The 54,550-nt window shown below is 74.5% G+C and carries 53 protein-coding genes and 1 pseudogene; 23 read left to right on the top strand and 31 right to left on the bottom strand.

Annotated features, from left to right (window positions below; translation table 11 throughout):
• Positions 1-18 precede the first annotated feature (18 nt).
• Both ACZ6X9_RS05995 and ACZ6X9_RS05990 read right to left on the bottom strand, forming a co-directional pair.
• Positions 19-903, bottom strand: coding sequence for an RNA polymerase sigma factor SigF (locus ACZ6X9_RS05995; RefSeq protein WP_469776721.1), 885 nt, complete (start codon positions 901-903; stop codon positions 19-21).
• Between the two features lie 180 nt (positions 904-1,083).
• Positions 1,084-1,254: a hydrophobic protein gene (locus tag ACZ6X9_RS05990; RefSeq protein ID WP_469776720.1), complete on the bottom strand. Its 171-nt coding sequence runs from the start codon at positions 1,252-1,254 to the stop codon at positions 1,084-1,086.
• Between the two features lie 205 nt (positions 1,255-1,459).
• Between ACZ6X9_RS05990 and ACZ6X9_RS05985 the strand changes: the two genes are divergently transcribed.
• Positions 1,460-1,633 (top strand): CsbD family protein, encoded by a 174-nt coding sequence (locus ACZ6X9_RS05985; protein ID WP_469776719.1) that lies wholly within the window; start codon positions 1,460-1,462, stop codon positions 1,631-1,633.
• 270 nt (positions 1,634-1,903) lie between these two features.
• On the opposite strand, the gene ACZ6X9_RS05980 is transcribed toward ACZ6X9_RS05985, so the two are convergent.
• Positions 1,904-2,353, bottom strand: a complete 450-nt coding sequence (locus ACZ6X9_RS05980; protein WP_469776718.1) for an SRPBCC family protein — start codon at positions 2,351-2,353, stop codon at positions 1,904-1,906.
• A gap of 299 nt (positions 2,354-2,652) precedes the next feature.
• Here ACZ6X9_RS05980 and ACZ6X9_RS05975 point away from each other — a divergent pair, with 299 nt between their 5' ends.
• Positions 2,653-2,919, top strand: coding sequence for a hypothetical protein (locus ACZ6X9_RS05975; RefSeq protein WP_469776717.1), 267 nt, complete (start codon positions 2,653-2,655; stop codon positions 2,917-2,919).
• A 33-nt stretch (positions 2,920-2,952) separates the two neighbouring features.
• Here the strand turns inward: ACZ6X9_RS05975 and ACZ6X9_RS05970 are convergent, their stop codons facing one another.
• Positions 2,953-5,019 (bottom strand): phosphocholine-specific phospholipase C, encoded by a 2,067-nt coding sequence (locus ACZ6X9_RS05970; protein ID WP_469776716.1) that lies wholly within the window; start codon positions 5,017-5,019, stop codon positions 2,953-2,955.
• Between the two features lie 212 nt (positions 5,020-5,231).
• On the bottom strand, positions 5,232-7,070 hold the full coding sequence (locus tag ACZ6X9_RS05965) for a hydroxysqualene dehydroxylase (protein ID WP_469776715.1): 1,839 nt from the start codon (positions 7,068-7,070) through the stop codon (positions 5,232-5,234).
• Between the two features lie 174 nt (positions 7,071-7,244).
• Between ACZ6X9_RS05965 and ACZ6X9_RS05960 the strand changes: the two genes are divergently transcribed.
• Positions 7,245-7,427, top strand: coding sequence for a hypothetical protein (locus tag ACZ6X9_RS05960; RefSeq protein WP_469776714.1), 183 nt, complete (start codon positions 7,245-7,247; stop codon positions 7,425-7,427).
• Positions 7,428-7,467: 40 nt separating this feature from the next.
• Here ACZ6X9_RS05960 and ACZ6X9_RS05955 read toward each other — a convergent pair whose 3' ends face one another.
• The 9 genes from ACZ6X9_RS05955 to gvpO all read right to left on the bottom strand — a co-directional run bounded on the left by ACZ6X9_RS05955 (position 7,468) and on the right by gvpO (position 11,637).
• Positions 7,468-7,854, bottom strand: coding sequence for a hypothetical protein (locus tag ACZ6X9_RS05955; RefSeq protein ID WP_469776713.1), 387 nt, complete (start codon positions 7,852-7,854; stop codon positions 7,468-7,470).
• Between the two features lie 187 nt (positions 7,855-8,041).
• Positions 8,042-8,329 (bottom strand): gas vesicle protein K, encoded by a 288-nt coding sequence (locus ACZ6X9_RS05950; protein ID WP_469776712.1) that lies wholly within the window; start codon positions 8,327-8,329, stop codon positions 8,042-8,044.
• A complete protein-coding gene (locus ACZ6X9_RS05945; RefSeq protein WP_469776711.1) occupies positions 8,326-8,574 on the bottom strand; it encodes a gas vesicle protein in 249 nt (82 codons plus the stop codon). The genes ACZ6X9_RS05950 and ACZ6X9_RS05945 overlap by 4 nt, the downstream gene beginning before the upstream one ends.
• Entirely contained in the window at positions 8,571-9,368 is a 798-nt protein-coding gene (locus tag ACZ6X9_RS05940) for a GvpL/GvpF family gas vesicle protein (protein ID WP_469776710.1), read from the bottom strand. Before ACZ6X9_RS05940 ends, ACZ6X9_RS05945 begins: the two co-directional genes overlap by 4 nt.
• Positions 9,365-9,751: a gas vesicle protein gene (locus tag ACZ6X9_RS05935; RefSeq protein ID WP_469776709.1), complete on the bottom strand. Its 387-nt coding sequence runs from the start codon at positions 9,749-9,751 to the stop codon at positions 9,365-9,367. Before ACZ6X9_RS05935 ends, ACZ6X9_RS05940 begins: the two co-directional genes overlap by 4 nt.
• Before the next feature lie 61 nt (positions 9,752-9,812).
• Complete coding sequence (locus ACZ6X9_RS05930) at positions 9,813-10,019, bottom strand: gas vesicle protein GvpG (protein WP_469777616.1); 207 nt, start codon at positions 10,017-10,019, stop codon at positions 9,813-9,815.
• Entirely contained in the window at positions 10,019-10,738 is a 720-nt protein-coding gene (locus ACZ6X9_RS05925; RefSeq protein WP_469776708.1) for a GvpL/GvpF family gas vesicle protein, read from the bottom strand. The genes ACZ6X9_RS05930 and ACZ6X9_RS05925 overlap by 1 nt, the downstream gene beginning before the upstream one ends.
• On the bottom strand, positions 10,735-11,151 hold the full coding sequence (locus ACZ6X9_RS05920) for a gas vesicle structural protein GvpA (protein WP_469776707.1): 417 nt from the start codon (positions 11,149-11,151) through the stop codon (positions 10,735-10,737). The genes ACZ6X9_RS05925 and ACZ6X9_RS05920 overlap by 4 nt, the downstream gene beginning before the upstream one ends.
• A gap of 72 nt (positions 11,152-11,223) precedes the next feature.
• The gene (gvpO, locus tag ACZ6X9_RS05915) at positions 11,224-11,637 is read right to left on the bottom strand and encodes a gas vesicle protein GvpO (protein ID WP_469776706.1); all 414 of its coding nucleotides are present in this window, start codon (positions 11,635-11,637) and stop codon (positions 11,224-11,226) included.
• A gap of 210 nt (positions 11,638-11,847) precedes the next feature.
• Between gvpO and ACZ6X9_RS05910 the strand changes: the two genes are divergently transcribed.
• Positions 11,848-12,291, top strand: coding sequence for a VOC family protein (locus tag ACZ6X9_RS05910; RefSeq protein WP_469776705.1), 444 nt, complete (start codon positions 11,848-11,850; stop codon positions 12,289-12,291).
• An 83-nt stretch (positions 12,292-12,374) separates the two neighbouring features.
• Here ACZ6X9_RS05910 and ACZ6X9_RS05905 read toward each other — a convergent pair whose 3' ends face one another.
• A complete protein-coding gene (locus ACZ6X9_RS05905; protein WP_469776704.1) occupies positions 12,375-13,715 on the bottom strand; it encodes a UDP-glucose dehydrogenase family protein in 1,341 nt (446 codons plus the stop codon).
• A gap of 468 nt (positions 13,716-14,183) precedes the next feature.
• On the opposite strand from ACZ6X9_RS05905, the gene ACZ6X9_RS05900 reads away from it, so the two are divergent.
• A complete protein-coding gene (locus ACZ6X9_RS05900; RefSeq protein WP_469776703.1) occupies positions 14,184-14,981 on the top strand; it encodes a maleylpyruvate isomerase family mycothiol-dependent enzyme in 798 nt (265 codons plus the stop codon).
• A 174-nt stretch (positions 14,982-15,155) separates the two neighbouring features.
• Complete coding sequence (locus ACZ6X9_RS05895; RefSeq protein ID WP_469776702.1) at positions 15,156-15,746, top strand: signal protein; 591 nt, start codon at positions 15,156-15,158, stop codon at positions 15,744-15,746.
• Positions 15,747-15,818: 72 nt separating this feature from the next.
• On the opposite strand, the gene ACZ6X9_RS05890 is transcribed toward ACZ6X9_RS05895, so the two are convergent.
• Entirely contained in the window at positions 15,819-16,325 is a 507-nt protein-coding gene (locus tag ACZ6X9_RS05890) for a hypothetical protein (RefSeq protein WP_469776701.1), read from the bottom strand.
• 84 nt (positions 16,326-16,409) lie between these two features.
• Entirely contained in the window at positions 16,410-19,064 is a 2,655-nt protein-coding gene (gene alaS, locus ACZ6X9_RS05885) for an alanine--tRNA ligase (protein WP_469777615.1), read from the bottom strand.
• A 207-nt stretch (positions 19,065-19,271) separates the two neighbouring features.
• Here alaS and ACZ6X9_RS05880 point away from each other — a divergent pair.
• Positions 19,272-19,865 (top strand): annotated as a pseudogene (locus ACZ6X9_RS05880) (phosphatase PAP2 family protein); the annotation flags it as partial.
• 348 nt (positions 19,866-20,213) lie between these two features.
• On the opposite strand, the gene ACZ6X9_RS05875 reads toward ACZ6X9_RS05880, so the two are convergent.
• Complete coding sequence (locus ACZ6X9_RS05875) at positions 20,214-20,942, bottom strand: response regulator (RefSeq protein ID WP_469776700.1); 729 nt, start codon at positions 20,940-20,942, stop codon at positions 20,214-20,216.
• Between the two features lie 7 nt (positions 20,943-20,949).
• On the bottom strand, positions 20,950-22,374 hold the full coding sequence (locus ACZ6X9_RS05870) for a sensor histidine kinase (RefSeq protein ID WP_469776699.1): 1,425 nt from the start codon (positions 22,372-22,374) through the stop codon (positions 20,950-20,952).
• 496 nt (positions 22,375-22,870) lie between these two features.
• Between ACZ6X9_RS05870 and ACZ6X9_RS05865 the strand changes: the two genes are divergently transcribed.
• The gene (locus ACZ6X9_RS05865) at positions 22,871-24,019 is read left to right on the top strand and encodes a GDSL-type esterase/lipase family protein (protein ID WP_469776698.1); all 1,149 of its coding nucleotides are present in this window, start codon (positions 22,871-22,873) and stop codon (positions 24,017-24,019) included.
• An 87-nt stretch (positions 24,020-24,106) separates the two neighbouring features.
• Here the strand turns inward: ACZ6X9_RS05865 and ACZ6X9_RS05860 are convergent, their stop codons facing one another.
• Entirely contained in the window at positions 24,107-24,583 is a 477-nt protein-coding gene (locus ACZ6X9_RS05860) for a VOC family protein (protein WP_469776697.1), read from the bottom strand.
• 67 nt (positions 24,584-24,650) lie between these two features.
• Positions 24,651-25,214 (bottom strand): hypothetical protein, encoded by a 564-nt coding sequence (locus ACZ6X9_RS05855; RefSeq protein WP_469776696.1) that lies wholly within the window; start codon positions 25,212-25,214, stop codon positions 24,651-24,653.
• 580 nt (positions 25,215-25,794) lie between these two features.
• On the opposite strand from ACZ6X9_RS05855, the gene ACZ6X9_RS05850 reads away from it, so the two are divergent.
• Positions 25,795-27,282, top strand: a complete 1,488-nt coding sequence (locus ACZ6X9_RS05850; protein ID WP_469776695.1) for an amino acid permease — start codon at positions 25,795-25,797, stop codon at positions 27,280-27,282.
• Between the two features lie 375 nt (positions 27,283-27,657).
• Complete coding sequence (locus tag ACZ6X9_RS05845; protein WP_469776694.1) at positions 27,658-28,404, top strand: transglycosylase SLT domain-containing protein; 747 nt, start codon at positions 27,658-27,660, stop codon at positions 28,402-28,404.
• Positions 28,405-28,489: 85 nt separating this feature from the next.
• Here ACZ6X9_RS05845 and ligD read toward each other — a convergent pair whose 3' ends face one another.
• Entirely contained in the window at positions 28,490-29,452 is a 963-nt protein-coding gene (ligD, locus tag ACZ6X9_RS05840; protein WP_469776693.1) for a non-homologous end-joining DNA ligase, read from the bottom strand.
• Between the two features lie 308 nt (positions 29,453-29,760).
• Here ligD and ACZ6X9_RS05835 point away from each other — a divergent pair, with 308 nt between their 5' ends.
• Together ACZ6X9_RS05835 and ACZ6X9_RS05830 are read left to right on the top strand one after the other, a co-directional pair.
• Complete coding sequence (locus tag ACZ6X9_RS05835) at positions 29,761-30,567, top strand: ABC transporter ATP-binding protein (protein ID WP_469776692.1); 807 nt, start codon at positions 29,761-29,763, stop codon at positions 30,565-30,567.
• Positions 30,564-33,164 carry an FtsX-like permease family protein gene (locus ACZ6X9_RS05830; protein WP_469776691.1) on the top strand — a complete coding sequence of 867 codons (2,601 nt, stop codon included), beginning with the start codon at positions 30,564-30,566 and terminating at the stop codon, positions 33,162-33,164. The genes ACZ6X9_RS05835 and ACZ6X9_RS05830 overlap by 4 nt, the downstream gene beginning before the upstream one ends.
• A gap of 155 nt (positions 33,165-33,319) precedes the next feature.
• Here ACZ6X9_RS05830 and ACZ6X9_RS05825 read toward each other — a convergent pair whose 3' ends face one another.
• A complete protein-coding gene (locus ACZ6X9_RS05825; RefSeq protein ID WP_469776690.1) occupies positions 33,320-34,954 on the bottom strand; it encodes an FAD-binding oxidoreductase in 1,635 nt (544 codons plus the stop codon).
• Between the two features lie 372 nt (positions 34,955-35,326).
• On the opposite strand from ACZ6X9_RS05825, the gene ACZ6X9_RS05820 reads away from it, so the two are divergent.
• Together ACZ6X9_RS05820 and ACZ6X9_RS05815 are read left to right on the top strand one after the other, a co-directional pair.
• Positions 35,327-36,730, top strand: coding sequence for an erythromycin esterase family protein (locus ACZ6X9_RS05820; RefSeq protein WP_469776689.1), 1,404 nt, complete (start codon positions 35,327-35,329; stop codon positions 36,728-36,730).
• Between the two features lie 313 nt (positions 36,731-37,043).
• The gene (locus tag ACZ6X9_RS05815; RefSeq protein ID WP_469776688.1) at positions 37,044-39,398 is read left to right on the top strand and encodes an Orn/Lys/Arg family decarboxylase; all 2,355 of its coding nucleotides are present in this window, start codon (positions 37,044-37,046) and stop codon (positions 39,396-39,398) included.
• On the opposite strand, the gene ACZ6X9_RS05810 is transcribed toward ACZ6X9_RS05815, so the two are convergent.
• Positions 39,395-39,820, bottom strand: coding sequence for an ester cyclase (locus tag ACZ6X9_RS05810; RefSeq protein ID WP_469776687.1), 426 nt, complete (start codon positions 39,818-39,820; stop codon positions 39,395-39,397). The genes ACZ6X9_RS05815 and ACZ6X9_RS05810 overlap by 4 nt on opposite strands.
• Before the next feature lie 266 nt (positions 39,821-40,086).
• Between ACZ6X9_RS05810 and ACZ6X9_RS05805 the strand changes: the two genes are divergently transcribed.
• The 6 genes from ACZ6X9_RS05805 to ACZ6X9_RS05780 all read left to right on the top strand — a co-directional run bounded on the left by ACZ6X9_RS05805 (position 40,087) and on the right by ACZ6X9_RS05780 (position 44,502).
• Positions 40,087-40,884: a maleylpyruvate isomerase family mycothiol-dependent enzyme gene (locus tag ACZ6X9_RS05805; protein WP_469776686.1), complete on the top strand. Its 798-nt coding sequence runs from the start codon at positions 40,087-40,089 to the stop codon at positions 40,882-40,884.
• Positions 40,885-41,146: 262 nt separating this feature from the next.
• Positions 41,147-41,992, top strand: coding sequence for an RNA polymerase sigma-70 factor (locus tag ACZ6X9_RS05800; protein WP_469776685.1), 846 nt, complete (start codon positions 41,147-41,149; stop codon positions 41,990-41,992).
• Positions 41,993-42,069: 77 nt separating this feature from the next.
• On the top strand, positions 42,070-42,321 hold the full coding sequence (locus ACZ6X9_RS05795) for a hypothetical protein (RefSeq protein WP_469776684.1): 252 nt from the start codon (positions 42,070-42,072) through the stop codon (positions 42,319-42,321).
• Positions 42,322-42,348: 27 nt separating this feature from the next.
• Positions 42,349-43,173, top strand: a complete 825-nt coding sequence (locus tag ACZ6X9_RS05790) for a DNA-formamidopyrimidine glycosylase family protein (RefSeq protein WP_469776683.1) — start codon at positions 42,349-42,351, stop codon at positions 43,171-43,173.
• Between the two features lie 55 nt (positions 43,174-43,228).
• Positions 43,229-43,873 (top strand): TetR/AcrR family transcriptional regulator, encoded by a 645-nt coding sequence (locus ACZ6X9_RS05785; protein WP_469776682.1) that lies wholly within the window; start codon positions 43,229-43,231, stop codon positions 43,871-43,873.
• A 176-nt stretch (positions 43,874-44,049) separates the two neighbouring features.
• A complete protein-coding gene (locus ACZ6X9_RS05780) occupies positions 44,050-44,502 on the top strand; it encodes a GNAT family N-acetyltransferase (protein ID WP_469776681.1) in 453 nt (150 codons plus the stop codon).
• A 106-nt stretch (positions 44,503-44,608) separates the two neighbouring features.
• Here the strand turns inward: ACZ6X9_RS05780 and ACZ6X9_RS05775 are convergent, their stop codons facing one another.
• The 4 genes from ACZ6X9_RS05775 to ACZ6X9_RS05760 all read right to left on the bottom strand — a co-directional run bounded on the left by ACZ6X9_RS05775 (position 44,609) and on the right by ACZ6X9_RS05760 (position 48,370).
• On the bottom strand, positions 44,609-45,181 hold the full coding sequence (locus tag ACZ6X9_RS05775; RefSeq protein ID WP_469776680.1) for a class I SAM-dependent methyltransferase: 573 nt from the start codon (positions 45,179-45,181) through the stop codon (positions 44,609-44,611).
• A gap of 197 nt (positions 45,182-45,378) precedes the next feature.
• Positions 45,379-46,194, bottom strand: coding sequence for a PLL family lectin (locus ACZ6X9_RS05770; RefSeq protein ID WP_469776679.1), 816 nt, complete (start codon positions 46,192-46,194; stop codon positions 45,379-45,381).
• Positions 46,195-46,223: 29 nt separating this feature from the next.
• Positions 46,224-47,198 carry a 2-hydroxyacid dehydrogenase gene (locus ACZ6X9_RS05765; RefSeq protein WP_469776678.1) on the bottom strand — a complete coding sequence of 325 codons (975 nt, stop codon included), beginning with the start codon at positions 47,196-47,198 and terminating at the stop codon, positions 46,224-46,226.
• The gene (locus tag ACZ6X9_RS05760) at positions 47,195-48,370 is read right to left on the bottom strand and encodes a lactate 2-monooxygenase (protein ID WP_469776677.1); all 1,176 of its coding nucleotides are present in this window, start codon (positions 48,368-48,370) and stop codon (positions 47,195-47,197) included. The genes ACZ6X9_RS05765 and ACZ6X9_RS05760 overlap by 4 nt, the downstream gene beginning before the upstream one ends.
• Before the next feature lie 122 nt (positions 48,371-48,492).
• On the opposite strand from ACZ6X9_RS05760, the gene ACZ6X9_RS05755 reads away from it, so the two are divergent.
• Entirely contained in the window at positions 48,493-49,656 is a 1,164-nt protein-coding gene (locus ACZ6X9_RS05755; RefSeq protein ID WP_469776676.1) for a PucR family transcriptional regulator, read from the top strand.
• A gap of 67 nt (positions 49,657-49,723) precedes the next feature.
• On the opposite strand, the gene ACZ6X9_RS05750 is transcribed toward ACZ6X9_RS05755, so the two are convergent.
• From ACZ6X9_RS05750 to ACZ6X9_RS05740, 3 genes are all read right to left on the bottom strand, one after another.
• Entirely contained in the window at positions 49,724-50,362 is a 639-nt protein-coding gene (locus ACZ6X9_RS05750; RefSeq protein WP_469776675.1) for an HNH endonuclease family protein, read from the bottom strand.
• A 257-nt stretch (positions 50,363-50,619) separates the two neighbouring features.
• The gene (locus tag ACZ6X9_RS05745; RefSeq protein ID WP_469776674.1) at positions 50,620-52,122 is read right to left on the bottom strand and encodes an MFS transporter; all 1,503 of its coding nucleotides are present in this window, start codon (positions 52,120-52,122) and stop codon (positions 50,620-50,622) included.
• Positions 52,123-52,466: 344 nt separating this feature from the next.
• Complete coding sequence (locus ACZ6X9_RS05740) at positions 52,467-53,015, bottom strand: hypothetical protein (RefSeq protein WP_469776673.1); 549 nt, start codon at positions 53,013-53,015, stop codon at positions 52,467-52,469.
• A 129-nt stretch (positions 53,016-53,144) separates the two neighbouring features.
• Here ACZ6X9_RS05740 and ACZ6X9_RS05735 point away from each other — a divergent pair, with 129 nt between their 5' ends.
• Complete coding sequence (locus tag ACZ6X9_RS05735) at positions 53,145-54,056, top strand: hypothetical protein (protein ID WP_469776672.1); 912 nt, start codon at positions 53,145-53,147, stop codon at positions 54,054-54,056.
• Positions 54,057-54,175: 119 nt separating this feature from the next.
• Positions 54,176-54,412, top strand: a complete 237-nt coding sequence (locus ACZ6X9_RS05730) for a hypothetical protein (protein WP_469776671.1) — start codon at positions 54,176-54,178, stop codon at positions 54,410-54,412.
• The last annotated feature ends 138 nt before the right edge of the window (positions 54,413-54,550 follow it).

The raw sequence follows: 54,550 nt of genomic DNA, 5'->3' as shown, positions 1-54,550 counted from the left end.
GCCGCCGGAGGGCGGAGGTCACTGCTGGGCGAGCATCTTCTTGCGGAGCTTGCCGAGGGTGCGGCTGAGCAGCCGGGAGACGTGCATCTGGGAGATGCCCAGCTCCGCGCCGATCTGCGACTGGGTCATCTCCTGGCCGAAGCGCAGCTCCAGCATCAGGCGCTCGCGCTCGTCGAGCTCCTTCAGGAGCGGCTTGAGGACGTGCAGCGCCTCCACCTTCTCCAGGTTGTCGTCCACGGCACCGATCCGCTCCGACCACGAGCGGGAGGAGTCGTGTCCCCGCGGCCCGGGCTCGGCGGGCGTGTCGATGGAGTGGGCGGAGTAACCGTTGCTGGCGACCTGGGCCTCGATGACCTCGTCCTCGGAGAGGTCCAGCACCTGGGCCAGCTCCTTGACCGTGGGGGAGCGGCCGAGCCGGCCGGAGAGTTCCTCCGTCGCCTTGACGAGCTCGACCCGGAGCTCCTGGAGCCGGCGGGGCACATGCACGGCCCAACTGGTGTCACGGAAGAAGCGTTTGATCTCTCCGGTGATGTAGGGGATGGCGAGGGTGGTGAACTCGACCTCGCGGGTCAGGTCGAACCGGTCGATCGCCTTGATCAGACCGATGGTGCCCACCTGGACGATGTCCTCCATCTGGTCCGCCCGGCCGCGGAAGCGGCCGGCGACGTAACGCACCAGGGAGAGGTTCATCTCGATGAGGGTGTTCCGGACGTACTGGTACTCGTGCGTACCCTCCTCCAGGACCGCCAGCCGGTCCAGGAAGAGCTTGTTCAGGGCCCGGGCGTCGCGCGGGTCGATGCCGCCCGCGTCCTCCACCTGCGGCAGGTCCACACCGAGAGGCCCACCCACCGCAGTGCTGCTCCGCTCGGCCCCTGCCGTCTGCGTCACGCTCGTGCTGGTCACGTGCGCCCTCCTTCAACTGTGCTTGTCAGTTCGGCTCCTGCCCCGGGTTTGCCGGGACATGCATGTTGGCACGCCGATTTTCGGCCGGAGTCCTTCCGGATTCCGGCCGGACAGCACCGAGGCCCGGCGGGGACCGCGTCCCGCCGGGCCCGGAGGAGACGGGGCCTTGGTGTCAGAACGTCACCATCGGTACCAGCGGCTGCGGCCGCCACCGGAGTCGACGGAGCGGACCAGGAAGCCCAGCAACCAGATGACAAGCACCGCCACCGCGACCCACCACAGAATCTTGATCGCGAATCCGGCACCGAAAAGGATCAGAGCGAGGAGCAGAACGAGAAGAAGGGGAACCATGTAAATCAACCTCCGACGTGTCGTCTTCCCAGTGCTTTCGCTTTTATCCGGGCTTCCTTTCTTCATGCCAGGCCGTTGCCGATTCGACACCGAACTCGCCCGTCCGCCGCCCGGCTTCGGAACTTCGGTGATCGACGGGTTTGAGGGGAGCCGGCCGGGGCAGCCGCCGGGTTGAAATCATCGACGGCACGAGGGAGATATCGAGATGAGCGCTCAGGAAAAGGCCAAGGCGAAGGCGGAGCAGGCCAAGGGCAAGGTCAAGGAAGGCGTCGGCCGCGCCGTCGGCAACGAGAGCAAGGAGGCCGAGGGCCGGGCCGACCAGGCCAAGGGCGACCTGCGGGGCGCCAAGGAGAAGGCGAAGGACGCGTTCCACGACTGACTCGTCTCTCGCGGAGTCCTCACGCAGTGCCCCGAGGGGGCCGCGGTCCTCGGACCGCGGCCCCCTCGCCGTGTGCCGTGCGCCCGGTCCACCGTACGCCCGGAATCCACCGTGCGCCCGGCCCGCCGTGTGTCGTCGTCCGCCGCCCGGACGGTGTCTCCCCGCGTCCCGTTCCGGCGCCGTGCCCGTTGTCCCGAGCCGGACGCACCGCGCCGGAGCCCTTGTTTCCGGGCTCCGGCGCGGTGGTCGTTCCTATCCGTTCACACCTGGTCACACCTGGCCGCGCCACCGGCCCGTCTCCAGGCCGCGCGACTCGATGAACTTCTTGAACCGCTCCAGGTCTCCCTTGGCCTGCCGGCGGACGAACCCCAGCTTGTCGCCGAGGGTGTCCACCACACCCTCCGGCGTGTGGTCGAACTGGAGCATCACCTTGGTGCGGGCCGTGTCCAGCCGGTGGAAGGTGACGACGCCGGCCTGCCGGACGTCACCGTCGACCGTGGTCCACGCCACCCGTTCGTCGGGGACCTGCTCGGTGATCACGGCGTCGAACTCCCGCCGGACCCCGTCGGTCTTGACCACCCAGTGCGTGAGCGTCGGCGAGCGCTGCTCGACCCGCTCCACGCCCTCCATGAATTCCGGGAACTCCTCGAACTGCGTCCACTGGTTGTACGCCGTGGTGACCGGGACGGCGACCTCGACGGATTCCTCGATCTGCGACATGCTGCCTCCTTGCGCCACGTGTAGGCGGCGTCTGCGAGAGGAAAGACGGACATCCGGCGGATGCCCGGGAATCGGCCGGGCAGACGTGGGTCTTTCGGCGTGGGGGAAGGAAACATTCGTCGCCGGAGAATCACCCGTCCCGGGCACCGATGCCGGAAACGCCCCACACCGCGCGCCCTTTTCCGCGCCTGCCCGCGCCCCGCAGAATGAGCGCCCCGGCGGAGCGGAAGGCCGCCCGGGAGGAACGTACGGAAAAAGGTGCACACCGTCCCGAAGAGGGAGTAAGGCGGGTCGATCGGATGAATCCCTCGGACGCGGAACATCCGGGCTTCGTCACCCTGTCGGCCCGGCTGACCGGGCGGGACGAGGAGGAGCTCCGGGCGTCCGGCCTGGTCCGCCTGCACCACGACACCACGCTGGAGCGGGTCGGCCGGGAGGCCGTCGGGCGGTTCCTCGACGACCTCGACGCGGCGGGCGGCGACCCGGACGCCCTGGTGGACCCGGAGTCGCGGGCCGTCGCGCGGGCCATCGTGCATCTGTGGCGGACGGGCGTCTGGCCGCTCTGACCGGGGAGCGGCCGGACGCCCGGCGGGCCGGGGTCAGCGGGTGGCGAGGGCCGGATCGCTCACCCCGGACGCGCCCGTCTCGACATGCCCGGCGAAGCGTCTCAGGAACGAGCCCGGGGCACCGCCGTCCTGTGAGACCACCGAGACGTCGTACCAGCGCTTGCCCGCGCGCGTCCGCACCGTGTGGCGTACGGTCGCGCCCGGCCGAACGGTCAGGGTCTCGGCCGGTCCGCCGTAGGCGTCGGTCACCGTCAGGTGACAGTCGGCCGTGCCCCGCTGGGTCAGGGTGAGGTCGAGGTCGCCGGTGGCCGCGTTGTGACGGGCGGTGACCTCGGGGCCCTCGGTGCCGCCGGGGCCCCGGAAGCTGCGCAGGTACCCGTTCGGGCCGTGCACCGTGAGGTCGTAGACGCCCTTGGAGTACGCCGTGTTCCAGGTGTCGGCGACCGTCTTCCCGGCCTCCGCGGTGTACGTCCACGGGCCGTCCGTGCGGTTGGCCGAGGTGACGAGGAACTGCGCGCCCGCCGCCTGGCCGCCGCTGAACGTGAGGGTGAACCGGCCGGTGGCGAGGGTGAGGGCGCCGTCCGTGAACGGCGCGTAGCGCAGCGGCCGGGTCGGACGGGAGCCCGGCTCCTGGCGGGGGAGGGTGCCGGTGGCGGGCGGCTTGGGGACGTAGTCGGGATGGCGCTGCCGGTCCGGCGGCCGGTAGCCGGCCGTGGACGGCAGCGCGGCGGGCTGGGAGTCCGCCCGGCTGAAGTCGAAGGCCGAGGTCAGGTCACCGCAGACGGCCCGCCGCCACGGCGAGATGTTGGGCTCGCGCACCCCGAAGCGGCTCTCCATGAAGCGGATGACCGAGGTGTGGTCGAAGACCTCGGAGCAGACGAAGCCGCCGGTGCTCCACGGGGAGACCACCAGCATCGGGACCCGCTGTCCCAGCCCGTAGGGGCCGGCCGTCTTGCCGAGGCTCCCCTTGTAGAGGTCGGGTCCCGGGTCGACGGTGGACAGTCCCTGGGCGGCGGACGCGGGCGGGAACGGCGGGACGACGTGGTCGAAGAAGCCGTCGTTCTCGTCGTAGGTGACGAACAGCGCGGTGCGGCTCCACACCTCCGGGTCGGCGGTGAGGGCGTCCAGCACCTGCGCGATGTACCAGGCACCGTAGTTGGCCGGCCAGTTCGGGTGCTCGGTGTAGGCCTCCGGCGCGGCGATCCAGGAGATCTGCGGCAGCCGGCCGCCCTTCACGTCCGCCTTGAGGACGTCGAAGAGGCCGTCGCCCTTGCGGACGTCGGTCCCGGTGCGGGCCTTCTCGTACAGCGGGTCGCCCGGCTTGGCGTCGCGGTAGGCGTTGAAGTAGAGGAGCGAGTTGTCGCCGTAGTTGCCGCGGTAGGGGTCGCCGGTCCAGCCCCACTTGCCCTTGGCGTCCAGGCCGTCGCCGACGTCCTGGTAGATCTTCCACGAGATCCCGGCCTTCTCCAGCCGCTCGGGGTAGGTGGTCCAGCCGTATCCCGCCTCCTCGTTCCCGAGGACCGGGCCGCCGCCCTTGCCGTCGTTGCCGGTGTACCCGCTCCACAGGTAGTACCGGTTGGGGTCGGTCGACCCGATGAACGAGCAGTGGTACGCGTCACAGAGGGTGAAGGCGTCGGCGAGGGCGTAGTGGAACGGTATGTCCTCGCGCGTCAGGTAGGCCATGGTGGTCGCCGTCTTGGCCGGTACCCACTGGTCGTAGCGGCCCTTGTTGAAGGCCCGCTGCCCGCCCGCCCAGTCGTGGTTGAGGTCCTGGAGGAACTGCATGCCCAGGTGGTCGGCCTCGGGGCGGAACGGCAGGATGTCGCGCTTGCCGTCCGACTGGTGCCAGACGGACTTGCCGCCGGGCAGCGTCACGGGCCGCGGGTCACCGAAGCCGCGCACACCCCGCAGGGACCCGAAGTAGTGATCGAAGGAACGGTTCTCCTGCATCAGGACGACGATGTGCTCGACGTCCCGGATGCTGCCGGTGCTCCGCCGGGCCGGAATGGCGGCGGCGCGGGCGATGCTCCCGGACAGCGCGGTGAACGCGGCGGTGCCGCCGGACAACTGCAGGAACCGCCGGCGGTCGATCTCTCCCATGGGCAAGGTGACCTCTGAGGATGTGGGGGACGGGAACGAAGCGCTCCAAGGACAGCGAGGCGGGTGGAAGGGGTGGTGGCGACACTGTGACGCCGGGAGGTACGGGAGGGGAACAGGGTGAACGCGTCACATTCCGGCCCGCCCTGCCCGCCCCCTCCCTCCCACTCGCCCGTCCCGTCACCCCACCCGTCCCATCCGTCACCCGGCCGGATTCAGCCGACGTCCAGGACGTGCCGCAGCCCCTGCCGCCAGCGCTCCCGGTCCAGGGCGCGGGCGGCGGCGAACTCCGGCGCCTCGTAACCCCGGAAGGTTCGCACCTCCGCCCGGCCCCCGCCGCCCGCCGCGGCGAGGACCGCCCCGGCGGCCCGCCGGCCGGCCTCGTTCGCCGTCTCCATCGAGGCGAAGTCGATGTTGCTGTACGTCCGGACGTGGTCGGCGGCCAGGAACAGGTTTCCGACGGCGGTGGTGGTCTCGGGGCGCAGGTCCCACGAACCCGCCGTGTTCATCAGGAACGGATCGTCGTCGCGCAGAGCGCCGTCGGCCTCGGTGATCGCCTCGTCCAGGTACCAGGTCTCCAGGAGGGCGTCGTCCAGCGGGGCGTGGTCGGCCAGGTGCGCCTTCATCTGCGCCCACACCTCGCGGGCGACCTCGGCCCGGGTGCAGCGCCGGGCGGGCTTGCCGTAGAGGATGCCCGGCGTCTCCCAGTCGGAGACCACCACGGACAGCGACTCCCGCACCCGGCCGTCTCCCCAGGTCCGTTCGAAGGGCGCCGACCAGACGTGGGACTGGGCGATGGACGCCAGCTTCCAGGGGGAGTCCACGTGCAGGACGTGACCGCGGATGCCGGGAGCCCGCTCGCGCAGATAGAACTGGATGCCGCTGCACCAGGTGTGCCGCAGCCCGTCCATGGCCGCCAGTCGGGGGTCGGCCGACCGGAGGTCGGCGTTCCAGAGCCGGACGGCCCGGTCGGCGGGGAGGGCGACCACGAACCAGTCGGCGTCGATCCGTTCCGTCGCGCCGTGCGCCGTCCGGGCCGTGGCCGAGACGATCCGGCCGCCGCGCAGGTCGAGCCGTTCCACGCCGCGGCCGAAGGCGAAGCGCACGCCGAGCGACCGCAGGTGTGCCGCCCAGGGGTCGAGCCACGCCTCGCTGGTCGGCCCGTCGAAGACACGGTCGAAGGGGCCTCCGGCGTCACTGCCGCGCCCCGCCAGGTCGTAGAGGATGGACTCCATGCCCTGGCCGCAGGTCCGGGTGCTGGCGACGGGGGCCCGCAGCGCCTGGAGGAGCTGGACGCCGCCGCCGAGGAACTTCCGGTAGTCCTCCGACATCCCGTCCGCCCGGATGAAGTCCCACCAGCGCACGTACTCCCACTGTCCGAACCGGCGTTCCCTACAGCTCGTCAGGAGCATCACCGCCTGCTTGGCGAAGAACAGCGTCTCCCATGGCGGCAGGCGCAGCCCCTCCTGGAGGAGGCCGGAGAGCGAGGCGATCAGCAGGTTCGCGTCGGAGAGCGACGACGGGACCCACCGGTCGACCGGAAAAGGGAAGTCCGGGCGGCCCGAGGTGCGGGCGAAATTGATCCACCGCACGGGGGTGAGGCGGGAGTGGACACTCTCCCCGCCGGGCAGCGGGATGCGGCGGAGGGTGTCGGGGAGGTTGTGGTAGAAGCCGAACACCCCGCGGTGGCCGTGCTCGCCGGGCAGATTGCGGCGGCCCCCGGTGCCGCTGTGCGGGACGTACAGGGAGCGGGCCTTGCCGCCGGGGACGGAGCGCCGCTCGTACACGGTGACCGCGAAGCCGCGTTCCGCGAGCTCGTGGGCGGCGGTCAGGCCGCCGACCCCGGCGCCGATCACGGCGACGCGGCGGCCGTCGGCGGCTCCGGCCGCGCGGGCCGCCCGGGTCACCCGCCGGGACGCGGACCGTGCGGTGCCCGGCACGAGGCCGGCCGCCGCGCCCGCCGCCGCCCCGAGGAGCAGGGCGCGGCGGCGCGGGACCGTCATGGATGGTTCGGCGGTCGCGGACGGTTCGGCGGTCATGGGCGTTTCGGGCATGGCGCGCACCCCTTCCTCCGGAGCCCCGGGCCGGAGGCGCCCGGGTGCTCACGGCGGACGCTAGGGGCCGGGAGCGCGCCGGGTGCGGGAAACGGCACCGCGTCCGTCGAACGGGTTGCGGCCCTCCGGTGAGCGCCGTTCCGTCCGCCGGTACGACCGTGCGATGATCGGCCCATGGGGGAGCGAGCGTGCGAGCGCTGTGGGCGGCTCGGCCGGAGGTGGCGGGTGTGCCGGAGATGCCGGTCCCGGCGGTTCGACGCGGTGGACGCCGTGGCCGACGTCGCCGAGACGGCGGTGGGGGCCCTGCGGGCGGCGGGACGCGGGGTGGGTGCACTGCTCCGGGCGATCTTCGACTGACCCTCGGGGCGGTGGTCGGCTCAGCGGAACGGCCGCCGGCTCAGCGGATCGGCCGGAACGAGAAGTACGTGTGGGACGGGTCGTTCCAGGAGCGGCCGGAGGTGACGAGCGCGGTCGCGCTGCCCACGCAGTCGCTGCTCGGCCAGAGGTGCACGGTGCGGTTGGTCATGTTGGTGCCCCTGACCGCGCCGGCCGAGGTCATGTTGTGGCAGGCGCCGACCTCCGGACTGAGTTCGAGGGAGCGCCGGCCCGCGCTGTCGAACCATTCGAAGTAGCAGGTGCCGCCGCCCGGCGGTGGGCAGGCCGGCTCCAGGGACCCGGCCGGGGCGCGGCCCTCCGTACCGGGGGCCGCCTGGGACAGGCCGGCCGCTCCCAGAACCAGGGTGGCAGCGCACAGGAGACGCGGGATGACGCGGCGACGGATCACGGGATTCCCCTCCCCGCCCGGAACGCGTGGGTGCGCGGATGTGTGAGGCGCGGTGCGCGATGCGCGGTTCGTCCGGACTTCTTCGCCATGGTCATGCCTGGCCAACCGGCCGTCCATCACCCGAACGAGCGGATCCGCAGCGGGTGGCCGCCCCGCCACCGCCGACCGCGCCGTCGCCGGCCCGTCGTCATCGGCGGCCCAGCAGCGAGCCCAGCGGGCCCAGGTCCAGATCGAGCTCCTCGGGGTCCAGGCCGTACTGCCGGCAGAGCCCGTCCATGCGGTCGGCGAGCAGCATCAGGGTCATGCCGATCCGCTCCTCCTGCTCCTCGGTGAGGTCACCCTGGTCGACGCGGCGCAGAGCCTGACGTTCCATCAGCTCCCGGAGGAGTTCGAGGATGGTCAGGATGAGCTTCATCAGATCGCGTTCGACGGTGTCCTGGTCCAGCTCGACGCGGCGGTTGGCGGGTGCGCTCATGTCTCCGTCACTCCTCCGTTCTCCGTCGCTCGTTCGCCGCCCTCGACCGGATCCCGCCAGTCGTCCCAGGGCGAGGGCACGCGGGCGTCCACGGAGCTGATCAGGGCCCGCAGATCGATCCGGACGAGGTCGACGTCCGCGATCCGCAGGGTGAGGTCCCCGGTGAGCACCACCCCGCCGGCGAGCAGCCGGTCGAGGAGGTCCACCAGGGACAGCCGCTCCGCCGGGAGCCCGTCGGCATTCACGGGGCCTCCGGGACGCAGGGGTCATGAGTGACGAAGGAATAGGGGGCCCAGGGTCCGGTCAGCCGGATCCGGAACCCCTCGGGGGCCCGGTCCTTCAGCTCGGCGACCCGCCCCGTGAACTCCTCCGCGCGGTCCCGCGGCACCAGGTAGGAGGCGTTGAGGAGGTTGCGGCCCGGCTGCGCGGCGAGGGGGGAGTTCTGCGGCGGATACAGCCGCACCGCCTCGGCCAGGGCGGCGAGCGCCTCGTGCACCGCGTCCGCCGCCCGGGCCTCCCGCTGCGCGCCCGCTTCGCGGGCCCGCCGCTCGGCGCCGCGCCGCCGCAGGTAGTCGCGGCCGGACGGGGGGCCCGACGGCTGCGGCGGCGGCGCGGGTTCCGCCGGGGCGGCCGCGGCGTACACCGTGACACCCCACTCCACGCGGCCCTCCAGCCGGTCCAGCGCGGTGTCGAAGGCGTCCCGGCCCGCCGTCAGCATCCGCCGCAGTCCGTCCTCGTCGCGGTAGACGGTCGCCAGCCGCAGCGGCAGCGCGCAGGGGAACAGCGAGACCGCGGCGTCGACCACCCGCTGGTGGCCGCGGGCCACCCGCTCCAGCCACGCCAGGTCCTCCAGCCGCTCACGCAGCGCGTCCTCCTCGAACTCCGCCGCGGGCACCCGGCCCACCAGGGCCGCGAACCCCTCGTGGCACACCTCGCGCACCGGCTCGCCGGCCACGCCCGTCACCGTCTCCGGCACGTCCCGGCCCGGCCCGGTGTCCCGGGCGACCGCGTAGGCGTACAGCAGCTCCCGCTCGGTCACCGCTCCTCACCTCCCTTTCCGTCCGCCTGCCGGTCCCGGTCGTCCGCCGCCTCCCGGGCCGGCAGCGCCGCCCGTTCCTCCTCCAGCGCGGCGAGGCGTTCACGCAACCGTTCGTTCTCCTCGCGCAGTTCGCGGCTGCGCGCGCCCGACGACAGCGAGGGATCGCTCTCCCACCAGTCGATGCCCATCTCCTTCGCCCGGTCGACGGAGGCGACGACCAGCCGCAGTTTGATCGTCAGCAGTTCGATGTCGAGCAGATTGATGCGGATGTCGCCCGCGATCACCACGCCCTTGTCGAGCACCCGTTCAAGGATGTCGGCGAGGTTGGCCCCCGAACCCTCCGCGGGGGAGCGGGCGTCGGGCAGGCGGCTCGGGAAACTCATGGCTCTCGGGGCTCCTCTGCGTCGTTTCTCCGCGTCGTTCGCGCACGGCCCGTGCGGGGAGTCAGCCCGGTGACGCCGGCGAGCGCCGCCGGGCCTCCTCCAGCCGGTCCAGCAACGCGTCCTCCAGCCGGTCGAACTCCTCCTCGTCCAGTCGGCCGGCCTCCAGCTCCTGCTCCAGCGAGCGGAGTTCGCCCTGGACGACGGCCGGGTCGTAGTACAGCCGCTCGGCCTCGGCGAGGACCCGGCGGAGGACCCAGCCGACGAACATCACGAGTCGACGAAGCTGTACGGCGGCAGCGGGCCGTTCACCTTCAGGTCGAGCTGCGGGTGGGCCCGGCGCAGCCGGTCGGCGGTGGTCAGCAGCCGGTCGGCGGCCGACTCCGCCACCAGGAAGGAGAGGTTGAGGAACCAGCCGCCGCTCTCCGGCCCCGGTCGGCACCCCTCCGTCAGCGGCTCCAGGGTGTCGCGCACCAGGTCGGCGTCCCACGCCTCCCGGGAGCGGACCGCCTCGGCCACCTTCTCGCCGAACCGCAGGCGGTCCTCGTAGGAGCCGCCGCCCGCCTTCCGGTTGGCCTCGGCCATCGCGCGCAGTTCGGCGTTCTCGGCGAGGACGAGGTGCAGCACCACGTCCTCGTGGTGCACGGCCTTGACGTTGTACTCGACGCGGCCGGACAGTTCCTCCAGCTTCGACCGGTAGTGCTCGGCGTGCTCCGACAGCACCCGGACCACGTCCTCGTCGCTCTCGCAGACGCTGCCGAACCGCATCGGCAGGACCGAGGACTTCCGGCCGGCCTCGGACAGCACCTGCTGGTGGGCCAGCAGGTCGCGCCGCTTGGGCCGGAGTTCCTCCGGGCAGTCGCTGACCACGGCGGCCAGCCCGGCCTCCGTCACCAGACGTACCTGGCGCGGTGGCCGGCCGATGCCGGTGAGGCCTTCGGGCAGTTGTGCGCGCTCGCCGCTGGTGATGCCGTAGACGTAGGTGCTCACTCGCTCTCCTCCTTCTTGCTCCGCGAGGAGCTCCGGCGGCTCCCACTCGTCTCGCCTTCCCCGCGGGCCTGCTGGAAGGCGTCGGTGATGGACTGGGCGGCGCCCGAGAGCACGCCCTTGCTCTTGCCGCGGGCGCCGCTCTCGGTGACCTCGCCCACCAGGTCCGGCAGTCCGGCGCTCCGGTGCGGACCGGCCTCCAGGTCGAGCCGGTTACAGGCCTCGGCGAACCGCAGGTACGTGTCCACGCTCGCGACGACGACACGTACGTCGATCTTCAGGATCTCGATGCCGACCAGGGAGACGCGGACGAACGCGTCGATGACCAGGCCGCGGTCGAGAACCAGCTCCAGGACGTCGTACAGACCGCTGGTGCCACCGGCACCCCCGGACTGCTGCGTCGGGACAACACTCATGTCGGGAACTTCCTCTCATGGCCGACGGGCCGGCGGCAGCGGGGGATTCCGCCCGCCGGCGTTCTGCGTCCGTCAGGAGTCGGTCCGCCCGCGTTCGTAACGCCGCGCTCGGCGGTAACCGGTGAGGTTGCCCTCGGGGTCGAGGGTCACCACGTAGAGCCCCATCACGCTCATCGTCTCGGGAACGCGGGGGATCTCCTCCACCTCGATCTCCACCGTCCAGCCCTCGGGTGTCCGCTCGAAGCCGGACACCCCCTCGGGCCGCAGCCCCGCCAGTTCGGTGAGCTGGTCGCGGGCGGACCGCAGGATGAGGGGCACCGGGACGGTGGGGGATTCGCCGTCTTTCCTGTCGGATGTGCCGTCTGTCTTGGCGTCTGACTCGGCGTCGGACTTGCTGCCTTTCGCGCCGTCCGACGTGTTTTCCGTCTTGTCGTCTTTGCTGTCTTCGTCGTCGGGGTTGTTGCCGGTTCGGGACTTGGCTGTCATCTACGGACCTCTGGGTCGTCTTCAATGACCTCGCCAGTGCGCGTACCGCGTGAAGCCCTGGCCAAACCCCCTGCCTTGCCGGTCGGTTGCCCACCGGGGGTGCGGAGGGGGTGAGCCGGTCGTAGGCCGCCCGCCCTCGGCCGGAGGCCGTACCCCCGGCCGGACCTGGGGCGGAAGTGACGGGAGTTACTCCTATGCAACAGTGTGGCCATGACACCCATCTGGCCCGAGCACCTCGCCGTGGGCGCCGTGCGATTCGCCCGGCCCACCGCCCACTACGACGACGTACTGACCTTCTACGCGGACGACCTCGGCCTTCCGGTCCTCGCCCGCTGGCGCGACCACGACGGTTACGACGGCGTCGTCCTCGGTCTGCCCGGCACCCCCGTCCACCTGGAGATCACCCAGCACGGCACGCCGCCCCGCGTCCCCGCCCCGCACCCCGAGAACCAACTGGTGCTGTACCTGCGCGGCCCCGCGGCCCGGGACGCCGCCGTGCGCCGACTTCAGGAGCGCGGCCACCGGCCGGTGGCCCCGGCCAACCCCTACTGGTCCCGGCACGGCGCCGTGCTGTTCGAGGACCCGGACGGGTGGCTGGTGGTCCTGGCGCCGTGGGTGTTCGGCGCCGAGCCGCAGCCCGGCGACGCGATCTGACGGCGCGGGGCGGTCCAAGGGTCTGCGGGGGGGAGGGGGAAAGGGGGAGAGGGAGATCGGGTGGGTCCCGCTCCGGATCCGGTTCAGCCTCCGCTGATCCCGGCCGACCCCGCCGGGTCCGGGACCCCGGCCGCCGGCCGGTTGCCGATGCCCCGGTAGCGGAGCGGCAGCCGGGCGAGCTGCCAGGGGCGCAGGCAGTTCTTGCCGTCCACCACGACCCGGGGGCGGGCGAGCCGCGCCCCGAGGTCCGTCCAGTCGGCCTCGACGACCTCCGGCCACTCCGTCAGGATGACGGCGGCGTGTGCCTCGCGGACCGCCGCCCGCAGGTCCGCGACGGGTTCGGTACCGGGGAAGAGGGCCGCCAGCCCCTCGGGGCCGACCGCCGGGTCCCAGATCCGCACCCGTGCGGTCTCCCGGACCAGCGCGGGCACCAGCGTCAGGCTCGGCGCCGCCCGCATGTCGTCGCTCCACGGCTCGTACCGGGCGCCGAGCACCGCGATCACCGACCGGTGGAGGTCCTGGCCCAGCTCCCGGCGGAGGATCTCCCGGACGATGCCGGGCTGCGTGGCGTTCACCTCGATGACCGCGTCCAGCAGCGGGGTGCGCACCCCGAACCCGGCGGCCCAACGCGCCAGCGCCAGCGTGTCCTTGGGCAGACAGGAGTCGCCGAAGCCCAGCCCCGGCTGGAGGAACGCGTGCCCGATGCGCGGGTCGTAACCGACCGCCTGCATCACGTCGTCCACGTCGAAACCGGGTGCCGAGCACAACCGCGCGATCTCGTTGGCGAAACTGATCTTCGCGGCGAGGAAGGTGTTGCTCGCGTACTTGGCCATCTCCGCGCTGGCCGGGGTGGTGACCACCCAGGGGCAGATCACCCCGTCGTACAGGCTGCGGAGCAGCGGGAGCACCCGGCGGGACCAGACGCCGACGACGAGCCGGGAGGGGGCTGTCCAGTCCTCCATGGCGCTGCCCTGGTTGAGGAACTCGGGGTTGCTGGCGAACCGGTCGCGCAGGTCCGGGCGGGCCGCGAGCAGCCGGTCGCTCGTCCCCGGCGGCACCGTCGACTTCAGCACCACGCAGGTCGGCGGGGACAGCGCGGCCGCCTCGCCGACGGCGGCGGTGACCTGACGGAGGTCCGCCGTCCCGTCCGGCGCGGGCGGCGAACCGACCGTGATCAGCACGGCGTCGAAAGGCCGCTCGGCGTGGGCCGGCGCGAGCGCCCCCGCGAAGGCGAGCCGCCCGGAGGCCAGCGCGAGGGAGAGCTGGTCCTGCAGCCCCGGCTCGACGACCGGGGCCCTGCCGAGCGTCAGGGCCTCCAGCCGCCGCCGGTCCTGCTCGATCCCGGTGACGAGGTGCCCGGCCTGGGCGAGGGCCACCGCCCCGGTCACCCCGACGTACCCCTGGCCCACGACGGCTATGCGCATGACGACTCCCCGGTGCCGAACGACGGAGCCCCCGAAGAGCCGGGCGGAAGGACGCCGCCCGGCATCGCCAGCGTGCGGGTTCCGGCGGCCGGGGGCGAACGGACGTGGCGAACGGGTGACGGGGCCGGCCCGGCGGCCCCGGACGGGAGGCCGGCCGGCGATGCTCGCCGGTGGGCGCCCGCTGCGTCCGCCGTCGGCTGTCCGCGCAGGTCAGGCCATGCGCGCGAGAACGAACACGGCCTCGGCGTCCGGCGTCCCGCGGACGCGCGGCGGCGGGTGTCCCGGCCTCGGCGCCGACCTGCCCGTACACGGTGGCCGTTCGCGGCGGCCGGCGCGGCGCCGACTCAGCGCCCGAGCGCGGAACGGCGGACCACGACCACCGCGCGGGACGGAAAAGAGGCCTGCCATGGCGTGGCCGTGCGGGAAAACGGATGTTCCTCCGCCGGACCGCCTCACTATCGTTCCCCCATGAGCGCCCTGACCTTCGACCGCCACCGCGCCGAGATCGTCACGCAGGCCCGGCGGTTGCCGTCCCACCTCGACGGCGTTCCTCTGGCGGCGCCCGTCCCCTCCTGCCCCGGCTGGACCCTGGCGCACCTCCTCCGCCATGTCACCGGCGCCCTCACCTGGGCCGGGACGGTCGTCGCGAGCCGGGCGGCGGACGCCGTGCCGCACGACATCGTGGACGATGTCGAACCCCGCCCCGGGGACGACCGGGCCATGCTGACCTCGGAGCTCGTCCGGGCCGCGGAACAACTGGCCGGGGTGCTCGGCGAGGCCGGGCCCGACACGGCCGTGTGGTCGCCCGGTCCCGTCGCCACCACCGGCTTCTGGGCCCGTCGGATGGCCCACGAGACGGCCGTGCACCGGGCCGACGCGGCCCTGGCCGCCGGCGTGCGGTACGCGCTCGACGACGCGGTCGCCCTCGACGCGCTGGACGAGTGGACGGACTTCGCCGCGCTCCCGGAGGCGTACGGACCCCGGCCCGGAGCCCCCGCCTTGCTCGGGCCCGGCCGCACCCTCCGCTTCCGGGCCGCCGGCATGGCGGCGGACCCCCTGGGGGAGTGGCTGATCGACCTCACCGGCGACGCCCCCGTCCGGCGCCGCACCCCGGAACCGGCCGCGGTCACCGTCCGCGGCACGCCGGGCGACCTGCTGCTGTCCGTCTACCGGCGTCCCGTGCCGGAGGGGGCCGTCGAGATCCTCGGGGACGCCGCGCTCTTCGACCTGTGGCGTTCCCGGGCCGGATTCTGGCTGGAGGAGTGAGCGCGGTGTCCACCGAGCGGCGGGCCCCCGACCCCAGGGGAGCACGGCCCGCCCACGACGTCCCGGTGGCCAGCCGGGACGGGCGCCGGCACGGCCGTCCGCGGGCCCTCGCTCCCGCCGCCGGCCCGGGGATTTCGTCCCCGTTCCCAGGCCCGGTTCCCGTACCCTCCGGGCATGCGATGGATACGTTCCGCGGCCCTTCTCCTCGGCGCCGGCACGGCGCTGTTCGCCGGCGCGTGCTCCTCTTCCGGGAACGGTGACGGCACGCCGGACGCGACGGTGTCGCCCTCCGCACCGGCCAGGCTGTCGGCGGCCGACCTGCAGAACCGCTGGTGGGAGTGGGCGGGCACGGAACCCCGGGACGAGAACCCGGTCGACGACCCGGACGGCCGGCTGTGCGACCGGGACCAGCCGGCCGAGGTCTGGTTCCTGGCCGGCACCCACGGCGGCCCGGCGCGGCGCACCTGCCGGGTGCCCGCGGACGTTCCGCTCGCGTTCCCGATCGTGAACCAGATCACGTCCCAGGGCGGCTGCGAGGATTTCCTGGCCGTCGCGAAGGGCACCGCCACCCTGGACGGGAGGGCCCTCGAAGCGGAACGCCTCCAGGGGACACCGGTGAAGGGGATGCCTCCCGGCTCCCTCGCCTGCGGCCTCTGGGCCCGGACCGGACGACTGTCCCCTGGCACCCACACCCTCCGCTTCCAGGGCTCCGCGGGCTCCTTCTCGACCGCCGTGGACTACCGCCTGACGGTCGGGACCCGCTGAGCGCCCGGTGGCGGCGTCACCGCGTCATCCGACGGCGGCACCACGGCGTCATCCGACGGCGGCGTCACGGCGTCATCCGACGACCGAGGCGCGCAGCCGGTCGACGGCCCGCAGGACCTCGTCGCGGTTCTTCCCCCGCTTGATCCAGGCGGGCAGCCGGCCGATGAACGTCATCTTCCGGCCGTGTTCGTACCACGGGGCCCGCTCCCGCAGCGACGCGCTCACGAACCGCCGGATCAGGTCCAGGTGTTCGAGGTTGTACGCCCACAGCCGCCCGTGCCGCGTCTCGGCCCGCAGCCACAGCGGCGCCCGGAAGTACGGGTCGGTGGCCTCGCCCCAGCGGAAGACCGCCGGGCCCTCGGACCACCGCGTCAGACCGCAGGCACGGCAGACCAGCCGCCGTCGTGCCGGCACGGTCGTCCGCGCCGCGTCGGGCCGCGAGCCCTCCGGCGGCCCCGGGGCCGGGACGACGCGGGCGACCCCCTCACACCTCGGGCAGCGCACGAGGATCAGGTCGACGAACGCGTGCTTGGTGAACTGGGGGTCCCGGAAGCGGGACGGCGGGGACGACGGAGCCATCCCGACAGTATCCGGGCAGCCGCTCCGGCCGGTGCGGCCGGGCCGGAGCGACTGTCCCGGCCGTCGGCGGGCGGCTGCCCGTTCTCAGCCGGCGGCCACCAGCAGCCCCGGCACGTCCGCCAGTACCTCCCTGATCCGCCGCGCGGGCAGACCGCCGCCCTGCGCCAGGTCGGGGGAGCCGCCACCGCGCCCGTCGAGGAGGCGCTTGACGAGGTCCGAGGCCGAGCGCCCCGCCTCCCGCGCCGCGCGGTTGACGGCCACCACGACGATTCCGCCGCCGCTGGTGCCGCTGCCGACCGCGACCACGGCGGGCCGGGCGGCGGGCAGCCGGTCGCGGACGGCGACGGCCAGGGCCCGGGCCGCGTCCGCGCCGCCGTCGGCGGTGGCCGTCACCACGGCCGTCCCCTCCACGTCCACGGCCGAGCCGGCCAGCCCGGCGGCGCGCGCCGCCGTCGCCTCGTCGCGCAGCCGCTGGTTCTCCCGCTCGGTGGCCTTCATCCGGTCCAGCAACGCGGCGATCCGCTCCGGCAGTTCGGCGCGCGGCGCCTGGAGCTGCTCGGCGATCCGGCCGACCAGGTCGCGTTCCCGGGCCAGGTGGTCGAACGCCTCGATGCCCACCGCCGCCTCCAGCCGGCGCATGCCCGCGCCGACCGAGGACTCCGAGGTCAGCGAGAGGACGCCGATCTGCGCGGACCGCTCCACATGCGTACCGCCGCAGAGTTCGCGCGACCACGCTCCGCCGATCTCCACGACGCGCACCCGCTCGCCGTACGTCTCGTCGAACAGCGCGAGCGCGCCGAGCTCCTTGGCCTCCGGCAGCGTCATCCAGCGGACGTCCACCGGCAGGTCGCGGCGGAGCGCCCGGTTGGCGGCCTCCTCGACGTCACCGCGTACGGCCGGGCCGAGGGCGCCGCGCCAGGGGAAGTCCAGCCGCAGGTAGCCGGGGCGGTTGTACGAACCGGACTGCAGCGCCGTCGGGCCCAGGACCTGCCGCAGCGCGGCGTGCAGCACATGGGTGCCCGAGTGGGCCTGGCGGGCGCCGAGCCGCCACTCGGGGTCCACGGCCGCGCGGACGGCTCCGCCCGGGGCCAGCTCGCCGGCCGTCACCCGCACCTGATGCACCACCAGCCCCGGCAGGGGCCGCTGCACATCCAGGACGTCGGCCTCGACCGAGGCCCCGGACAGCCGGCCCGCGTCGCTGTCCTGACCGCCGGACTCGGCGTAGAACGGCGTCCGGTCGAGGACGACGGTCACCACGTCTCCGGTGCGGGCCACCGGCAGGGGGCCCGCCGGGCCGAGGACGGCCAGCACCCGCGCGTCGGCCTCCAAGGCCTCCCAGGCGCGCCAGTCCGTCGGCCCGTGCTCGGTCAGCACCGCACGCAGCGCGGCCGTGTCGGCGGCACCGGACTTGCGGGCCCGGGCGTCGGCCCGGGCCCGCTCCCGCTGGGCGTTCATCAGCGCGGTGAAGCCCTCCCGGTCGACCTCCACGCCCTGCTCGGCGGCCATCTCCAGGGTGAGGTCGATCGGGAACCCGTAGGTGTCGTGCAGCAGGAACGCCTGCCGGCCGGGCAGCGACCGGCCGCCCGCCGCCTTCACCTCGGCGACCGCCGTGTCCAGGACGGTGGTGCCCTGCTTGAGAGTGTCCTGGAAGGCGTCCTCCTCGCCGTACGCCTGGTCCGCGATGCGCGCGAACCCGTCGGCCACCTCGGGGTAGCTGACGGCCATGAGGTCCCGGGCCACCGGCAGCAGCTCCGGCAGCGCCCGGTCCTGGTGGCCGAGCTGCCGCATGGACCGGACCGCGCGGCGCAGGATCCGGCGCAGCACGTAGCCCCGGCCCTCGTTGCCGGGGGCCGTGCCGTCGGCGAGCAGCATCAGCGCGGTGCGGACGTGGTCGGCGACGACGCGCAGCCGGACGTCCGCCTGCGCGTCCGCGCCGTAGCGGACGCCCGCCAACTCGGCGGCGCGGTCCAGGATCGGGCGGGTCTCGTCCGTCTCGTAGAGGTTGTCCACGCCCTGGAGCAGGGTCGCCATGCGCTCCAGGCCCATGCCGGTGTCGATGTTCCGGCGGGGGAGCTCGCCGAGGATCGGGTAACCGGACTTGCCGGGTCCCCCGCCCCGCTCGTACTGCATGAAGACGAGGTTCCAGAACTCCATGTACCGGTCCTCGTCCACCGCCGGGCCGCCCTCGGGACCCAGCGCCGGCCCCCGGTCGTAGTACAGCTCCGAGCAGGGTCCGCAGGGGCCGGGGACGCCCATCGACCAGAAGTTGTCCTCGTCGCCGCGGGCCACGATCCGCTCGTCCGGCAGGCCCGCCACCCGGCGCCAGATGCCCCGCGCCTCGCCGTCCGAGTGGTGCACCGTCACCCAGATCCGCGCCGGGTCCAGCCCGTAACCGCCGTCCGCGACGGGCGTGGTCGACAGCTCCCAGGCGAAGCCGATGGCCTCCTCCTTGAAGTAGTCACCGAACGAGAAGTTCCCGTTCATCTGGAAGAACGAGCCGTGCCGCGTGGTGCGGCCGACCTCTTCGATGTCGAGCGTGCGCACGCACTTCTGCACGCTCGTCGCCCGCTGCCAGGGGGCCGGGGACTCGCCGGTCAGGTACGGCTTGAAGGGCACCATGCCCGCGTTGACGAAGAGGAGCGTCGGGTCGGGGGTCGGGAGCGGGGCGCTGGGGACGACGGTGTGGCCGCGCGCCGCGAAGAAGTCCAGGAAACGGGTACGGATGTCGGCGGTACGCACGGTCGCGCTCACGGTCCCTTCGTCGTGCCTGCCTCGGCGTGCTGCGTGATCTTGCTGTTCGTTCATCGTAGGTGCACATCATGTGCAACAGAGGGACGCGGGCCGCTCTTCCGGGACGGATCAGGGTGCACCCCTGACGAAGGTCAGGGGCCGACCCCGACCTTCGGGCCGGGTGCCCGCCGCCGGCGCTCCCTAACGTCCGGCGGTATGGAACGCACCACACGACACCACCGCGCCGGCGGCGCCGCCCGGCCGCTCGGCGCCCTCGCCGTCCTGGCCGCCGCGGCCGGGGCCCTGACCTGGGCCGCGCCCGGCGGACCCGGACCGGACGGCCGGACCGAGGTCACCGGCGGCCCCTCCGCCTCCCTCTACCGCTCCGTCGCCGGCGCGGCCGGGGACGCGCCCGGCGCCGTGGGCACACTGCTCTCCCTCGCCACCGAGGGCACTCTGGTCCTCCTGGGACTGCTGTTGCTGTGGACGGGCTGGACCGCGCTGCGCCGCCGCGACGCCCCGGCACTCGCCGCCGTCCTGCTCACCGGCGCGGCCACGGTCGCCGCCTACGCGGTCAGCGAGCTGCTGAAGGAGGCCGTCGACGAGGAGCGCCCGTGCCGGGCCCTGCGCGGCGTCGGCACCGTCGACACCTGCCCGCCGCCCGGCGACTGGTCCTTCCCCAGCAACCACTCCACCCTCGCCGCGGCGCTGGCCGTGGGCGTCGCCGCGGCCCGGCCGCGGCTCGCCGCCGTGGCGCTGCCGGTGGGCGCCCTCGCCGCCGTGCTGCGGGTGGCCGTCGGCGCGCACTACCCGCACGACGTACTGGCCGGGGCGGTGCTGGGCGCCGCGGTCGCCGCCGCGGCCCACCTCGCGCTGCGGCCGCTCGCCGTCAGGCTCCTCTCCCGGCCCGGCATCCCCGGCTCGCGGCTGTGGCTCCCCGGCGGGGAACCGCAGAGCCCCGGTTCGGAGCCGCGCCTTCCCGGTCGGGAGCCGCGGCTTCCCGGCTCGGGGGCGCGGCCCATCGGCTCGGGGGCGCGAATCACCGGCCCGGGCCCGGGGGCGCCGCGCCCCGGGTGGGAGCCGGAACGTCCCGGCTCCCACCCGGGGCGCTCCGGCCCCGGGCCGGAACCCCGCGCCTCGGAGTCGCGACCCGCCCGCTCAGGGCCGGAATTCCCCGTCCGGGACGCCCATCCCGGCCTCATGGGCGACGACGGCCGCCGCCGCCCGGTTGTCCACCCCCAGCCGGGCCAGGATCGAGCTGACGTGCGCCTTGACCGTGCCTTCCACCACGCGCAGCCGCCGGGCGATCTGCCCGTTGGAGAGCCCGGCGCCCAAGTGGACCAGTACGTCCCGTTCCCGGGCGGTCAGGGCGGCCACCCGTTCCCGGGCGGCGGCGCGCCGGCCGGCGGCGGCCCCGGCGCCCCCGCCGGCGAGGTGGGCGACCACCCGGGCGGCCACCTTCGGTGACAGGTAGGCGGCGCCCTCGGCCACCGCGCGCACCCCCGCGATCAGTTCCTCGGGAGCGCCGGACTTGACCAGGAAGCCGGTGGCGCCGCCGGACAGCGCCCGCAGGATGTAGTCGTCCTCGCCGAACGTCGTCAGCATCACGACCCCGGTGCCCGGCACGGCCTCGCGGATCAGCGCCGCCGCCTCGATGCCGCCCGTGCCGGGCATCCGGATGTCGAGGACGGCCACGTCGGGGCGGTGCCGGCGGACCAGTTCCACCGCCTCGCGCCCGTCCGCCGCCTCCGCGACGACGTCGAGCCCGGGATCGGTGGAGAGCACGGCCCGGACCCCGTAGCGGATCATCGGTTCGTCGTCGGCGATCAGCACCCGGACCGTCCGGACCGCTTCGACCGATCCGTCCGTTCGGTCCGTTCCCCTCATTCCGCGCTCACCCCCTGAGCACCGCGAAGGACGCCAGCCGGCCGGCGCGGAAGCAGAGTTGGTACGCGTCGCCCGAGGCGTCCACGAACCGGTCGGCCGTCACCGCGTAGTACTCGCATTCGACCCCCGGTCCCTTGGGTTCGGCCGCCCGCGGCCGGTACGGTAGCTGACGCTTCGGCAGCACAGCCGCCACTTCGGAACGATTCTGTCCCACCCGCAACGCCGCGTACGCGCCGGGGTCGAGCACGGAGTCCGTCACCGTCAGCGAGCTCCACAGCGTCAGACCGCCGGTCAGCACGGCCAGGGCCAGCACCGGCACGGTGACGGCGGCGGCCAGGGTGCGGCCCGCCCGGCGGCGGGCCCGCCGGTGCTCCGGAGGCAGCGGGACCACCGCCGGAAGCTCCGCCGCCGGCTGCGGCGCCGCCGCGTGCGGCAGCCGGGCCGTCACCACGAAACCACCGGCGGCGTCCGGACCGTGGCGGAGTTCACCGCCCGTCAGCCGGACCCGCTCGTCCAGCCCGATGAGCCCCCGGCCCCCGGCCGCCAGCCCGCCCGCGGCAGCCGGCGGCGCGGTGTTCCGCACCGACACCACCGTCTCGCCGGCCCTGTGTGCCACCCGCACCTCCGCCGTCGCGCCCGGCGCGTGCTTCACCACGTTCGTCAGCGCCTCCTGGACGACCCGGTGCGCCGCCCGCTCGACCGGGCCCGGCACCTCGTCCTCCCGCCCCTCGACGCGTGAGGTGACCGCGAGGCCCGAGGCGGCGGCGTTCGCCACCAGCCGTGCGATGCTTCCGGCGCCGAAGTCCGCGGGCCCTGTGGGGGCCCGGTCGGCGTCCTCCCGCAGGAGGCCGATGACCTCGCCCAGCCGCTCCACCGCGGCCGCCGCCCGGGCCCTGACGTCCTCGGCCGCCGCCCGGTGCGCCTCCGTCAGACCGGGCGCCAGCTTCAGCGCCCCCGCCGACAGCGCGACCAGACTCAGATCGTGCCCCAGCGCGTCGTGCATGTCCTGGGCGATGCGGGCCCGTTCGCGCAGCCGCGCCTGCTCGGCCACCAGCCGCCGCTCGCGCGCCAGTTGCTCCGCCCGCGACCAGCCCGCCCGGGCCAGCTCCTGATACTGCCGCCACACCCGCCCCGCGAACCACGGCAGCAGCGCCGCCCCCACCACCAGCGCGATGAACACGCTCCCCAGCGGGAACAGGGCCGGTACGGCCAGCGCCGCCCCGGCCCCCGCCGTCACCAACCCGCCGAACGCGGCCGCCATCGGCCAGGTCCGCCCCGAACGGTGTCCCGCCAGAAAGGCGCACACCGCGCCCGGCAGCGCCCACCACAAGGAGTCGACCCCCATCCCGGCCGCCAGCACGGCGGCCGGCGCGAGTACCGTTCCCGGGTCGCGGAGCAGCGGGGGCTTGTCGATCGTCGTCGTTCCGTACACCGGACGCACCGTACGCGGCCCGCGGAGCGCGCCGGAACCGCCGAAAGTCACATGGACAGGCAGGCCGCGGGACGCTCCGGGAGCGGGTACACGGGCGGGGCCGGGCCGGAAGGCGGACCGCGCCGCCGGGGCCGGTGGAAAGGCGCCGGCACGCCGCCCTGTGCCGGCCGGCACACGGCGGGGGAGCGCCCGTCAGGGCGTCAGGACCGGTCGCCCCCGCAGCCCGCCCCAGCGGCCGGCCGGTCATGGGCCCGCGCGGCCTCCGCGAGCGGGACACGGACGGTCACCCCGGCGGTGCCGGTCCGGGTCGACCACGCCCTGACGCCGCCGGGCGGGAGCCCGCTGCCGCTGATGTGGGCGATCAAGGCGTGAGCCGGGACCACCATGGACGACGTCTGGCGGCGCGAGTTCGTTTCGACGGAACCGCGGACCGATCCGCGCGAAGGAGGGCGACCCGCCGGGAACAAGATCACCAAGGCAACTGTTCGAACCGGCCATGACGACACATTCGCAGTGGGTGGCCGGTTTCCGTTCCGCCGTGGTCAGCCCGTACGAGAGCCACACCCTCTTCCCGTCCCGCGCCTTCGCCGCCCGGACGGTCCGTCAGGCCATCCGGCTGAACGGCGGCGGCGAGGCCGTCCGCGTCCGCCTCAGCAACAGGTTCGGGAAGGAGCCGCTGACCGTCGGCACCGCTCGCTGGGCGAGACACACGGGCGGCTCCGGCACCGATCCGGGAACGTCCGTACCCCTCACCTTCGGCGGCCGGGAAACGTTCATCCTCGCGGCCGGCGAGGAGGCCGTCAGCGACCCGGTCGCCGGCGCGGTGGCCGCGGGCGACCGGTTCGCGCTCAGCCTGCACTTCCCCGACGACACCGGGCTCGCCACCTTCTCCCCGGTCGCGTCCGAGACCGGCTACGCGGCACCGGGCGACGTGACCGCGGCCGCCGCCCTGGAGGGGGCGGAGACCCTGGAGCCGTCCCGGTACTTCGTCTCCGGCGTCGACGTCCTCGCCCCCGCGGGCACCGCGATAGCCGTGGCCTTCGGCGACTCCTGGATGGAGGGCGCCGGCACCACCCCGGGGGCCGACGCGCGCTTCCCCGACCACCTCAACCGCCGGCTGCGCCGCGGCTGGGTGGTCAACCAGGGCATCTCCGGGAACCGGCTGCTGACGGACGAGATCGGCGAGCACGGCCTCGCCCGGCTGCGGCGCGACGTCCTCGACGTCCCCGGCGTCACCCACGTGATCCTCAACTTCGGCCTCAACGACCTCGGGACGCCCGGCACCCTCGACCCGGCCGCACCGCTGCCCACCGCCGCCGACCTCGTCGCCGGCCACATCGAACTCGCCCGCAGGTCGCACGAGGCCGGCCTGCGGGTCATCGCCCACACGATCGGCCCCTACGGCGGGACGGTCCACGAGGGCTACGACTCCGAGGAGGGCCAGGCGGTCCGCCGTGAGGTCAACGACTGGATCCGGACGACCGACGTCTTCGACGCCGTGACCGACGTGGCGGCGGCCGTCGCCGACCCGTCCCGCCCCGAGCGGATCCTCCCGGCCTACGACTGCGGCGACCACCTGCACCTCAACGACGTGGGTGCCCGGGTGATGGCCGAGGCGGTCGACGTCGCGCAGTTGCGGCTCTGACGGGCGGGCGGCAGGCCTGGAACCACGGCTTCCGGCAAGGGGCCCGCTTCGAGAGGGCCCGCCGGTCGCCTTGAAGGGGCCCGCAGGTCAGCCCTCCCCGGCCGCCGCCTCCTCCAGCGCCGCCACGTCGATCTTCGTCATCTCCAGCATGGCCCGCATGACCCGGTTCGCCCGCTCGGTGTCCTCGTCGGCGAGCAGGTCGGCGAGGCGGCGCGGGATGATCTGCCAGGAGAGGCCGTAGCGGTCCTTGAGCCAGCCGCACGGCCCCTCCTCGCCGCCCTCGCCGAGGCGGGCCCACAGTGCGTCGACCTCTTCCTGGGAGGTGCAGTCCACGTAGAGGGAGACGGCTTCGTTGAACGTGAACTGGGGGCCGCCGTTGAGGGCGATGAAGTGCTGCCCGGCGAGTTCGAAGGTCACCGTCATCACCGAACCCGGTTCGCCGGGGCCCGCCTCGCCGTAGCGCTGCACGTGCACGATCCGGGAGTCGTCGAAGACGGACGTGTAGTGTCCGGCCGCTTCCTCCGCCTGGTCGTCGAACCACAGGAACGGCGTGATCTTCTGCATGGCGCTCTCCTGCCGCGTGGCGCTTTTCCGGCCGCTTCGCGAACATGGTGTTCTCAGGACACATCGGTCATGGCCCGGCGCTACTCTGCCGTGCGCCGCACGGCGTCCACAACGCGTACGTCACCCGAACGGCCGCGCGGTGCTTCCCTGACGGAACGTCAGGGCGCCTGCCGCAGCACGTGGGTGGCCCAGTGGACCTCGCCGCCGCCGAGGTGGGCCCGGGAGAAGTCCTCCACCCAGCGCACCCGTACGCCCTGGGCGCGGAGCCGCCGTTCGGCCTCGCCCGGAACAGGTCCCGGCCACCGGCCCGGGGTCCGTGCGGCGGGGTGAGGTCCTCCAGGTCGGCCGCGCCGTTCACGATCTCGTCGGCGGCGTCGTCGCAGGCGGCGAGGCGTTCGTCCACGGCGACGTCCGGTTCGTCCAGGTCCCCGGGGCGCGGGGTGCGGCGGCGGGCGTCGTCGTCGAGGTTCGACAGCAGCTCGGTGCCCCGCCGCGCCGGTGGCCGGGGTGGGGCGGCGGGCGCCGCCCGCGCGCCGCCCATGCGCCGGCGGCGGGCAGCAGGGCGGCGAGCGCGGGCCGGACAGACCAGCGGGGAGACGAGGTACACCCTCGTGGCGGGTCGGTGTGTCATGGACGACACTCTTCCCTCGGGAGGGCCGGCCGGGCGTCGTCCGGCGGGGCGACGGACCGCCGCATCCTTCGGACCGGTCCCGGCAGGAACCCGTCCTCCTCCCGGCCCGGGCCGGTAAATCGTCGGCCGACGCACCTTACCGCCGGAAACGTTGCAGTGCGTAGTCGAGCGCATGCCGCGCCCGGTCCATGACCTGCGATCTTGCCGACGACGGGTTACTTAGCGTGAGTTTTCAAAAATGTCAATTCTCCGCAAACTCTTGACGGCACCTTCACGCGCCTCACACCATTCCCGCATGGACTCGTCAGACATCCCGGAGATCGCCGCGGCGCACCCGCGTCGGCACCACGGCGCTCTTCGACATCGCCCTTCGGGGCGACGGCGCCCCTCGGGCCGCTGACGTCCGACGTCCGGCGGGAGGAGTCCACCCCCCCACTTCCGTATGTCCCGGACTCCGCCACTTCCACCCCGCCCACACCTTCTGCATCACCAGGACCGGCGTCGCCAGCCGGAGCCCGGGCGGTGTCCCCTGCCGGGACGCCCTCCGGTCCTGCCCCCACGAACGAAGGCGAAGACATACATGAGCGACCGCACTCTCACTGCGGCCGACACGCCCACCGGTGTGTCCGCCCCGGTCACGACGTCCACGCACGTGGACGCCGGTGACGCGGGCTACAGCAAGGACCTCAAGTCCCGCCACGTCAACATGATCGCGATCGGCGGAGCCATCGGCACCGGCCTCTTCCTGGGCGCCGGCGGCCGGCTCGCGAGCGCGGGACCCTCCCTCTTCATCGCGTACGCGATCTGCGGCATCTTCGCCTTCTTCGTCGTCCGGGCCCTCGGCGAGCTCGTCCTCTACCGCCCCTCCTCCGGCGCGTTCGTCTCGTACGCCCGTGAGTTCATGGGGGAGAAGGGCGCCTTCGCCGCCGGCTGGCTGTACTTCCTCAACTGGGCCACCACCGGCATCGCCGACATCACGGCCGTCGCCACGTACACCCACTACTGGCACCTGTTCAGCGACATCCCGCAGTGGGTCCTCGCGCTGATCGCCCTCGCCGTCGTCCTCACCGTGAACCTCATCTCCGTGAAGTACTTCGGCGAGATGGAGTTCTGGTTCGCGATCATCAAGGTCGGCGCCCTCATCACCTTCATGGCGATCGGCATCTTCCTGCTGGCCAGCCAGCACGAGGTCGGCGGCCAGGCCCCGGGCCTGTCCAACCTGCTCGACCACGGCGGCCTCTTCCCGTCCGGCCTGATGCCGATGCTGCTGATCATCCAGGGCGTCGTCTTCGCCTACGCCTCGGTCGAGCTGTGCGGCGTCGCCGCGGGCGAGACCGAGAACCCCGAGAAGATCATGCCCAAGGCGATCAACTCGATCATGTGGCGCGTCGGCCTCTTCTACGTCGGCTCGGTCGTGCTGCTCACGCTCCTGCTGCCGTACAACGCCTTCACCGGCGGCGAGAGCCCGTTCGTCACCGTGCTGTCCAAGATCGGCGTGCCGTACGCGGCCGGCGTGATGAACCTGGTGGTCCTCACCGCCGCGCTCTCCAGCCTCAACTCCGGCCTCTACTCCACCGGCCGCATCCTGCGCTCGATGGCCATGTCCGGCTCCGCCCCGAAGTTCACCGGCCGCATGAACAAGGGCCAGGTTCCCTACGGCGGCATCCTGCTCACCGCGTTCTTCTGCGTCCTGGGCGTCGGCCTGAACTTCGTCGTCCCGGACAACGCCTTCGAGATCGTGCTGAACTTCGCCGCGATCGGCATCATCGGCACCTGGGGCATGATCATGCTCTGCTCGCTGCTCTTCTGGCGGCGCGCCAAGGCGGGCCTGGTCTCCCGTCCCGCCTACCGGCTGCCCTGGGCGCCCTACACCCAGATCGTCACGCTGGTCTTCCTGGCCGGTGTCCTGGGCCTGATGGCGGCCGACGAGGGCGCCAGCCGCGACACCATCCTCTGCCTGCCGCTGATCGCGGCGGCCCTGGTCGGCGGCTGGTTCCTGGTCCGCGGCCGGGTCGCCTGCGTCAAGCGCGAGGCCGAGCTGCGCGAGGCGGCGACGCCGCGGGCGTGATGCCTCGGGCGTGACGCCGACGCGTCTGCCGGTACCGGGCCGCGTCCCCTTCGAGGGGGCGCGGGCCCGGTCGCGTTTTCGCCGACGGATCGTGGCGGGACGCCGACGGTGCGAAGCGGCCCGTGTGAGGCCGGGCATAGGGCCCCGATCACATACGGGCCTCTTTAGTGCTGTGCGCCGCGCATTTTCCGGGGATTCCACGGTTTTCGGGGGCCGCGTGAACGGTGTGGGGGAGTAGGTCACAGTGCTTGTCGGGGTTTTTCCGGGTCGCTAAGAATGGTGGGACCGCACGGCGCCGTCCGACCGAGAACGGCGCTTTTGTTTGCGCCGGTTCCGGCTCCGTGTGGTTTCCCGATCCGAGAGGTCCAGCTTCTGATGCGCTCCACTCACTCCGGCTATACCCGTCTGACCAAGGCCCACAAGTTCTCCGCCGCGGCGCTGACCGCCGCTGGTGCCGCCGCTGTGGCGTTCGGTGCGGCCTCGCACGCCGTGGCCGCTCCGGCGCCGGTCAAGCCGGTGGCGTGGAACGCGGAGGCCTTCGCTCAGACGCAGGATGCCGAGCGGGCGGACGCTGCCGACAAGGCGGCCGAGCGGGCCCGGATCGAGGCCGCCGAGGCCAAGCACGCCGCCAAGGCCGAGGCCGCGGCGAAGGTGAAGGCCGCTGCCGACGCCAAGGCGAAGGTCACGGCCGATGCCAAGGCGAAGGCCGAGAAGGAGCGGGCCGAGAAGCAGGCGGCGAACCGTTCCACCGCCCGCAAGCCCGTCAAGGCGGCTCCCGTCGCCCCGGCGCCCAAGGCGTACGCGGACAACCTGGACGGCTGGATTGCCGAGGCCATGGACGTCATGAAGGCCAAGGGCATCCCCGCCTCCTATGAGGGCGTGAAGCGCAACATCATGCGCGAGTCCACCGGTAACCCGCACGCGATCAACGACTGGGATGTCAACGCGGTGAACGGTGTGCCGTCGAAGGGTCTGCTGCAGATCATCGACCCGACGTTCAAGGCGTACCACGTCGAGGGCACGTCCTGGGACATCTGGGACCCGGTGGCCAACATCGTCGCGTCCTGCAATTACGCGGCCGACAAGTACGGCTCGATGGACAACGTGAACTCCGCCTACTGACGGCCGGAGAAACGGAAAACGAAAAACGCGCCGGAGGGCGGCGGCACCCGAAATGCGGTGCCGCCGCCCTCCGGCGTTCTCGGGTTCATCCGGGCCGCGTCAGGTCCGGCCGCAGCCGGTGCCAGATGGGGTGGCGGAGGTGCCCGGCCGGGGTCCAGCCGGTGAGGGTGATCTCGGCGACCAGCCGGGGCTCCGCCCAGTGGACGCCGGTCGCGTCCACCGGGCCGGCGAACGGCGAGGTGTCCCGGGCCACCGCCGCCAGGTAGCGGGCCAGGTCCCGGCGCTCTTGGCCGGAGAGCCCCGAGCCCACGGAGCCGACGTAGCGCAGGCCGGACGGCTCCTCCACCCCCGCCAGGACGGCCCCGGGCAGCCCGGCGATCGCCCCGCGGCCCTCCGTCCAGCCGCCGATGACCACGTCCAGCGTGAGCAGGTGCTTCACCTTCCGCCAGTCGGGTGACCGGACGCCCGGCAGGTAGGGCGAGGCCAGCCGCTTGGCGATGACGCCCTCGTAGCCGTGGCGCAGCGTGGCGTCCCAGGCCCGTCGCGCGTGCCCCTCCAGGTGGGTGGGGACGGACCAGCTACGGCCGGTCAGCCCCATGCCGTAGAGGATGGCGCGGCGCTCCGCGTAGGCGGCGCCGAGCAGGGACCGGCCGCTCAGGTACATCACATCGAAGATCATGAGGTGGACCGGGTACTCCATCGCCAGGTGCGCCGCCCGGCGCGGGTTGGCGATGCCCATCCGGCGCTGGAGCAGGCCGAAGTCCGGCCGCCCCCGGTCGTCCAGTGCCACGAGCTCGCCGTCGAGGACCGCGGACCTGCCCTGGAGCTGCGCGCCCAGCTCCAGCAGCTCGGGGTAGGTGGCCGTCACGTCGTTCCCGGCCCGGCTCACCAGCCGTACCGTCCCGTCGCCCGAGGTGCTGAGCACGCAGCGGACCCCGTCCCACTTCACCTCGAAACCCCAGCCCGCGTCCTCGCCCTCGGCCGGCAGCGGGCCGGGCACGGTCAGCATGGGCCGGATCGCGGGCAACTGGGGGACGGGCAGAGCCATACTTCCGATGATCAGGCCGACGGCGGGTTTTCGCAGGTCATTCATCCGTGCGGAGGACCGGGCCGTGCCGTGGCCGCTCGGGGCTTCCCCTCCCGCGCCCCGCGCCCGCCTCCCGGGCCCGGACAGCCGCCGAAAACCTCTCCCCACGGCCCGTACGCCGCCGCCCCGGGCGTCCCCGACCGGCGGCGGAACCCCCCGGCGGCCCGGGGGAAAACCCCACCGCCGGAGCCCGGTTGCCTCCATGGCCCGGCCGGGATCCCTTGCCTAGCGTCGGAGGCGCAGACAGCACCGGCGGAGAAAGGGACACCATGGCGTTGCGCCGCGACCGCGTACCCACCCAGGAGCCCGGGGGCATGGCCCCGGCGGTCGAGCTACGGGCCGTGCGACGGCGGTACGGGCGGGGGGAGGGGGCCGTCGAAGCGCTGCGCGGTGTGGACCTCGCGCTGCCCCGCGGGAGCTTCACCGCGGTGATGGGCCCCTCCGGCTCGGGCAAGAGCACCTTCCTGCAGTGCGCCGCCGGGCTGGACCGGCCCAGCTCCGGGGAGGTGCTGCTCGGCGGGGCGGAGATCACCCGGCTGAGCGAGGACCGGCTGACGAAGCTCCGCCGCAGTCGCGTCGGATTCGTCTTCCAGTCCTTCAACCTGCTGCCGTCGCTGACCGTGCGGCAGAACGTCCTCCTGCCGCAGCGTCTCGCCGGCGAGCGCCAGGACCGCGACCGCGCCCGGCGACTGCTGGCCGAGGTGGGCCTGGACCGGCACGACCGGCGCCGTCCCGGTGAGCTCTCCGGCGGCCAGCAGCAGCGCGTGGCCATCGCCCGGGCCCTGATCACCCGGCCCGAGGTGGTCTTCGCCGACGAACCGACCGGCGCCCTCGACACCCACTCCGCCCACGAGGTCCTCGGCCTGCTCCGGCGGGCGGTGGACACCCTCGGCGCGACGGTCGTCATGGTCACCCACGACCCGGTGGCCGCCGGCCACGCCGACCGGGTGCTCTTCCTCGCCGACGGGCTGCTCGCCGGCGAGCTGACCCGCCCGGACCCGCGGACGGTGGCCGACCGGATGGTCGCCCTGGCCGCCGCGGCCGGCCGCCGCCCGGCCGGGACGGCGGCGGCATGACGAACGGACTCGCGCGGGCCTCGGTCCGCTTCCGGCCCGCCTCCTTCGTGGGCAGCCTCGTCGCCCTGCTGTTCGCCTCGGCGGTCATCACCGCCTGTGGCGTCCTCCTCCAGACCGGCATCACGGCCCACGTCAGCCCCCAGCGCTACGCCCACACCCCCGTCGTCGTCACCGGAGCCCCCTCCGTCCGCGTCACCACCGGGCACGGCGAGGACAAGGACACCAGCGAGACCCCCCTGCCCGGCCGCGGCCGGGTGCCGGCCGCGCTCGCCGCCCGGATCGCGGCCCGGCCGGGAGTGGCCGCCGCCGTCCCCGACCTGGCGTTCCCGGTCCGGGCGGCGACCCCGGCCCGTGGGGAGACGCAGGCCCGGGCGGGGACGGCGGCCCGGGCAGGGGCCGGAGACCTCCCCGAGCTCACCGGACGGCCCTACGGAGCCGCCGGCATCGCCCTCGCCCCCGGCACCCGGCCGCTGTCCGACGGCCGCGCCCCGCGCTCCGGCGAGGTGGTCCTGGACGCCGCGGCGGCGCGCGCCGCCCGACTGGCGCCGGGCGACCGCGTCACGCTCACCGGCCCCGGCGGCACGGCGGCGTACCGGGTCTCGGGCCTCGCCCGGGAGGGCGCCGGCCCGGCGACCGTCTGGTTCGCCGACGCCACCGCCGACCGGCTCTCCGGCCACCCGGGCGCCGCCGACGCCATCGCCGTACGGTCCCGGCCGGGCACCGCCGCGCCCGCCCTCGCCCGGCAGGTCCGGCAGGCCGTCGGCGACGGCCCCGAGGTGCTGACCGGCGACGCGCGCGGCGCGGCCGAGGAGCCGGGCCTGGCGGAGGCCCGCGAGGTGCTGACCGGACTCGGCGGCTCCTTCGGCGGCATCGCCGCCATGACCGCCGTCTTCGTCGTCATGGGCACCGTCGCCCTGGCCACCGGCCGGCGGGCCCGCGAGTTCGCCCTGCTGCGGGCGATCGGCGCCACCCCGCGGCAGATCCGCCGCACCATCGCCACCGAGGCGATGATCGTCGCCCCGGTGGCGGGCGCCCTCGGCATCCCGCCCGGGCTCGCCCTGGCGCACTGGTGGTTCGGCGAACTCGCCGACCGCGGCGCCGTGCCCGACGGCGTCCACCTGGACGTCGGCTGCATCCCCCTGACGGTCGCGGTCGGCACCACCCTGCTGTCCGCGCTCCTCGCCGGCTACGCCGCCGCCCGCCGCTCCGCGCGGCTCCGCCCGAGCCAGGCCCTCGGCGAGGCGGCCGTCGAACGCGTCCGTCCCGGCTGGGTGCGCACCCCGCTCGGCCTGGCCGCCCTCGCCGGCGGCACGGTCCTCGCCCGCGTCGCGGCCGGCCTCGACGGCGAGAACGCGGCCAACACCGCCCTCGGCGTCGTCATGTGCTTCCTGCTGGCCGTCGCCCTGCTCGGCCCCCTGGTGGCCCGGTTGTGCGCCACCGTCCTCGGACTGCCCCTCCGGTCCGGCGCCGCGGGCGCCGCCGGCTCGCTCGCCGCCGACAACTCCCGCGCCCAGGCCCACCGCCTCGCCGCCGCCATCACCCCCATCGTGATGGTCACCGCGTTCTGCGGCACCCTCGTCTTCCTCCAGAGCACCATCCGGCACGTCGCCGACCGCAACGTCCGCGACAGCGTCGTGGCCGACCACGTCCTCGCCGCCACCGGCGCCGGACTGCCCGCCGCCACCGCCGAACGCGCCGCCCGCCTCCCCGGCGTCGACGCCGCCGTCGGCGTCCTGCGCACCGGAACCGTCCACCGCGGCGGCGGCACGGTGTCGACCGCCACCGCCCTCGGCGTGTCCGGCGACCCGGCCCGCCTCCCCGACGTCCTCGACCTCGGTGTCCGCTCCGGCTCCCTGGCCGGGCTCGGCACCTCCCCGGACACCGTCGCCCTGAGCACCACCCTGGCCGACACGCTCCACGTGAAACCCGGCGACCGCGTCCCCCTCTGGCACGCCGACGGCACCCGCGCCCGCCCCAGGCTCGTCGCCACCTACGAACGGGGGCTCGGCCTCGGCGAGGTCCTGCTGCCCCGGGCCGCTGCCGCGCCCCACGCGGCCACCGCCCTCGACAGCCACGTCCTCGTCAAGCGGGCCCCCGGCGCCGACCGGACGGCCGTCGCCCGCCGGCTCGCCGCCCTCGCCCCGCCCGGGACCACCGTCACCGACGCGGCCGGCTACGCGACCGCCGCCGACCACGACCAGGAACTCAACGCCTGGGCGAACACCGTCATGGCGGCCGTACTCGGCGGCTTCGCGGCCGTCGCCGCCGCCAACACCCTGGTCATGACCGTCCTCGACCGCCGCCGCGAAATCGCCCTGCTGCGCCTCACCGGGACCACCCGCCGCCAGGTGCGCGACATGATGCGCTGGGAGGCCCTGCTCGTGGCCGGCAGCGGGCTGTCCCTCGGCGGCGTGATCGCCTGGATCACCCTGGTCCCCATCGCCCGGGGCGTCACCGGCTCGTCCCCCCACATCCCGCCCGCCACCGCCCTCCCCCTGGCCGCCGGCGCCGTCCTCCTCACCCTCACCGCCACGGCCCTCCCCACCCGCGCCCTCCTGCGCCGGGGACCACTGTCGGCGGGGGCGGAACGGAGGTGAACGCGGGACCGGGGGCCCGCCCCCGGGAACGGGCCGCGTGCTCGGGGTGGCCGGGGCCGACGGGCTTCCCGCGCTCCGTCGGCACGGGCCGCCCGGGGCCGCCCTCCCGCCGGGCGGCCCGCGGCTCGGTCGTTCCGGCGGGCGGCCGGGTCCCGTCATCGCGGCGGGCGGACCGACAGCGCGTGGCGGAAGACGTCGCGCGGGTCCCAGCGGGCCTTGACGCGCTGGAGCCGCGGATAGTGCTGCTTGTAGTACAGGGTGTGCCACGGTGTGCCCGAGGTGTTCAGAGTGGGGTCGGCGAGGTCGGTGTCCGGGTAGTTGACGAACGTCCCGTCGCTGACGGCCCCGGGGACGGGCACGCCGCCGCTGTCGGCGTACACCGCGCGGTACAAATCCCGCACCCAGCGCAGCCGTGGCGCGGCGTCCTCGCGCGGTGCCTCCCAGCCGGTGAGGAAGAGGGCTTTGAGGACGGAGTCCCGCTGGGCGACGGCCGTCGCCTCCGGCGCGACGGCGTTGACCCGCCCGCCGTACGACACGAGCCAGACCGTCCCGTCGAGTCCGCCGCCGGCGGTACTCGTCAGATGGTCGTGAAGGACGCCGATCTGACGGTCGGTGAAGCGCCGGCGCAGGTAGGCGGCCTTGGCCTTGAAGGCCGCCGGCGCGGTCTCCCGGACCGAGGCCGCGGCCTGGAGCCAGGGCTGTTCCCCCAGCGTCGTCGCCGGCCGCACGCCGACGCCCCGGCCGAGGGCGGACAGGTACTCGTCCACCAGCCGCCGGGCGTCCGGACCGGTGGAGTCCACCTGCCCGCTGAGGAACGCGGCGGCGTCGGAGCGGCGGGTGTTGAGCATCAGCACGCAGAACAGCCCGGCGAACCGGGTCCCGGGCGCGCTGTTGCGCTCGTGCCACTCGCCGTGGTTGCGCACCAGGCGGGCGAAGGAGCGCCGGTCGAGCCCCTTCCACGGCCATGAGGCGGTGAAACCGGTGACGGCCTCGGGGGCCCGCGGCAGCAGCCGGGACGGGTCGGATCCGTCGGAGTCCGGCGAGCGGAACCAGTAACGGGTGACCACCCCGAAGTTGCCGCCCCCGCCGCCGGTGTGCGCCCACCACAGATCGCGGTGCGGGTCGCCGGGCTCCCGTGTCGCCACGACCCGTCGCGCCCTGCCCCGCGCGTCCACCACCACGACCTCGACGCCGTACAGGTGGTCGACGGCCAGCCCGTGCCGGCGGGACAGTGCGCCGTACCCGCCGCCCAGGATGTGCCCGCCGACGCCGACCTCGGCCGTCGCACCGGCGGGCAGGGCCACCCCCCAGTTGAGGAAGAGGCTCTGGTAGGCGGCGCCCAGCGAGGAACCCGGCTCGACGGCGAACGCACCGCGCCCGGCGTCGTGTTGGACGGCCGTCATGGGGGAGAGGTCGATCAGCAGCCGGATGGCCGGGTCGTCGACGAAGTCCTCGAAGCAGTGGCCGCCACTGCGGACGGCGACGCGCAGGCCCTGGTCCACGGCCTGCTGCACGGAGGCCGTCACCTGTTCCGCCGAGGCGGCCACGACGACGCGGTCGGGGCGGCCGGAGAAGCGCGCGTTGCAGCCGCGGTGGGTCAGCGAACGGTATCGCGGGTCGCCGGGCCCCACCGTCACCGGCCCCGGCCGCGCCGGGACGGCACCGGGCGGAACCGCCGCCGCCGGAACCGCCGCCGCCGGAACCGCCGACGCCGGCACGGTCAGCGCGGCGGCGGCCCCGCCGAGCACGGCCGTGCGGGCCAGGACGTCGCGTCGTGTCACATCCGTCATGAACCGCTCCTCCGCGGATCGCCGGTCCGCAACCGGACCGAGCAGGGGACTCGGCCGCATGGGGAACCCGGCCGAGTGGGAAATCCGGCATCCACGATCGCGGTCGGAGGGTGGGAAGGGCATCGTCCGCGAAGACCGGACGGACGTACATCGAAGGGAGGACGGGCCGGACGGCGGTCCGGTCCTCACGGGGCTTGTCCCAGGGGCCGGACGGGGGTGCTCCGGGCCGCCACCCCACGCCGCGACGGAGTCCCGTCGTCTCCCCTCCGCGCGGACGTCCGGCCGCGACCCGCCCGCGTGGGGATAACCCCACCCGCGAAAGGAGGCGCTCCGCATGGTCCCCGGCGCACCCCGCCGCCCATGCTGGCACGCATGAAACGGCACAGGACCATCGCTCTCCCGATCCTCCTCTGCGTGGGCGCGAGCACCGCCCTCGCCACGCCCGCCCTCGCCGGCGCACCCACCGCCCCCGCCACGCGGGTCACCGCCGCCGACCGCGCCGACGACGCCGTCGTACGGGCGGTCGAGCGGGTCGCGCACCCCCTGCGCACCACCGAACCCGGTGGGCCGGACGGCGATCTGCGGGCGCTGGGCCGGGTGGTGGGGGACGCGCGTGTGGTGGGGATGGGGGAGGCCACGCACGGGTCGCACGAGTTCTTCGCGCTCAAGCAGCGCGCGTTCCGGTACCTGGTGCGGGAGCGCGGCTTCCGCACCTACGCGCTGGAGGCGCCCTGGAGCACCGGACTCCGGCTGAACGACTACCTGTTGCACGGGAAGGGCGACCCGCGCCGGATCATGCGCGAGGACTTCCAGGACTCCTATCTCCTCTGGAACACCCGGGAGTACCTCTCGCTCATCCAGTGGATGCGCTCCTGGAACCTCGCCCACCCCGGTGACCCCGTCCGCTTCATGGGCGACGACGTCGCCTACGCCGGGCCGGATCTCTACGACCGCGTGCTCGACTACGCCAGGCGCGCCCACCCGGCCGCCCTGCCCGAACTGACCGCGCTCTACCGGGGGCTGCGGCCGGCCGGGCCCGCCGGTCCGTACCTGCGGGACTACCTCGCCCGGCCGCTCGCCGAACGCCAGGAGCGGGCGGCGCGGGCCGCGCGCGCCCTCGACCTGCTGCGCCGGCAGCGGCCGGGGGCCGGCCGGGCGGAAGGGGAGGCGTACCGGTGGGCCCTGCGGAACGCGCTCGCGATCCGGCAGACCGCCGACCAGTACGCCTTCGACCTCACGCGGCAGGACGGCGTCGCGGCGGCCATGCGCTACCGCGACGGGGTGATGGCCGACAACACCGCCTGGTGGCAGGAGAACACCGGCGGCAAGGTCCTGCTCTCCGCCCACAACGGCCACATCGGCTACCGCAGCGGCGACCCGGCGAACTACCCCAAGACCCAGGGCGCCTTCCTCCGCGACCGGCTCGGCTCCCGCTACGTCTCCGTCGGACTCTCCTTCCACCACGGGACGTTCAACGGCGTCGGGGCCGACGCCCCCATGCTGGACGCCAACGTCCGGCGGTTCGACGTTGCCGCCGCGCCCGGCGGCAACGAGGACACCCTGGACCGGGTCCGCCACCGCGACTACCTGCTCGACCTGCGCACGGCGCCCGCCCCGGCCCGCGACTGGCTCCGCGCCCCGCGCCCGGCGCTCGACTACGGCACCGCCTACCCCGCGCCGCGGCACCCGGTCGCCCTGGCCCGCCACTACGACGCGCTGATCCACCTGCACACCGTGCGGGCCTCCGACCGGCTCCCGGCGGGGGAGGGCGGCTGAGCCCCGACGCGCCCCCGGCCCGCGCCCGTCGCGCGCCTCGTCCCCGACGCGGCCGCCCGCGCACGCCGACGCGCAGGATGCCCCTGAGCGACCGCCCGTCCGCGCACCCTGGCGCGCCTGGCGCTCGGCCGTGCCCAGGGCGCGCCCGGCGCTCGGCCGTGCCCAGGGCGCGGCCGGGCTGCCGCGAGTCCCCACCCACGGGTGGTTTGAACGCATCGGACCCGCCGCGCGCCGTCCCGCGCGACACACTGGCCGGAGGACGACCCGATGATCCGATCGGGGATCCGGGCGGACCGTGTGCGAGGGGGACGAGATGGCCGTCGGCACCGTGCTGTTCGCGCTCGACCAGGACCCGCGGGGTCAGGGCGCGCAGGGCGAGCAGCTCCGCAGGATCCGTGCCGCCCTGGAAGAAGAGGGGCTGGAGGTGCGCTGGGCCGGCACCGAGGCCGACGCCCGCGCCGTGCTGCGCACCGAGGCGGGCCTCGCCGCCGCCGTGGTCTCCTGGGACCTGGCCCCGGGCAAGCACGCCGGGGACGAGCCGGGCGGCGCGGCCGTCCTCCGCACCGTCGGCCGGCGCTTCAAGGACCTGCCGGTCTTCCTGGTCCTGACGGACGAGGCCGACGAGGACCTCGACCGGCTGCCGCTGTGGGTCTCGGAGAGCGTCGTCGGCTACGTCTGGCCGCTGGAGGACACCCCCGGATTCATCGCCGGCCGGATCGCCGCCGCCGCCCGCGCCTACCGGGAGGCGGTGCTCCCGCCGTTCTTCAAGGCGCTGCGCCGCTTCGACGACGCGCACGAGTACTCCTGGCACACCCCGGCGCACGCCGGGGGCGTCGCATTCCTCAAGTCACCGGTGGGACGCGCCTTCTTCGACCACTACGGGGAACGGCTGCTCCGCAGCGACCTGTCCATCTCCGTCGAGGAACTCGGCTCCCTCTTCGAGCACACCGGCCCCATCGGGGACGCCGAACGCAACGCCGCCCGCGTCTTCGGCGCCGACCGGACGTACTTCGTCCTCCACGGCAACTCCACCGCCGACCGCATGGTCGGCCACTTCTGCGTCTCCCGCGACGAGATCGCCCTCGTCGACCGCAACTGCCACAAGTCCGTCCTGCACGGACTCGTCCTCTCCGGCGCCCGGCCCGTCTACCTCGTCCCCACCCGCAACGGCTACGGCCTCGCCGGACCGGTGCCCCCGGCCGAGACGGAGGCGGACGCCGTGGCCGACCGCGTCGCCCGCAACCCCCTCACCGCCGACGCCGCGAGCCCCCGCCCCGAATACGCCGTCATCACCAACTCGACGTACGACGGCCTGTGTTACGACGCCGTCCGGGTCGCCCGGCAGCTCGCGCCCAGCACCCCCCGGCTCCACTTCGACGAGGCCTGGTTCGCCTACGCCCGCTTCCACCCGCTCTACGCCGGCCGCTACGGCATGTCCGTCGGGCCCGACACGTTCCCCGGCCCCGACCGCCCCGCCGTCTTCTCCACCCAGTCCACGCACAAGCTCCTCGCCGCGCTGTCCCAGAGCGCCATGGTCCACGTCCGGGACGCGCCCCGGGCCCCCGTGGACCACGAGCTGTTCAACGAGGCGTTCATGATGCACGGCACCACCTCGCCGCTCTACCCCGCGCTCGCCTCGCTCGACGTGGCCGCCGGCATGATGGACGGCCCCCAGGGCCGCTGGCTGATCGACGAGGGGATCACCGAGGCCGTCCGCTTCCGGCAGGCCGTCGTCCGCACCGGGCGGCGCATCACGGCCGCGGGCGACCGGCCCGACTGGTTCTTCGGCGTCTGGCAGCCCGACACCGTCACCGACCCCCACACCGGGGCCCGCCACGACTTCGCCGACGCCCCACCCGACCTGCTGCGCACCGAGCCCGCCTGCTGGGAACTCGAACCCGGCGCCGACTGGCACGGCTTCCCCGGCCTCACCGAGGGGCACTGCCTCCTCGACCCGGTCAAGGTCACCCTCACCTGCCCGGGCATCGACGCCACCGGCCGCTGGGCCGACACCGGCATCCCCGCCCGCGTCCTGACCGCCTACCTCGCCACCCGGGGCATCGTCGTCGAGAAGACCGACAGCTACACCACCCTCGTCCTCTTCTCCATGGGGATCACCAAGGGCAAGTGGGGCACGCTCCTCGACGCCCTGATGGACTTCAAGGCGCTCTACGACTCCGAGGCACCCCTCGACCGCGTCCTGCCGGGCATCCTCGACCGCCACCCCCGCCGCTACGCCGGCACCACCCTGACCGAGCTGTGCCACTCCATGCACCGGCACCTGCGCGACACCGACCTGGTCACCCTGCTCGACACGGCCTTCCGCGAACTCCCCGAGCCCGTCGCGCCGCCCCAATGGTGCTACCAGCGGCTCATCCGCGGCGGCACGGAACGGGTACGGCTCGCCGACGCCGCCGGCCGCGTCGCCGCCGCCATGGTCACCGTCACCCCGCCCGGCATCCCCGTCCTGATGCCCGGCGAGTCGACCGGCGCCGCCGACGGGCCGCTACTGCGCTACCTGCGCGCCCTGGAGTCCTTCGACCGGGCCTTCCCCGGCTTCCGCAGCGAGACGCACGGCGTCACGGTGGACGAGGAGACGGGCGACTACGGCATCGCCTGCCTCCGCGCGGACGACGAGGGGGACGGCGACGGCGAGGACCGGAACTAGCCCGCGCCGCCGGGAAGGACACCCAACTGCTGCAGGAAACCCAGCAGGTCCTTGTCCGACCACTTCTCGGCCAGCCGGCCGTCCTCGATCCGGTGGATCACGGTCGCGGTCATCCTGATCGTGCGGCCGGTGGCCGGGATGCCCGGCAGGTCCCCGCTGTGCACCCCCTCGGCCGTCAGCCGGGTCACGACCTTGTCGCCCTCGGCGATCTGATCCTCGATCCGGTGGGTGCCCGGCGTGCTCTCCCAGAACAGCCGGAAGACCGCCTTGAGCCCTTCGCGGCCGGGGCCGAAGCCGGGGAACGGCGGTGGTGAATGGTCCCGGTAGTCCTCGGCCACGAGCTCGTCCATGGCGTCGAGGTTCCCCCTGTCGATCTCCTCGTAGAACCGGCGCACCAGCCTCTTGTTCTCCTCCGGGGACACGTGACCGCCTTCCGCGCTCGGCGCACACCGTCGGGGCCGGCGGCGCTCGTTCCCGGCAGCCTCGCCCCCGGGAACGGCCGTGCGGCACGGCGCGCCGCGCGGCCGGCGGCGTTCACCCGGATCGCCGCCCCCCGTGTCGCCCTGGCGGCCGGTCCGCGGGACCCGGGCGGGGGCCGCCGTCCGGCGCCACCGCATACCCGGCCAGCGCCACCGCGTACCCGGGGGAACGACCGGTGCTCCGGCGGGGCCGGCGGTAGGGTCGGCGCATGGATCTCGTAGCCCATTTCCGCCGCGAGGCACGGGCGTTCGAGGATGCCGTCCGGCGCGCGGCCCGTGCCGGGGACGCGCCGCCCGTTCCGTCCTGCCCCGGCTGGACGGTCACCGATCTGACCGCCCACCTGGGGTGGGTGCACCGGTACGTGGCCCGCGTCGTGCGCGACCGGTCGCCGGACGCCCCCGACCCCTCGGACCCGTCGTTCCTCGGTCTGCCCGCCGACCTCCAGGGCCGGCCCGGTCCCGAACACCCGCCGACGCGGGGGCCGGTGCTGGCTTCTCTCGTCGACTGGTTCGCGGAGGGCGCCGGTGCGCTCGCCGCGCTCTTCGCCGAGCGGGACCCCGGCGAAACGGTGTGGAGCTGGACCGCGGACCGCACCATCGGGTTCTGGCTGTGGGTGCAGACCTTCGAGGCGGCCGTGCACCGGTGGGACGCGGAGAACGCTCTCGGCGCGGCGGCGCCGCTCGACGCCTCGCTCGCGGCGGACGGGATCGGGCGCTTCCTCGGGACGGTCGTTCCGGCCTGGCGCGTCCGTGGCCGGGCGCCGGCCGGTGGCGGGGAGCGGTTCGGCTTTCGCCGCACCGACGGAGAGGGGCGCTGGACGGTCCGCTTCGACGGCGCCGCCGTCCGGTGTGTGGCGGGGCCCGGCGCCTGCGACGTCGAACTGTCGGGCAGCGCGTCTGATCTGATGCTCTTCCTCTGGCGTCGGATGCCCGCGGACCACCTCGCGGGAGTGGAGGGCGACCGGGTGGTCCTGGGGCGGTGGGAGACGCTGGTACCGACGGTGTGACCGCTTCAGGGGTGCCCCGGGCGGGCTGATCCAGCCCGTCCCGCGTTCGAGGACAAGCGGCGAAGCCGCTTTCCCGGGCGCGGGCCCTCCTGCGGTAACGGTGACGTGGGGGTGCCCCTCTGGGGGAGGAGCGGGGCACCCCAACCGCCCCCTGACGGGCCGAGAAACCGCGCACGTCCGGTCCCACACCGCAGGGCCTCGTACGGCCGTACGGACCGACCGATATCCTGGCCGCGCGCCGGAGCCGGGAGCTGGGGGACGAGTGGACGACGTGTTCGAGGGGCAGCGGCCCCTGCTGGTGGGAATCGCCTACCGGATGCTGGGCAGCATGTGGGACGCCGAGGACGTGGTGCAGGAGGCGTACCTGCGCTGGGCCGGCACCGACCGCGAGACCGTCCGCGACCCGCGCGCCTTCCTCGCGACGGTCGTCTCCCGCCTCGCCCTGGACCATTTGCGCTCGGCCCGCGTCACCCGCGAGGCGTACCGGGGGGAGTGGCTGCCGGAGCCCGTCGCCACCGACGCGGCCGGCCCGCTGGACACGGCGGAGCTGCGCGACAGCCTCTCCTACGCCACCCTCCACATGATGGAACGCCTCACTCCGCCGGAGCGGGCGGTGTTCGTGCTGCGCGACGCCTTCGAGATGCCGTACGAGCGGATCGCCGAGGTCGTCGGCGCCTCCGCGGCGACCTGCCGGCAGATCCACCGCCGCGCCCTCGGCCATCTCACCGCTGCCCGGCCCCGGCCGCGGCCGTCGCGCGAGGAGCACGAGCGGCTGCTCACCCGGTTCCTGGAAGCGGCGGCCGGCGGCGACATGGCGGGGCTGAAGGACCTGCTGAGCGCCGACGTGACGGTGTGGAGTGACGGCGGCGGCAAGGTCAGCTCGGCTCTGCGGCCGGTCCTCGGCCGGGACAAGGCGGCGGCGCTCCTCCTGGGCCTGGCGTCCAAGTACGAGATCACCGCGCAGCGGCTCGTCGAGGTCAACGGCGAACCCGCGCTCCGGCTGACCGTGCGCGGCGCCGACCAGGTCGTCATGATCGACGTGCGCGACGGCCGGATCCATGCCCTCTTCGCCGTGCAGAATCCGGACAAGCTCCGATACGCGGAGTGAGGGGCGGAACGCCCGCCACGCGTCGTTCGTGTCGTTTGTCCCCGGTGGCTCGTTGGCACGGCATGAACAACCGCATCATGACGCGCATCGCCGCCGGGTCGCTCCTCCTCCTCTCCGGCGGCCTCGCCACCGCGACCACCACCGCGTCGGCCGCCGAGGGTCACTCGGCCACACCCGCCCCCGCCACCTCCGGCGTCACCCAGCGGCTCTCCCACCTCGCCGCCACCAGTGACGCCACGGCGGGCCGGGCCGCATCCTGGGTGGAGGACACCGTGCCGGAGGAGGTGAGCGGCCGGGTGTCCCTGAAGACACCGCTGTCCCGGAACTGAGGGACCGTACACCGTGGGAGGCGCCGCATGCCCGAGGGCGACACCGTCTGGCGGACCGCGCGGCGCCTCCACCGCGCCCTGGCGGGCACCACGCTGACCCGCTGCGATCTGCGCGTCCCCGCCCTGGCGACGGCCGACCTCGGCGGCCGGGACGTGCACGAGGCGGTGTCGCGGGGCAAGCACCTGCTGCTGCGGGTGGACGGCGGCCTCACCCTCCACTCGCACCTCGGCATGGAGGGCTCCTGGCGGGTGTACGCCGCCGGCGAGCGCCGGCGCGGCGGCCCCGAGCACCAGGTCCGCGCGGTCCTCGCCAACGACCGCCACACGGCGGTCGGATACCGCCTCCCCGTGCTGGAACTCCTGCGCACCGCCGACGAGTCCACCGTCGTCGGCCACCTCGGGCCGGACCTCCTCGGCCCGGACTGGGACGCGGCGGAGGCGCTGCGCCGCCTCCTCGCCGACCCCGGGCGGGCCGTCGGCGACGCGCTGCTCGACCAGCGCAATCTCGCCGGCGTCGGCAACGTCTTCAAGTCCGAACTCTGCTACATGCTGCGAATCTCGCCCTGGCTGCCCATGGGGCGGGTGCCGTCGCCGGCCCGGCTGCCGGCCCTCGCGAAGAAGCTCCTGGACGTCAACAAGGACCGGTCCGCCCGGATCACCACCGCCGACAGCCACCCGGACCGCCGCCTCTGGGTATACGGCCGAGCCGGCCGCCCCTGCCGCCGCTGCGGCGGCCCGGTCCGCCTCGCGGACCAGGGAGAGCCCGGCCGGGAGCGGCCGACCTACTGGTGTCCGCGCTGCCAGGGCGGACCGGGGCCGGAGGGCGACACCGCTCCGGGGGCAACCGGGTAAACTAGTGGACTCGGTCAGTTCAGTTCCTTGGTAACGCCCGTGTTAGGGTGACGGCATGGACCGATCCACGGGCCTGCGGGAGCGCAAGAAGCAGCGGACGCGGGCGGCCATCTCCGACACGGCGATCAGGCTGTTCCTCAAGCACGGCTTCGACCGGGTGTCGGTGGCCGACGTCGCGGCGGAGGCCGAGGTCTCGAAGCCGACGCTGTTCCGGTACTTCCCGACCAAGGAGGACCTGGTCGTCCACCGGTTCGCCGACCACCAGGACGAGGCGGCCGCCACGGTCCGCGAACGCGGGCCCGGCACCTCCGTCCCCGCCGTCCTGGAGGCCCTGCACCGCGACTTCCGCGCCCGGCTGGACGCCCGCGACCCCATCACCGGCCTCAGTGACAACGTGGACGTCCTCGCCTTCCACGGCCTCCTGCGGTCGACGCCGACCCTGGTGGCCCGGATGGGCGAGTACCTCGCACGCGAGGAGGAGACCCTGGCCCAGGCCCTCCGCGAGAGCCTGGAGACCGAACGGCCGGAGATCACCGCCCGGTTGCTCGCCGGGCAACTGGTCGCCACCCGGCGGATCCTCGCCCTGGCCAACTGGGAGCGCATCGTCGCGGGCCGCTCGGCCGACGCCGTCCACCCCGAGGCGGTCGCCGACGCCGACCACGCCTTCTCCCTGCTCCGCGACGGCTTCCGCGAGGACTGACCGGCTCCCCGGCCCGTCCCGCGGAAAACCGCTTGCGACGCGCCCGCTCGTCAACCACCATGAGCCTCATGCCGGGTTGACGCTAGAGACGACATCATGCGATCCCCTGGCCGCGCGCTCCGCCGGCCCTTCCGTTTCCACGTGCCCTCAGCCGGACGCAACGGAAGGAAAGACCGATGGAGATCAGGCGGATCCACGAAGACGAAGGAGACGCGGTCGGCGCGCTGTGGGACCGGATGTGCCGGGAGGCCGAGAGCGGCGGTCCGCTTGCCGCCCCCGCCCGGCGGAACCTGTCCCGTATGCTCGCCGCCTCCGCGTGGCACCGGGACGCCTTCTGCCTGGTGGCAGTGGAGGAGAACCGGATCGCCGGCTTCGTCAACGGCCGGACGGACGCGGGCGACGGTCTGCTTCCCGGAACCCTGGGCGAGATCGACGCGCTGTACGTCGTGCCCGAAGGGCGTGACCAAGGCGTGGAACGGGCCCTCGCGGAGGCGGCCGTCGGCCTGCTCCGGGCCCGGGGCGCCGGAACGGTGCGCTTTCTGTCGCCCGCCGGTGACCGTGCCGGGCAGCGGTTCTGGCAGGACCTGGGCTTCGAGCCCGACCTGGTGTGCCTGAGCCGCTACCTGTAGCGGCCGTCTTGCGGCGGGCGGCCCCGGCGTCGTACCGACGGGTGCCGCCCGCCGCGCCGGGCGGATGACCGACGGCCGGGTCCGGGCCGCACGTCCGGCCGCCGGCTCACGCCCCGCCCCGGAACGCCCGGAAGCGGAACCTGCCCTTCCCGGGGCTGACCTGGGCCTCGTCGAATCCCGCCGCCCTGAGGCGGGCCGCCAGTGTGTCCGGCTCGACCGGCACGCAGGTATCGCCCCGGTGGACGAGGCGGAAGGCGCTCCCGTCCAGTGAGTCGCAGCCCGCGAAGACCCCGCCCGGCCGCAGCACCCGCCGCGCCTCGGCGAACAGCCGGTCCTGGCGTTCGGGCGAGGGGACGTGGTGCAGCATCGTGAAGCACGTGACCGCGTCGAACCGCCCGTCCGGCAGCGGCAGTTCGGCGCCGTCCGCGTGGACGACCTCGGCCCGGCCGCCGAAGCGGCGCCGTAACCGTTCGACGGCGGCCGGGTCCACCTCGGCGAGCGTCAGCCGGTCCACCCGGCGCAGCAGCCCGTCCGTCGTCACGCCGTAACCGGGGCCGATCTCCAGGGCGTCGGAACCGAGCGGCACGCCGTGCAGCGTCCACGGCAGCACCTGTTCCTCGACGGTGCGGGCCCACCGCCGTGACCGGCAGTAGAAGCGGTGGAAACGGTTCATCGCCATGAGGGGAGGCTAGGGCGACCGGCGGGCGCCGCCTACCCGCGCGGGGCGGGCCCCCGGCCGGTATCCGCCACCGCCCGGGTCCGTGCGGCGGAGGCCGCGCGCCCGTTTCGGCCCGGGTTCCCCCGCCTCGTCCCGTCCGTGCGCGCCGCACGGCGGCCGTCCGGGGCGGGGGAGTTCGGCCGGAACCCGACGAGTCGTCAGGAGCAGCTCGCGTCCGCGCACAGCCGCCACGGCTCCCAGGCCGGGAAACGTTCCCGCTCGGTGACCGTCCAGTAGCGGTCGCGGTTCCACTCCCGGGCGACCAGCCGTAGCCGGCCGTCGGGGAGCTGGGTGACGGAGGGTGCGCTCAGCCCCACGTCGCTCTCCGGCACCCGTTCCGTGGAGCCCATTTGGCTCCATGCGTCCTCGGGGCTCAAGTACTGCCTGCGCATCTCGATGGCCGCGCCGGTGGACCGGCTCGCGGCGAAGGCGTGCAGCCGTCCGTCACGGTCCTTGAAGAGGGTGAGACCGCCGTGGTACGGAGGCGGCGCCAGCTCGAAGCTTTCCGCCGGGGGCCACTCACCACCGGGCGCGCGCAGCACCGTGTGGCAGAAGCCGCCGTAGGAGGAGAAGAACACTTCCAGCCCGCCGACGGCGTTCTCCGCCGCGTCCACTTCGTACAGCTTGGGGCCGACGGGCGTCGCGCTCACCCGCTCCCAGCCGCCGTACGCGCCGCCCGGCCGGTCCTGGGACCGGTGCCAGACGAAGGGCAGCCCGCCCATCGACGAGGTGTCGTAGAACTGCTGGAACTGCTCCGTCCTGCCGTCGGCGCGGACGGCCGACACCAGTGTCCCGGCCACGGGCCGGTCGGGCCGGCCGAGGGCCGTGGTGTCCGTGCCGCACGCCTGCGCCAAGGTCCCGGCGGTTGCGGACGGTGCCGCGGCGACGCCGCCCGCGAACGCGGGCAGCAGCGCCAGGACGCCGCACAGCAGGGCGCGGTGTAAGCGGCCGCGATGGGCTGTTCTTCGGTGCATGGCGGAACCTCCGGTCTTGGAAGGGGACTTCAGGAGACCACGTCCCGCGGCGGCTTGCCCTCGAAGTACTCCAGAACGTTCTGCACGGCGGCGAGCGCGATGCGCACCAGCGTCTCCCGGGTGACGCCCGCGACGTGCGGGGAGAGGACCACGTGGGGGGAGCGCAGCAGCCGCAGCGACGCCGGGGGCGGCTCCGGGTCGAAGACGTCCAGCCCGGCGCCGGCCGGCGAGCCCGCCTCCAGCGCGTCGGCGAGCGCCTCCTGGTCGATCAGGGCGCCGCGGGCCGTGTTGACGACGAACGCGGTGGGCTTGAGCAGCGCCAGCCGCTCGGCGTTCAGCAGGTGCCGGGTGGCGTCGGTGAGCGGCGCGTGCAGGGTGACGTAGTCGGAGGTGCGGAGCAGCTCCTCCAGGCCGACGCGGCGGGCGCCGAGCCGGGCCTCGGTCTCCGGCGGGGCCGCCTCAGGGCCGCTGTAGACGATCCGCATGTCGAACGCGGCCGCCCGGCGGGCCACTTCGGTGCCGATGGTGCCCAGGCCCACGATGCCCAGCGTCTTCCCGGACAGTTCGGTGATCGACGACTGGAGGCGCGGCAGCGCCCAGTCGCCCTCGGCGAGCGCGGTGTGCGCCGGCACCAGCCGTTTCGCCAGGGCCAGCATCAGGGCGAACGTCTGCTCGGCGACGTTCTGCCGTTCCGCGCCGCTGGAGCCGATGGTGCAGACGGGGATCGAGCGGGCGCGGGCCGCGTCGAGGTCCACGTAGTCGTAGCCGTGACTGGCGCACTGGACGAGCTTCAGGGCGGGCGCGGCGGCGAAGTGGGCGGCCGTCACCGGCCCGAGACCGGTGATGACGGCATGGGCCTCGCGGAGCGCGGCGGGGTCCTCGTCGGCCGTCTCCACGACGGTGACCCGGGCCCGCTCCGGGAAGAGACCCGCGAGGGCCGCGCCGGCCGCCCGGCCGCCGACGTGCGGGGAGACGACGGCCAGGACGTTCCCGAGCCCGCTCACAACGCCTCCCGGACCAGGTCGGCGGGGCCCGGCGAGACGGGGTCCGCGTGTCCGGACAGGGCCAGGGTGAGATCGAGCTCGGCGAGCAGGCAGCGGAGGACGTGGTCCACGCCCGCCTGTCCGTCGAGCGCCAGCCCGTACACGTACGGCCGGCCCAGCAGCACCGCCCGCGCGCCCAGCGCCAGCGCCTTGAACACGTCGTCGCCCGTGCGTATCCCGCTGTCGAACAGCACCGTCAGCCGGTCGCCGACCGCGGCCGCCACCCCCGGCAGGGCATCGGCGGCGGCCACCGCGCCCGCCACCTGCCGGCCGCCGTGGTTGGAGACGACGACGCCGTCCATGCCCGCGTCGGCGGCGGCCCGCGCGTCGTCCGGGTGCAGCACGCCCTTGAGCACGATCGGCCCGTCCCAGTGCTCCCGCAGGAACGCCAGGTCCGGCCAGCTCTTCCCGGCGTCGGAGAACATCCCGAGGAAGTGCCGGACCGCCGCCTCGCGGTCCTCCTCCACGGGCTTGGCCAGCCCGGCCCGGAACGCCGGGTCGCTGAAGTAGTTGGCGGTGCCCACCCCGTGCAGGAACGGCAGGTACGCCTGGTCCAGATCGCGGGGGCGCCAGGACAGCAGCGGCGTGTCGAGGGTGACGAACAGGGCCGTGTAGCCCGCCGCCCGGGCCCGGGACAGGAAGCTCCGGGCCACCTCGCGGTCCTTCGGCCAGTAGAGCTGGAACCACCGCTGCGCGTCGCCCATCGCCTCGGCGACCCGCTCCATCGGCGTGCTGGACGCCGACGACAGGATGTACGGGACACCGAGCGCGGCGGCGGCACGGGCCGCGGCCGGCTCGGCGTCCGGGTGCGCGATTCGCAGGATGCCGACCGGCGCCAGCGCGAGCGGCGCCGGCAGCCGGTGGCCGAACAGCTCGGCGGACAGGTCGCGTTCGGCCACGTCCCGCAGCATCCGCGGCACGATCCGCCATCTGTCGAGGGCGGCCCGGTTGGCGCGGGCGGTGCTCCCGGTGCCCGCGGCGCCGATCATGTACCCGGCCGGGCCCGCGCCGAGCCGCCGTTCGACCAGCTCCTCCAGTTGGCTCGGGTCGGCGGGCAGCCGGGGCACCGCCCCCGACAGGCCGTTCAGGTAGATCTCGTACTGGTAGTCCGCCCAGCGCGGCGTGGTGGTCATGGGTCCGTCCCGCCTCCCGTCCGTGGAACCACTGCGTTCCGCTGCGTCGCTGCGATCCTCACGGCGGTGACGTGCCCCGTCCACGGTGGTGCGCACGGGGTGAGTGCTGCGACCATCACGGGGTGACGAACGAACGCGAGCGGATCCGCCGGGAGCTGGTCGCCGACCCCCGCGTCGTCGAGGCCGTCGTCGACGCGGTGCACGAACGCGTCCCCGCCTACGCGGACCTCGACGACGGGCGCCGCGGGGAGGTCCGGGCCATAGCGGCCTGGGCGCTGGAGCGCTTCCTGCACCTGTGGACCGTCGACGGCGACATCGGCCCCGCCGACCTGCGGCGCTTCCGCGGCATCGCGGCGGCGCGGGCGGCGGACGGCCGCCCCCTGCCGGCCGTACTGCGCGCGTACCGGGTCGCCGCCGCCGTGCTCGTGGACGAGATCGCGGCCCGGGCCACGCCGTCCGCCGCCGCGGACGCCTTCGCGCTCACCCGGCAACTCCTCACCACCCTCGACACCCTGTGCGAGGTGATGGCCGGCTCCTACACCGCCGCCAGCGACCGGCTGGCGGGCGACCGCGCGCAGGCCCTGCGCCTGCTGCTGGACGACCTGATCGCCGGCCGGCACGCCTCGGTGGGCGCGGTGACCGACCGGGCGGCCCGGCTCGGCGTCGAACTGCCCTACCCCTACTGCCTGCTGGTCGTCGGACCGGGCGCGGACGACCACCCGGCGGACCCCGGGGAACTGCTCACCGCGCTCACCGGCCCGGCCGCCGGCACCCCGCTGGCCACCGCGCAGGGGCCGCGCGCGGTGCTGCTCCTCCCGGCGGACGCCGCCGGGGCCGCCCCGGCGGCGCTGCGGGAACGCGGCCTGCGCGGCTGCGCGATCACCGGCGAGGGCCTGGACCGCATCGCCGTCGCCCACCGCCTCGCCACCGGTGCCCTCGCCACCGCGCCGGAGCACGCCCACCGCCCCGGCCGGATCCTCACCGACGCGGACGCGCACGTCCTCGCGCTGCTCGCCGGGCATCCCGCCACGGACGCGGAGCACATCGGCCGGCTGGTCCTCGGCCCGCTCGCCCGGCCCGCCCAGCGGCACCTGCTGGAGGCCCTCACCGCCTACCTCGACACGGGCTCCGCCACCGCCGCCGCCCGCGGCCTGCGGCTGCACCCGCAGTCCCTGCGCTACCGGCTGCGCCGGATCCGCGAACTCACCGGCCGTGACCCGCGCGAGCCCTGGCAGCGGCTCACCCTCGACATCGCGCGGACGGTGGCCGGCCCGCCGGCGGGCTGAACGCGCCCGGGCCCGGCCGCCCGCTCGCGCGCGGGGGCCGGGCCCGGGGACGGGGAAGGGGAGCGGGTCAGCAGCCCTTGAGGACGGCGGCCAGCTTGTTCTTCTCGGCGCTGTCCACGGTCAGCTTGTAGTCGTGCTTGACGGTGACCCACATGCGCACGTACGTACAGGCGTAGTCGGCGCGCGAGGGCATCCACTTCGCCGGGTCCTTGTCGCCCTTCGCCTGGTTGACGCGGTCGGTCACGGCGATGAGCTGGGGGCTCTTGAGGTCGTTGGCGTAGCCCTGGCGCTCGGCCTTCGTCCACTTGTCGGCGCCCGAGCGCCACGCCTCGGCGAGCGGGACGACGTGGTCGATGTCGATGTCGGCCGCGTCGTGCCAGGTGGCGCCGTCGTAGGGGGAGTACCAGGTGCCCCCGACGGCCGCGCACTTGGCGTCCTGCTCGACGTTCTGACCGTCGCGCTGGAGCACGACCTCGCGGGTGTTGCACTGTCCGTGCTGGGTGATCCAGTGCGGGAACTGGGCTCTGCTGTAACCGTCCAGGGTGCCCTCCGGACGGACGGTGAGCGCGTCCAGGTAGGAGCGCGCGGTGGCGGCGTCCGCCGGGGCGGGCGGTGCGGCCTGGGCGCTGGGCCCGTTGAGGACGATCGCGCCGGCCAGGGCGGCGAGGCCGGCGGCGACGGATATTCGACGCGCGTAGAGACGCATGCGTGACGCTCCCGAGAGGTGGGTGGAGGGAATCGCGGATCAGGCTCGTGGCACGGGGTGTCCGGGGGGTGAGTGCCGGGCAACACAATGGCGGCGTGCGCATGTCAAAACAAGTGTTCTGAGCGTGATCTCACTCTCGAAAACCGGATCCGCGGGGGAAGGGTGCGGAGTCCGAGGCATGCGAAAGGCCCGCACGCGGTGGTGTGCGTGCGGGCCCGGTCCCGGTGTCCGGCCGGTTCACCGGCCGTGACGGGGCGTCAGGGGGTGCCGGTCGGGGCGCCCGTGTCCGCGCTCGCCGCCGTGAGCGGGGTGGCGATGTCCTCCAGCGAACGGCGCTCGGCGGGCAGGGCGAGGAAGCCCGCGACCACCCCCGCGGCCGTCATCAGGGCGGCGCCGATTTGGAACGCCAGCACCGTGTCCCCGACCACCCCGGACCCGGTCAGCTTGGCGAACAGCAGCGGGCCGGTGATGCCGCCCGCGGCCGTGCCGACGGCGTAGAAGAAGGCGATGGCCAGCGCGCGCGTCTCCATCGGGAAGATCTCGCTCACCGTCAGATAGGCGCTGCTGGCACCGGCCGAGGCGAAGAACAGCACCGCGCACCAGCAGGCCGTCATCGTGGCCGCCGTCAGCGAACCCCGGCCGAACAGCCAGGCGGTGCCGAACAGGAGCAGGCCGCTCAGCACGTACGTACCCGTGATCATCGGCCGCCGGCCGACGGTGTCGAAGAGGCGTCCCAGCAGCAGCGGACCGAGGAAGTTCACGAAGGCGATGACCGCGAAGTAGTAACCCGTGTGACCGGACGGCACGGAGAAGAAGTCGGTGAGGATCGAACCGAAGCCGAAGGTGATCGCGTTGTAGAGGAAGGCCTGGCCGATGAAGAGGGCCAGGCCCAGCGCGGACCGGCGGGGGTAGTCGCGGAAGACGGTCCGCGCGATGGTCAGGAAGCCGACGCTGCCCCGTCGATGGATGGTGATCTTCCGGTCCACCGGTTCGCAGGGGCGGCCCGTGTCGGCGGCGACCTGCCGTTCGATGGAGCCGACGAGCTCCTCCGCCTCCTCGCCGCGGCCGTGGATGAACAGCCAGCGCGGCGACTCCGGGACGTTCCGGCGGACCAGCAGGATCACCAGGCCGAGGACCACACCGAGACCGAAGGTGAGCCGCCAGCCGAGCCAGGCCGGGAACAGGGCGGTGTCGAGCATGAGGACCGACAGCAGCGACCCGCCCACGGCCCCGATCCAGAAACTGCCGTTGATGATGAGGTCGACACGGCCGCGGTACGGGGCAGGGATGAGCTCGTCCACGGCGGAGTTGATGGCGGCGTACTCGCCGCCGATGCCGCAGCCGGTGAGGAAGCGGAAGAGGAAGAACCACCAGGATTCGAAGGACAGCCCGGTCAGCGCGGTCGCGGCCAGGTACACCGCGAGCGTCAGCATGAAGAGTTTCTTGCGGCCCAGCCGGTCGGTCAGCCAGCCGAAGAAAAGGGCGCCCACACAGGCGCCCGCCACGTACAGCGCCGCGGCGAGGCCGGTCACCTGGGCGGAGGAGATGTCGAGGCCGCTGCCGTGCTCGGACAGGCGGGAGGCGATGTTGCCGACGACGGTCACTTCCAGGCCGTCGAGTATCCACACCGTGCCGAGGCCGATCACCACCATCCAGTGCCACCGTGACCACGGCAGCCGGTCCAGCCGCGCCGGGACGGACGTGGTCACCGTCCCCGTGTCACCCCCCGCGCCGTCGGAACGTTGTTCGACCGTTGCCATGACGCACCTCCCGGACAGCTCGGCCGGAAACCCCGCGCTCCCGGCCGGACGTCCCGGCGTCTGCCCCGGGCGGTCGGCGGCACACCCGGAGGCCTGGGTCGCGTGAGGCTCACGGGGCCCACGCGGCGAATGCCGCGTGAGCGGGTGAGGTATGGAACGTGCGTGGTGAGAAGGGGCTCGCCCGGGGGACGCGGCAGCGTTCCGGACCCCGGTCCGGGAGGGACCGGTCCGTCCAGTGTCCCTCAATCCGGGCCGCCGGCCCACCCGAAGCCCGGCCGCCCGGGCGCCGGAGCGGCGTCCGCGCGGTTCCCGCCGGGGGCACCGGGCGGGTGGGACGGATGGTGTCACCGGACGGTCAGGTCGCCGTCCGGTACGTCCTCGACCGTGACGACCGTGCGCGGCTGCCCCAGCGCCCGGGCCACGGCCCGCGCGACGCCCTCGGCGTCGGGGCCCGCGGGCACCGGGACCTCCTCGCCCGGGCCGTAGGCCTCGATCGCCTTGGTCAGGTAGCCGGGGTGCCAGGCGCCGAGCGCGCCCCTGACCTCCACGGACCGCACGGGCCGGGCGCCGACGCGGGCCCGCAGCGCGGGCAGGATCGCGTCCGAGCGCAGTCGGCCGGGCACCTGGAACAGGCTGGCGTGGGCCCCCGCCAGCCCGCCGCCGGCGAGCCGGACGGTCACCGTCAGGCAGCTCGTCACGCTCGGGTACAGCAGCGGCGTGCCCGGGGCGGCCTCGCGCACCTGCCCCTCGGTGATCCGGACGGGCTCCGCGGGCACGGCCTGCCGGGCGGCCGGCGGAGCCGCGACCGGCCGGGCCTCCGCGGCGGTCGCGCCCACGGCCGGCAGGGCCAGGGCGAGGAGGGCGGCGGTCACGGCGGCGGGGAGGCGGCGCACGGGGGTCCTTTCGGGGGTACGGGCTGTCGTGGGGCCGGCCCGGCCCGGAGGCGGGCGGGGCGTCAAGCACAATAGTTCGAGTGCGGGTGCCGCCGGGCCCGTACCCCGGCACGAGCGGAAGAGCACAGCGTGGGCATCACGGTCGAGTACCAGGACGCGGCGGACGGTGACGTCCGCCTGTACGAGGAGCTCTACGCCGGGCTGCCGGTTCCCCTCCCCGACCTGGCCCGCGCCGAGCGCCCGGCGTGGACCGTCGTCGCCCGCCGCTCCGACGGCGGCCTGCTCGGCTGGGCCGAGGTGTACCCGCCGGCGGCCCGAAACGGCGCCGCCGACGCCGCCGACGTCCAGTGGCTGCTGGTCTCCCGGGAGCGCGAACGCCTCACCGCCGGCATCCCCGCCCGGCGCGGCCCGACCGGCGAGGAGCGGGAGACGGCGGACCGCCTGCTGCGCGGCGCGGCCCGCCGGGCGGCGGCGGCCGGACTGGCGGCCCTGGAGTGGACCGGCCCCGACGCGGAAGGCGTCGCCGCGGACCTGGGCGCCCGCGCCACCGAGGAACCGGGCGGCCGCTGGACCGTCCCGTTCGCCGGCCTGCGCCGGCCCGCCGGAGCCCCGCCGGTGACGGTGCGTCAGGTCACCGTCCCGGTCGCCGCAGGCCTGCTCGCGGACCACGCCCGCCTCTACTCCGAGGTCACCGGCCGCCCCTACACCCCGCGCGACGCCGCCGAGGTCCTGCGCGACCTGCCGCCGCTGCCGCACCTGACCCTGGACCTGCTCACCGCCGACGGCCGGACGTCCGCCCAGCTCACAGCCGTGATCTCCGGTACGGAAGCGCTGGTCGACGTCGTCTTCCGGAGCGCCGCGGCCGATGCCGCCGCCGTCACCGGGCTCCTCGCCGAACTCGTCGCCCGACTGCGCCGCGACCACCCGGGCACCGCCCTGCTGGAGGTCCAGGAACACGGAGACCCGGTCACCGCCGGGGCCCTGGGCGGGGCGGGTCTGCGGCGGACCGGCCGGTGGTACCGGTACCGGCTGGAGCTGTGAGCCGCCCGGCGTAGCGGGGCGACTCCGCGCGGCCCGCCGATCCGCCGGGCGGGTACAGCCCGTTCGACGCGCCCGGCGGGCGCTTGCCAGCGTCCGCCGCACTCCGGAGCATGCGGCGCATGGCACGATGCGAAGTTTGCGGCAACGACTACGACATGGCGTTCTACGTCGAGACCCAGGACGGCGCCCGGCACGTCTTCGACTCCTTCTCCTGCGCCATCCACCGCATGGCCCCGATCTGCGAACACTGCCGGGTCCAGGTGATCGGGCAGGGCGTGGAGGCCGGCGGGCAGTGGTACTGCGGCGCCCACTGCGCACGGGAGGCCGGGAAGGTGGGCATCGTGGACCGGGTGTGAGCCGTCGGCGGGGGGGGTCCGGGGGTGTCGGGCGGGGCCCCCCCCCCCGGGGTGAACCGGTCGCCCCCCCCGGGGAGGGGGGCCGGTCAGCGGACGGCGACGCCCCCCGCAGGTACCCGAAAAATAGCGCCAGGTACT

It is taken from the genome of Streptomyces sp. NPDC052910, from assembly GCF_055585605.1.
The sequence above is the reverse complement of the archived record's forward strand: the minus strand, read 5'-3'. Positions and strand labels throughout refer to the sequence as shown.

Coding starts and splice junctions, on each gene's coding strand:
- ACZ6X9_RS05845 (WP_469776694.1), top strand. CDS start 27,658: ATGCGCTCCACTCACTCCGGCTATACCCGTCTGACCAAGGCCCACAAG.
- ACZ6X9_RS05780 (WP_469776681.1), top strand. CDS start 44,050: ATGGAGATCAGGCGGATCCACGAAGACGAAGGAGACGCGGTCGGCGCG.
- ACZ6X9_RS05935 (WP_469776709.1), bottom strand. CDS start 9,751: ATGAGTTTCCCGAGCCGCCTGCCCGACGCCCGCTCCCCCGCGGAGGGT.
- ACZ6X9_RS05975 (WP_469776717.1), top strand. CDS start 2,653: ATGAATCCCTCGGACGCGGAACATCCGGGCTTCGTCACCCTGTCGGCC.
- ACZ6X9_RS05895 (WP_469776702.1), top strand. CDS start 15,156: ATGCGATGGATACGTTCCGCGGCCCTTCTCCTCGGCGCCGGCACGGCG.
- ACZ6X9_RS05960 (WP_469776714.1), top strand. CDS start 7,245: ATGGGGGAGCGAGCGTGCGAGCGCTGTGGGCGGCTCGGCCGGAGGTGG.
- ACZ6X9_RS05820 (WP_469776689.1), top strand. CDS start 35,327: ATGAAACGGCACAGGACCATCGCTCTCCCGATCCTCCTCTGCGTGGGC.
- ACZ6X9_RS05875 (WP_469776700.1), bottom strand. CDS start 20,942: ATGAGGGGAACGGACCGAACGGACGGATCGGTCGAAGCGGTCCGGACG.
- ACZ6X9_RS05750 (WP_469776675.1), bottom strand. CDS start 50,362: ATGCGTCTCTACGCGCGTCGAATATCCGTCGCCGCCGGCCTCGCCGCC.
- ACZ6X9_RS05985 (WP_469776719.1), top strand. CDS start 1,460: ATGAGCGCTCAGGAAAAGGCCAAGGCGAAGGCGGAGCAGGCCAAGGGC.
- ACZ6X9_RS05965 (WP_469776715.1), bottom strand. CDS start 7,070: ATGCCCGAAACGCCCATGACCGCCGAACCGTCCGCGACCGCCGAACCA.
- ACZ6X9_RS05890 (WP_469776701.1), bottom strand. CDS start 16,325: ATGGCTCCGTCGTCCCCGCCGTCCCGCTTCCGGGACCCCCAGTTCACC.
- ACZ6X9_RS05930 (WP_469777616.1), bottom strand. CDS start 10,019: ATGTTCGTCGGCTGGGTCCTCCGCCGGGTCCTCGCCGAGGCCGAGCGG.
- ACZ6X9_RS05865 (WP_469776698.1), top strand. CDS start 22,871: ATGACGACACATTCGCAGTGGGTGGCCGGTTTCCGTTCCGCCGTGGTC.
- ACZ6X9_RS05815 (WP_469776688.1), top strand. CDS start 37,044: ATGGCCGTCGGCACCGTGCTGTTCGCGCTCGACCAGGACCCGCGGGGT.
- ACZ6X9_RS05805 (WP_469776686.1), top strand. CDS start 40,087: ATGGATCTCGTAGCCCATTTCCGCCGCGAGGCACGGGCGTTCGAGGAT.
- ACZ6X9_RS05860 (WP_469776697.1), bottom strand. CDS start 24,583: ATGCAGAAGATCACGCCGTTCCTGTGGTTCGACGACCAGGCGGAGGAA.
- ACZ6X9_RS05855 (WP_469776696.1), bottom strand. CDS start 25,214: ATGACACACCGACCCGCCACGAGGGTGTACCTCGTCTCCCCGCTGGTC.
- ACZ6X9_RS05980 (WP_469776718.1), bottom strand. CDS start 2,353: ATGTCGCAGATCGAGGAATCCGTCGAGGTCGCCGTCCCGGTCACCACG.
- ACZ6X9_RS05920 (WP_469776707.1), bottom strand. CDS start 11,151: ATGAGTGTTGTCCCGACGCAGCAGTCCGGGGGTGCCGGTGGCACCAGC.
- ACZ6X9_RS05910 (WP_469776705.1), top strand. CDS start 11,848: ATGACACCCATCTGGCCCGAGCACCTCGCCGTGGGCGCCGTGCGATTC.
- ACZ6X9_RS05775 (WP_469776680.1), bottom strand. CDS start 45,181: ATGGCGATGAACCGTTTCCACCGCTTCTACTGCCGGTCACGGCGGTGG.
- gvpO (WP_469776706.1), bottom strand. CDS start 11,637: ATGACAGCCAAGTCCCGAACCGGCAACAACCCCGACGACGAAGACAGC.
- ACZ6X9_RS05745 (WP_469776674.1), bottom strand. CDS start 52,122: ATGGCAACGGTCGAACAACGTTCCGACGGCGCGGGGGGTGACACGGGG.
- ACZ6X9_RS05770 (WP_469776679.1), bottom strand. CDS start 46,194: ATGCACCGAAGAACAGCCCATCGCGGCCGCTTACACCGCGCCCTGCTG.
- ACZ6X9_RS05730 (WP_469776671.1), top strand. CDS start 54,176: ATGGCACGATGCGAAGTTTGCGGCAACGACTACGACATGGCGTTCTAC.
- ACZ6X9_RS05970 (WP_469776716.1), bottom strand. CDS start 5,019: ATGGGAGAGATCGACCGCCGGCGGTTCCTGCAGTTGTCCGGCGGCACC.
- ACZ6X9_RS05785 (WP_469776682.1), top strand. CDS start 43,229: ATGGACCGATCCACGGGCCTGCGGGAGCGCAAGAAGCAGCGGACGCGG.
- ACZ6X9_RS05950 (WP_469776712.1), bottom strand. CDS start 8,329: ATGAGCGCACCCGCCAACCGCCGCGTCGAGCTGGACCAGGACACCGTC.
- ACZ6X9_RS05905 (WP_469776704.1), bottom strand. CDS start 13,715: ATGCGCATAGCCGTCGTGGGCCAGGGGTACGTCGGGGTGACCGGGGCG.
- ACZ6X9_RS05790 (WP_469776683.1), top strand. CDS start 42,349: ATGCCCGAGGGCGACACCGTCTGGCGGACCGCGCGGCGCCTCCACCGC.
- ACZ6X9_RS05795 (WP_469776684.1), top strand. CDS start 42,070: ATGACGCGCATCGCCGCCGGGTCGCTCCTCCTCCTCTCCGGCGGCCTC.
- ACZ6X9_RS05825 (WP_469776690.1), bottom strand. CDS start 34,954: ATGACGGATGTGACACGACGCGACGTCCTGGCCCGCACGGCCGTGCTC.
- ACZ6X9_RS05830 (WP_469776691.1), top strand. CDS start 30,564: ATGACGAACGGACTCGCGCGGGCCTCGGTCCGCTTCCGGCCCGCCTCC.
- ACZ6X9_RS05760 (WP_469776677.1), bottom strand. CDS start 48,370: ATGACCACCACGCCGCGCTGGGCGGACTACCAGTACGAGATCTACCTG.
- ACZ6X9_RS05850 (WP_469776695.1), top strand. CDS start 25,795: ATGAGCGACCGCACTCTCACTGCGGCCGACACGCCCACCGGTGTGTCC.
- ACZ6X9_RS05990 (WP_469776720.1), bottom strand. CDS start 1,254: ATGGTTCCCCTTCTTCTCGTTCTGCTCCTCGCTCTGATCCTTTTCGGT.
- ACZ6X9_RS05900 (WP_469776703.1), top strand. CDS start 14,184: ATGAGCGCCCTGACCTTCGACCGCCACCGCGCCGAGATCGTCACGCAG.
- ligD (WP_469776693.1), bottom strand. CDS start 29,452: ATGGCTCTGCCCGTCCCCCAGTTGCCCGCGATCCGGCCCATGCTGACC.
- ACZ6X9_RS05835 (WP_469776692.1), top strand. CDS start 29,761: ATGGCGTTGCGCCGCGACCGCGTACCCACCCAGGAGCCCGGGGGCATG.